We start from the raw sequence: 56,429 nt of genomic DNA on the forward strand, positions 1-56,429 counted from the left end.
CCGTCGAGGCCCGCGGCACCGGCGCCGTGAAACTGGCGCTGCGGCTGAGCCCGCGGGCCGCGGAGGGCGGTGCCACGCTCGCCGTCGACGGCACGGCGACGGCCGACGGCCGGGTGACGGAGCTGCCGCCGGACGCGGTGGCCTCGGCGGTGGCCCGCTTGCTGAACCGCTTCGCGGCGAACCTGGGGACGACCGCGGGTACCACGGCGGGGACAACAGCGGGGGAGGACTCCGGGGAGGAGACGCCCGAGAGGGCGACATCCGACGAGGCGGCACCCGACGACGGGGCCTCGTCCTCGGAGGAGCCCTCCGCCCCGGAGCCGCCCTCGGTCCCCTCGGTTCCCTCCTCCCTCGACGGGGAGATCCCTCTGCCGTCCCTCGAATCCGGGCTTCCGGACGACGTGGACGAGACCGGGCGCGGGCCGGTGGAGGGGGAGGACGGGGAGGACGACGGCGACGAGGGCGCCGTCGCCGAGGCCGCGCACGCGCGCCGCACCATGATCGGCCGCAGCGCCGAAGAGGTGGACCACGCACCGCCCCGGGGCCGCTACGCGCCCGTCCCCGCCCCCCAGACCGTCTCCGCCTCCACCCCGCTGCGCTGGGCCGCCCCGGCGGCCGCCCTGGCGGTGGCCTCGGCGATCGTCGCGGTGCGGGCCCTCCGCAGGCGCGGCTGAAGACAGGCGCGGCTGAAGAGCCGTGTCCGGACGGCGGGGCCGGCCCGACCGGCGGGAGCACCCTTGATCACCCCACAGTAGGGTCGTCCCGTGAGTGACGAAGACATCACGCTGACCGCGGGTGACGCGGAGGTGACCGTACGGCCGGGCAACGGCGGGCGGGTCTCAGGACTGCGGGTCGGGGGAGTGGAACTGCTGCGGCAGGGCGACCGTTTCGGGTGCTTCCCGATGGTCCCCTGGTGCGGGCGGACCAGGGACGGCCGGTTCCGGAACGGGACGACCGTCCACCAGTTGCCGTTGAACGCCCCGCCCCACGCCATCCACGGCACCGCCCGTGACGCCGCCTGGCGCACCGCCCGCAAGAGCGCCGACGAGGCCGTGCTCACGTACGACCTCGTGGAGCCGTGGCCGTACCCGGGGCGGGTGACGCAGCAGTTCACGCTCGGCGAGGACGCGCTGACGCTGGCCATGGCCGTGGAGACGTACGATTCGTCCTTCCCGGCGCAGCTCGGCTGGCATCCCTGGTTCAACCGCAGCCTCGGCGGCGCGGACGCCCAGGACGTACGCCTCGACTTCACCGCCGCCTGGCAGGAGGAGCGCGGTGACGACCACCTGCCCACCGGCCGCCGGGTCGACCCCTGCCCCGGCCCCTGGGACGACTGCTTCGGTATGCCCGACGGGGTCGACGTCACCCTCACCTGGCCGGGGCAGCTGGAGCTGAAGGTGACCAGCCGCGAGGAGTGGGTGGTGGTCTACGACGAGCAGTCCGAGGCCGTCTGCGTGGAGCCGCAGACCGGGCCGCCCAACGGGCTGAACACCCACCCGCGTCTGGTCACCCCGCTGGAGCCGCTGGAGGCCACGACCACCTGGACCTGGCGGCGCCTCTAGACGACCCGGCGGCGCCTCCGGACGGGCAGGCCCGGGGCATGTCCTGCGGGGCATCCCTCGGCGCCGTCTACCCTGGCTGCCATGAGTGACGTACGTGGAGCGCTGCTGCAGCAGATCAAGGACAAGGCCGTGGTGCACGGCAAGGTGACCCTCTCCTCGGGGCTCGAGGCCGACTACTACGTCGATCTGCGCCGTGTCACCCTCGACGGAGAGGCCGCCCCGCTGGTCGGCCAGGTGCTGCTGGACCTCACCGCCGACCTGGACTTCGACGCGGTCGGCGGCCTCACCATGGGCGCGGACCCGGTGGCCGGCGCCATGCTGCACGCCGCCGCGGCGCGCGGGCAGCGGCTGGACGCGTTCGTGGTCCGCAAGGCGGCCAAGGCACACGGCATGCAGCGGCAGGTGGAGGGCCCGGACATCAGAGGCCGCCGGGTCCTGGTCGTCGAGGACACCTCCACCACCGGCAGCTCCCCGCTCACCGCCGTCGAGGCCGTGCGCGAGGCCGGCGGCGAGGTCGTGGCCGTCGTGACCATCGTCGACCGGGCGACCGGCGCCGCCGAGAAGATCCAGGAGGGCGCCGGGGTGCCGTACCTGTTCGCCTTCGGCAAGGACGAGCTCGGCCTGGACTGACCGGCCGGCCCACCGCGCCGGCCGGCCCACCGCACCGGTCGGCCGGCCCCACCGAGCCGACCGGCCGGCACCCTTCCCACCGGCCGGTGTCCCGGCCCCCGGGACACCGTGTTCCGGCCCCCTCGGCCTCCCCCGCATAACGACTCGACCAGCGCCGTCGACGGGCGGGACAAGTCTGGGAGGATGGCACCGACAACGACGTCGCATCCAAGGTTCCAGGTCAGGGCCGACAGTACGCAGTACGCCAACCCGCACGCGCTTGCATAAGGAGCGGACAGATGCCCATCGCAACTCCCGAGGTCTACAACGAGATGCTGGACCGGGCGAAGGCAGGAAAGTTCGCCTACCCGGCCATCAACGTCACCTCGTCCCAGACCCTGCACGCGGCACTGCGCGGCTTCGCCGAGGCGGAGAGCGACGGCATCGTGCAGATCTCCACGGGCGGCGCCGAGTTCCTGGGCGGTCAGCACCAGAAGGAGATGGTGACCGGTTCGGTCGCCCTGGCCGAGTTCGCGCACATCGTCGCCGAGAAGTACGACGTCAACATCGCCCTGCACACGGACCACTGCCCGAAGGACAAGCTCGACGGCTACGTCCGTCCGCTGCTCGCGATCTCGGAGGAGCGCGTCAAGGGCGGTCGCAACCCGCTGTTCCAGTCCCACATGTGGGACGGCTCCGCGGAGACCCTGGCCGACAACCTGAGCATCGCCCAGGAGCTTCTGGAGCGCGCCCGCGCCGCGAAGATCATCCTCGAGGTCGAGATCACCCCGACCGGCGGTGAGGAGGACGGTGTCTCGCACGAGATCAACGACTCCCTCTACACCACGGTCGACGACGCGATCCGCACCGCGGAGGCGCTCGGCCTCGGCGAGAAGGGCCGCTACCTGCTGGCCGCGTCGTTCGGCAACGTGCACGGCGTGTACAAGCCGGGCAACGTCGTCCTGCGCCCGGAGCTGCTCAAGGAGCTGAACGAGGGCACCGCCGCCAAGTACGGCAAGCCGGCCGGCTCGCAGCCGTTCGACTTCGTCTTCCACGGCGGCTCGGGCTCCTCGCCGGAGGAGATCCTCACCGCGCTGGAGAACGGCGTCGTGAAGATGAACATCGACACGGACACGCAGTACGCCTTCACGCGTCCGGTCGTCGACCACATGTTCAAGAACTACGACGGTGTTCTGAAGGTCGACGGCGAGGTCGGCTCCAAGAAGACCTACGACCCGCGCACCTGGGGCAAGCTGGCCGAGGCGTCGATGGCCGCCCGCGTCCTGGAGGCCTGCCAGAACCTGCGTTCCACGGGCACGAGGATCAAGTAATCCCCGCAGGTACGTCGGCAGACATCGGCAGACGTCGGTAGGCGTCGGCAGTAGTCAGTAGCGCGTAGCCGAGCCCGGCACCCCGCCCGTCACGTCCGTCCGCACCCGGTGCGGCGCGTGCGCGGGGGAGTGCCGGGCTCGGCCCGCTTCCGTATGCTCCGAGCATGCCCGATGTCCGGCTGGCCTCACCCCAGGGCAAGTGGATCCTGCTCACCACGGTGCTCGGTTCCAGCATGGCCATGCTGGACTCCACCGTCGTCAACGTCGCCCTGCCGCGCATCGGCCGCGACCTCGACGCGGACCTCGCCGACCTCCAGTGGACGGTCAACGCGTACATGGTCACGCTGGCCGGACTGATCCTGCTGGGCGGGGCGCTGGGCGACCGGTTCGGGCGCCGGAAGGTGTTCGTGGTCGGGGTCCTGTGGTTCGCCACGGCCTCCCTGCTGTGCGGTATCGCGCCGAACGCCGGTGTGCTGATCGCCGCTCGTGCGCTGCAGGGGATCGGCGGCGCGCTGCTCACGCCCGGCTCCCTCGCCCTGATCCAGGCTTCCTTCCACCCCGACGACCGGGGCCGGGCGGTGGGCCTGTGGTCCGGCTTCGGCGGGATCGGCGCGGCGGTCGGCCCGTTCCTGGGCGGCTGGCTGGTGGACGGGCCGGGCTGGCGCTGGGTGTTCCTGATCAACGTGCCGCTGGCCGTGCTGTGCGCCCCGATCGCCGTCCGTCACGTACCGGAGTCGGACAGCGGGGAGCGGGCCCCCGGCCACTTCGACGTGCTCGGCGCGGTGCTCGGCGCGCTCGCCCTCGCCCTGGTGACGTACGCGCTGATCGAGGCCGCCGGTGAGGGGTCCCTCGTGATCGCGATCACCGGGGTCGCCGGACTGGTGGCCGCCGTCGCCTTCGTGCTCGTCGAGAAGCACCGGTCGCACCCGATGATGCCGCTGGACATCTTCGCGTCCCGCCAGTTCACGGTGATCAACGTGGTCACCCTGTGCGTGTACGCGGCGTTCGGCGGCTTCTTCTTCCTCGCCGCGCTCCAGCTCCAGGTCGCCGTCGGCTGGTCCGCGCTCGCCGCCGGTACGGCGCTGCTGCCCACGACCGTGCTGATGCTGCTGCTCTCCGCCCGCTCCGGCGAGCTCGCTGCCCGGATCGGGCCGCGCATCCCGCTCACCGTCGGACCGCTGCTGTGTGCGGCCGGGATGCTGCTGATGACGCGGGTGGGGCCGGGCGCCTCGTACCTCACCGATGTGCTGCCCGCGCTGCTGGTGCTGGGCCTCGGCATGGTCACCCTGGTGGCGCCGCTGACCGCGACCGTCCTGGCGGCCGTGGAGACCGCGCGGGCGGGCCTGGCCAGTGGTGTCAACAACGCGGCGGCCCGCGCGGCCGGCCTGGTGGCGGTGGCCGCGTTGCCTCTGCTCGTCGGGATGGGGCCGGAGGCGTACCGGGAGCCGGACGCCTTCGACGCGGCGTTCGGTCGGGCGATGGTGCTGTGCGCCATCGTCCTGGTGGTCGGCTCGGTCATCGCCTTCGCGACCGTACGGCGTCCCGCACCGGGCTGTCGTCGCCCCGAATGCCATACGCACGGCAGTGTGGCCGTGCCCCCGCTGGAACCCGAGACCGTAGGGGGGCCGGACGGCGGTGTTTCACGTGAAACACGACCGTCCGAGCCCCGGCGACCCGGAACCTGAGCCCTTGAGGGCAGGTCCCGGTACAGGCCCTAGGCCCGCTTCAGCTCCTCGTACGCCTCGGCGCTGCTCTCCTGGAGGAACTGCTTGCAGCGCTCCGCCTCGTCCTTCTCGTCGATCGCCTCGGCGGCGCGGGCGAGGGCGGCGAGGCAGCGGAGGAAGCCGCGGTTGGCGCGGTGGCTCCACGGGATCGGGCCGTGGCCCTTCCAGCCGGACCGGCGCAGCGAGTCGAGCCCTCGGTGGTAGCCCGTCCGGGCGTACGCGTACGACTCGACCACTCGCCCCGCCTCGAAGGCGTCGTCGGCGAGCATGGCCCAGGCCAGCGAGAACGTCGGGAACTTCGCCACCACCTCGGCGGGTGACAGGGATTCCTCGCCGAGCAGGCGATACGCCTCCTCGTTCGCCGGCAGATGTGTCGGGTCCGGGCCGCCGAGCAGGTTCTTCTGAGTGGTCATGACGTCAGTCTGCCATCTGTCGGGGGCCGCGCCGCCGGGCCGTCCTCCCGCACCGTGGTGCCGCACCGTGGGCTATGCGTCGTGCCCGTGCCGGGGGCCCGGGGCGGCGTCCGGAGCCGGCACGGCGGTGTCCGCGTCCAGGGTGACGGCGAAGAGCGCCGCGTCGTCCTGCAGTGTTCCCCCGGTGTGCCGGAGGACGGCGTCGAGCACGGTGTCGAGCACCGCGTCCGGGTCCGGCGGAAAGGGCCGGGACAGCGTCGGGACGAGGTCGAAGAAGGCGCCGTCGGCGTCGCGGGCCTCGTTGATGCCGTCGGTGTAGAGCACCAGGGTGGCCCCGGCCGGCAGCTCGAACCGGTCGACCGGGACCTCGTCGCCGTCGGGAGCGCCGCCGGGGCCGTCGCCGAGAGCGCCCAGGCCCAGGGGCAGCGAGGGTACGGCCGGTTGCAGCGGGAGCGCCGTGCCGTCGCGCACCAGCAGGGGTGCCGCGTGTCCTCGGACGGCGATACGGAGTTCGGAGTAGTCGGGGGCGAGTTCCGCGACGACGGCCGTGGCGAACGACTCGGCCTCCGCACCGCTCGTCCCCTCGGTGCTCGCCTGCATCCGGTCCTCCAGTTGTCGGACCACGTCCTTCAGATCCGGCTGGTGGAGGCAGGCCTCACGGAACGATCCGACCAGGGCGTTGACCGTGCGGACCGCCTCGAGCCCCTTGCCGCGCACATCGGCGATGATCATGCGGATGCCGTGCGGTGTCTCGTGGATCGAGAAGAGGTCACCGCCGATGGCGGCCTCCGCGTGGGCGACCTCGTACCGGGAGGCCACGGTCAGCCGTCCCACCCGGTGCGGCGGGTCCGGCAGGACCGCGCGTTGCACCGCCGCCGCCACCTCGCGGCTCGTCCTCAGCTGCTGCCGGTCGCGTGTCAGCAGCACATTGAGGCCCGCCGCGATGAGGGTGAGCACGACCAGGCTGGTGAACGCGGTGATGTCGGTGCGGGTCGGCTCTCTTTCCAGTTCCACCAGGAGGAGCCCGATGACGTTCGCCGCCACGCCGGTGGCGATCGTCCCGCGCAGGGAGAGGATCGGCGCGGCCAGGACGGGGGCCGACGCGAGCAGGGGGAACGTGCTGACGTTGTTCAGGAGGGCCAGGTCGAGGACGAAGGCGCTCGCGAGCAGCGCGGCGGGCAGCCACCGGAGCCGCCGCTCGCGCTCCCCCACTTCCCTGCGCCCGTTTCGCATGCGATTCCGCGTTCCTGAAATGGTCGTCCCGTCGGTTCCGGTGCGGCTGTGATCCAGTCTCCGACACGCCCCCGGCGGCGGCGACCGGAAGATCTGCGCGGCCGCGGACCGGACCCGGCGGCCGGGGTGTCCCCGTGGCGTGACCCGGGGCGCCTCCCCCTGTGCCTCCCCGGGTGCGCTTCCCCACGTGTGCATCCCCACGGCTCGCCCCGTGGCCCGTCCGTGATCGGGCGGGCCTTGCGGGGCCGGGGGATCATTACGGAGGATGCAGTGCGGGGACCGGGGCCCCCGTGCCGGTAACGGCAGGGGCGGACCGCTACCCGGAGCACAAAAACAGGAGACAGCGATGTCCCACGAGGCTTTTGAGCCGGAGACCCCGCATCTCGACTTCGAGGGCACGACCCCCTACGAGGACTACGTCAGGGCCGACGTCCTCACCCACCTCCAGCACACCCTCTCCGACGATCCCGGAGAGATGGTCTTCCTGGTCACCACCCAGGTGATGGAGCTGTGGTTCACCGTGATCGTGCACGAGTGGGAGACGGCGGCGAACGCGCTGCGGGGCGACGACATCCCCACCGCGATCGACGCGCTGAAGCGGTCCGTGCGGGAACTGGAGGCGCTGAACGCCTCCTGGAAGCCGCTCGGGCAGCTCACCCCGGCGCAGTTCAACGCCTACCGCGGCGCGCTCGGCGAAGGCTCCGGCTTCCAGTCGGCGATGTACCGGCGCATGGAGTTCCTGCTGGGCGACAAGTCCGCGTCCATGCTCGTCCCGCACCGGGGCGCGCCGCGGGTGCACGCCGAGCTGGAGAAGGCGCTGCACGAGCCGAGCCTGTACGACGAGGTGCTGCGCCTCCTCGCGCGCCGCGGGCACGCCGTCCCCGACGAGGTGCTGCGCCGCGACGTGTCCCGGCGGTACGAGCCGTCGCCGCGGGTGGAGGAGGTCTGGACGGCCGTCTACGCGGGTGACGAGCGGGACGAGGTCGCCCGGCTGGGCGAGGCGCTCACCGATGTCGCCGAGCTGGTGTGGCGCTGGCGCAACGACCACCTGGTCGCCACCCGCCGCGCGATGGGCGCCAAGGCCGGTACGGGCGGTTCCGCCGGGGTGGCCTGGCTGGAGAAGCGGGCACGGAACAACGTGTTCCCCGAGCTGTGGACGGCGCGGTCCTATGTCTGAACCGAAGCTCAGGGCGAAGGAACTGGACGCGGCCGACGGGCTGGCCGCCCAGCGGGCCGAGTTCGTGCTGGACGAGGGTGACGGCGGGAGCGGCGGCGAGGCGGTCTACCTCGACGGCAACTCGCTGGGCGCGCTGCCCGTCGCCGTCCCCGGCCGGGTCGAGGACGTGGTCCGCAGGCAGTGGGGCGAACTGCGCATCCGGTCCTGGACGGAGGAGGGCTGGTGGACGGCGCCCGAGCGGATCGGCGACCGGATCGCCCCGCTGGTGGGCGCGGCGGCCGGGCAGATCGTCGTCGGCGACTCCACCAGTGTCAACGTCTTCAAGGCGGTGGTGGGCGCGGTGCGCCTGGCCCGGTCGGCGGACGGCGCCGCCGGACCGGCCCGTGACGAGATCGTGGTCGACGCGACCACGTTCCCCACGGACGGCTACATCGCCGAGTCGGCGGCCCGGATGACCGGCTGCACCCTGCGTCCGGTGCCGCCGTCCGAGATCCCGGACGCGCTCGGGGACCGTACGGCCGCCGTGCTGCTCAACCACGTCGACTACCGCACCGGCCGGCTGCACGACCTGCCCGCGCTCACGGCCGCCGTGCACGCGGCGGGGGCGTACATCGTCTGGGACCTGTGCCACAGCGCGGGCGCGCTGCCGGTCGGGCTGGACGAGCACGGCGTGGACCTGGCGGTCGGCTGCACCTACAAGTACCTGAACGGCGGTCCCGGTGCACCGGCGTACCTCTACGTGCGCGCGGAGCTGCAGGACCGCTTCGACTCCCCGCTGCCCGGCTGGAACTCCCACGCGGAGCCCTTCGGTATGCGCCCGGAGTACGCACCGGCGCCGGGTGCGCTGCGCGGGCGGGTCGGCACCCCGGACATCCTGTCCATGCTCGCCCTGGAGGCGGCGCTGGACGTCTGGGACGGCGTCACGGTCGAGGCGGTGCGGGCCAAGTCCCTCGCACTGACGGACTTCTTCCTGGAGTGCGTCGAGGCGTACGTCCCCGAGGGCCGGGTCGCGTGTCTGACCCCGAGGCCGCACGGGGAACGGGGCAGCCAGATCGCCCTGCGCTGTCCGGATGCGGGTGACGTCATGAAGCGGCTGATCGAACGCGGGGTGGTCGGGGACTTCCGCCACCCGGACGTGCTCCGCTTCGGCTTCACCCCGCTGTACGTCGGCTTCGCGGATACGGAGCGTGCGGCACGGGTGCTGGCGGAGGTGCTGGCGGAGACCGGGGTGTAGGGCGCCACGGCGGCGGTCGGCGGGCCCGTGAAAAGGGCGGGATCCGCCGGCCGCCTCCCTAGGGGTTCACCGAGTGTGATATCCCCATGTCCCCGCACATGATCGTCCTGATACCGTCCCGGCCAATGGCCGAACACTTCTCCGGTCCGCCAAATACGTTTCATCGCTGAGAGGTTGGAGCATGACGGACGACGTCGCAGCCGCCCGGGCCGCCGCCGAGGAGGAGTCGGTCTTCTCCCATCCGCCGGTCGACCCCGACGCGACCGCGGCCTACGGCGACGACCCGGACCAGCTGATCGACTTCTACGTCCCGCGGGCCACGGGCGGCCCCGGCGGCCCCGCGCCCGTGGTCGTCGTCCTGCACGGCGGTGCCTGGCGGGCGCCCTACGACCGGCGGCACATCAGCCCGTTCGCCGGCTTCCTGGCCCGCCGGGGCTTCGCCGTGGCCAGTGTCGAGTACCGGCGCGGGGCGGGCGGGGCGGGCGGTGGGGCCCCGGTCGCGGGACGCTGGCCGGAGACCTTCGACGACGTCGCCGCCGCGCTCGACGCACTGCCCGAGCTGGCCCGCCGGCACCTGCCCGGCGCCGACCCGCGCCGCATGGTGGCCACCGGCCACTCCGCCGGCGGCCACCTGGCGCTGTGGGCCGCCGCCCGCCACCTCCTCCCCGCCGACGCACCCTGGCGCACCGACCGTCCCGCGCCCCTGCGGGGCGTGGTCGCCCTCGCCCCGATCGCCGACTTCGCGGTCGCCGACAAGCTGGACGTCTGCGGCGGCGCGGTACGCCAACTCCTGGGCGGAGACGAGGGTTTCGTCGAGCGGCAGCCGTATGCCGACCCCGCGCTGCTGCTGCCCACCGGCATCGCCACCACCGTCGTCCAGGGCCGTACCGACGCCGATGTCCCGCAGGCGGTCGCCGAGTCGTACGCGGAAGCGGCGGCCAAGGCCGGTGAGGTGGTGGGGCTGACGTTGCTGGAGGACGTCGGTCACTTCCCGCTGATCGACCCGGCGGCGGACGCCTGCGCGGTGGTGGCGGAGGAGATCGCCCAACTCGCCTGGTGAACCCTGCCCGTCGGGATGTGCCCGGCGGGCCCCTCTCCCCGGTGCCGCAGGTCATACCCGTCATACCTGAGAGCCACCCCGGAGGTGAGCTCCCCGGTGGGACGCGGACCACCTGCACCGATCCGTAACTTCCTTCCCTGAACGGCCCGATGAGCGGGCGGACGGACAGGGGGGACCGACCATGGGGCACCGGTGGCGCCGCGCCGCACTCGCCGTGCTGGTCGCATCGGCGGTGACGCTGCCCGTGGTCGGGGCGGCCCGGCCCCGGGTCCCCGCCCCGCCACCGGTCGCGCTCACCCCGCCGACCGCGGCCACCCTCGACGCCACCTACGCCGCCCACCGGGCCAATGCCGGGAAGGCGGCCCGGATGGCCGCGGACCACGGCGACCGACGGCGCGCGGCGGCCGACCACGCCCTGGCCGACCCCGCCCGGCAGTTGCTCTCCTTCGACGGCCGCGGTTCCGGGCTGGTGACCGAGGTCCTGGGCGACCTCGCGCACGCCGACCGGGTCGCCGTCCTGGTACCCGGCTCCGACACCGGTATCGACACCTACGGCCGGTTCCGCGCCGCCGCCCGGGCCCTGCACGCCCGGCTCACCAGGGTGGCCCCGGCGGGCACCCGCACGGCGGTCGTCGCCTGGCTCGGCTACGAGACGCCCCCGACGATCGGCCTCGCCGTCGCCACCACCGACCGCGCGGACCGGGCCGCGCCCGAACTGCGCTCCTTCATAGCGGACTTGCGGGCGATCATCGGTCCGAGCCCGCGCATCTCCCTGCTCTGCCACTCCTACGGCTCGGTCGTCTGCGCCCGCGCCGCCCCCGGTCTGGACGCCGCCGACGTCGACGACATCGCCGTTCTCGGCAGTCCGGGCACCGGCGCCGACACCGCCGCCGCCCTGCGCACCCGTGCCCGGATCTGGGCGGCCCGGGGAGCCGGCGACTGGGTGGAGAACGTCCCGCACCTCGCCGTCGACCTGTTCGGCACCCGCGTCGGCTTCGGCACCGACCCCGTCTCCCCGGCGTTCGGCGCCCGGGTCTTCACGGCCGGCGACGGCGGCCACAGCGACTACTTCGCACCCGGCTCCCCCTCCCTGACCAACCTGACCCGGATCGTCCTGGGCGAGACCGAGGCGGTGACCCGTGACTGACCCGACCCTCCGGAGCCGCCGGCGCGGCATACGGCGCGGCATACGGCACGGCGTACGGCACGGCGTACGGCGCGGTGCCGAGCGCATCGACGCGGCCACCCCCGCCCACCGCGACCGTGCCGTGGACGCCCTGCGCGCCCTCGCCGTCCTCGGGGTCGTCCTCGGCCACTGGCTGGTCACCGCGCTGGTCGCGGACGGCCGCACCCTGCGCACGGCCAGTCCGCTGCAGCACCTGCCCTGGCTGACCCCCGTCTCCTGGCTGTTCCAGACCCTCGCCGTGTTCTTCCTGGTCGGCGGCCACGTGGCGACCCGGAGCCATGCTTCGGCTCGCGCCCGCGGCATCCCGTACCACCGCTGGCTGCGCGGCCGTCTCGCCCGGCTGTTCAAGCCGGTCGCCGCCGTCCTCAGCCTGTGGACGGTCGTCGCGGTCGCGCTCCTGCTCTCCGGAACCGAGTACGCGACCGTCCGCACGCTGGTGAAACTCGCCCTGTCCCCGCTCTGGTTCCTGCTGGTCTTCGCCGCCCTCACCGCCGCGACCCCGCTGCTGGCCCGGCTCCACCCGCTGTGGCCGCTCGCCGTGGTCCTGCACGTGGACCTGCTGCGTTTCGGCTTCGGCGGCCCCGCCTGGCTCGGCTGGATCAACCTCGCGGCAGGCTGGCTGGTCCCCTACACCCTGGGCGCGGCCTGGACCCGGGGAGAGCTGGAGCACCGCCGTGCGGGCCGGTTCCTCCTTGTCTCCGGTACGGCGGCCACGGCCGCGCTCGTCGCCTGGGCCGGCTACCCGGCCTCCATGGTCGGCGTGCCGGGCGCCGCCGTCTCCAACCTCAACCCGCCGACGCTGGCCGCCGTCACCTTCGGCCTGGCCCAGTGCGGGCTGGCGCTGCTGCTGCGCGAACGGCTGCGGGGCGCGATGCGCCGGCCGGTCGCGTGGGCGGCGGTGGCGCTGGTCAACCTCTCCGCGATGACGGTCTTCCTCTGGCACCAGACGGCCCTCATGGCGACCACCGCCACCGCGCTCCTCCTGGGCCGTCTCCCCGGACTGCACACCGTCCCCAACGGCCTCGGCTGGGTCGCCGCCCGGCTGGCCTGGCTGCCGGTGTTCGCCGCCGCCCTCGCGGTCTGCTGGGCGGCGTTCCGGTTCTGGGAGCGGGGCGACGGGCGGAGCGGGCGGACCCGGGTGGTGCGCGCCCACCGGCCGACGGCGGACCAGGACACCCGTCAGGGAGTACGACATGTATAGAACAGAATCTAGGCTGGTGCGGATGGTGGAATCGGGGGTCGTTCGGGTGGTGATCAGCCGGCTGCGGCGCATCTGGGGCGTGCTGCGGGAGGACCTCGGCACCGTCCGCGCCGACCCGCTGCCCCCGTCCGTCCAGCTGCGCTGGCTACCGCACGGAATGCTGTGCCTGGCCGCGTTCGGGACGTTCTTCGGAGGCATGACCCAGCTCCACGATCACGCCTCCGTAGTGGCCGGATACGGCGTCCCGATCGCGCTCGGGCAGAGCGGCGCCGTGCTCGTCGCGATGCGCCGGCCGCTCGCCGCCTGGTGGATCTCACTGGCGGCCACGGTGCTGGGCGCGGTCGTGGTCCACCCCATGTTGTACGGTCCGGCGGCCGGGTTCCAATGGCCCTGGACCGTCTCCGGCATCATCTCCCACCTGCTCGTCCTGCTGCTGGTCGCGCTGCGCGTGCCCACCCGGGTCGCGGTCGAGACGTTGGCCCTGACCGCGCTGGTCACCTACCTTCTCCAGGGCGTGTGGGGAGGGCCGGACTACGATTCCACCGGCATGGTCGCCGTCGTCCTGTTCGCCACCGCAGTCCTCCTCGGCATCGCCCTGCGCGACCGCCGCGAGGCCCGCATGGAACTGCGGCAGCAGACCACGCTCACCGCCGAGGAGCGGGCCCGGCGCACCCTGTTGGAGGAACGCAGCCGCATCGCACGCGAGTTGCACGACGTGGTGGCCCACCACATGTCGGTCATCTCCATCCAGGCCCAGGTCGCCCCGCACCTCGTCGAGAACCCGTCCGACGAACTCAGGGAGAACCTGGCCGGCATCCGGCAGAACGCCCTCGACGCGCTCACCGAACTACGCCGTGTCCTGGGCGTACTGCGCTCCGAGCACCCCGACTCCCCCGTGCACGAGGACGGTTCCGGCACCGCCCCGCACGCCCCGCAGCCCACCCTGGACCGGCTCGAGGCGCTGGTGGAGAACACCAGGGCCGCCGGACTCACCGTGACCACCGAAGTCACCGGTGAGCGGCGGCCGTTGCCGCCCGGCGTCGAGCTGTCGGCGTACCGGATCGTGCAGGAGGCGCTGAGCAACGTGCTGCGCCACGCTCCCGGCGCCACCGCCCATGTCGTCCTCACCCACGAGCCGCACGGGCTGGGGGTGGAGGTGACCAACACCCGGCCCACGGGCGAGGCGTCCCCGTCGGCCGGTGCCGGGCACGGGCTGCTCGGCATGCGGGAGAGGGCCGCGATGCTCGGCGGCAGCCTCACCGCCCGCCCCCGGTCCGACGGCGGCTACCGGGTCACCGCCCGCCTTCCCGCCGACTCCCGTACCGGGACCGCCGCCCCGCCCCCTCAGCGCAAGGACGACACCCCATGATCCGCGTACTCGTCGCCGACGACCAGCAGATGATTCGGCAGGGCTTCACCGTGCTGCTGAACACCTACCCCGACATCGAGGTGGTCGGCCAGGCGGTCGACGGGCTGGACGCGGTCGCGCAGGTCGCCGACCTCGCCCCGGACGTCGTGCTGATGGACATCCGCATGCCCGAACTCGGCGGCATCGAGGCCACCCGCCGCATCACCGCCGCCACCCCGCACATCCGGGTACTGGTGCTGACCACCTTCGACCTCGACGAGTACGTGTACGAGGCGCTGCGGGCCGGTGCCTCCGGCTTCCTGCTGAAGGACGCCTCCAGCGACCAGCTCGCCGAGGCCGTACGGGTGGTGGCGGCCGGCGAGGCGCTGCTCGCGCCCGGCATCACCCGGCGGCTGATCGCCGAGTTCGCCCGCCTGGAGGACAGGCCCCGCCCCCCGCTCAGGGAGCGCGTCGGCGCTCTCACCGAGCGGGAGACGGAGGTGCTCGGGCTGATCGCGCAGGGCCTGTCCAACGCGGAGATCGCGGTGCGGCTGGTGGTCGCCGAACAGACCGTGAAGACCCATGTGGGCCGCATCCTGGTGAAACTGGGCCTGCGGGACCGCACCCAGGCGGCGGTCTTCGCGTACGAGTCGGGGCTGGTCCGGCCGACGGGGTACTGACGCGAGGGGCGGCCCGCCCGGGTGCCGTGTGAGCCGGGGCGCCGGGGGCCGCCGGCCCTCTCCCCGTACGACTTTTCGCCCCCTTGTAGTACCTGAGACGGAGGCCCGGGAACCCCTCTCGGCGGGGACGCCCCCGGTCACCCGACCGGCCTAACGTGTGACCGTGACCGTGACCGAGACGACCCACGCCCACCCCGCGGCCCCGCCGCCCGGGGACGGGACCAAGACCCGCAGCCCGGAGTACCGGCTGGCCTACCGGCTGGCCCGGAATGCCCTGCGCGGGCTGCGCCACGACCTGATCCACAACGCGTTCGACTATCGGCCGCTCCCGCGCCGCGAGACGAACGGCCGCCTGGTGCGGCTGCTGCCCGGCCGCCTGCGGGAGTACGCGGGCTGGGCACCGCACGCCCTGATCGTCGCGATCTCCTTGCTGGCGTTCGGAGTCTCCGACCTGGCGTTCGGAGTCTCCGACAGCTCCTTCGATGTGATCCTCGATCTGCTCGCCGTGATCCCGGTCCTGATGACCCTCGTCCGGCCGGTCGGCGCGTTCTGGATGTCCATGGGGGCGACCGTCGTCTCCACCCTGTTCGGCGACATCGGGGACTACTGGCCGTGGCCGGCCGGCTCCTTCGTCTGCCACCTCGCGGTGCTGACCGTCGTCGCGCTGCGGACCGGGCCCCGTACGGCCGCCTGGATGTGGGTGTTCACGGCGCTGTACGGCATGTCGGCCAAAATCCTGATCGGCCCTGTCGATCCGTATTACCACGGCATCAACACCGGCCCCATGCTGGTCCTCTCGGCGCTGATCCTGCTGTGCGTGGCCGTGTGGCACATCCGGCGTTCGGCCGAGGAGGAGGTGACCGCCCAGCAGACGGTCACCGCGCACGAACGCTCCCGGCGCACGCTCCTCGAGGAGCGCACCACCATCGCCCGCGAGCTGCACGACGTGGTCGCCCACCACATGTCGGTCGTCGCCATCCAGGCCGAGGCCGCGCCCTACCGGGTGGAGAACCCGCCGCCCGAGCTGGAGCGCGCCTTCGCCACCATCCGCGAGAACGCGGTGGCCGCCCTCACCGAGCTGCGCCGGGTCCTCGGCGTGGTCCGCGCCGAGGACTACGAGGCCCCCGACGCCCCGCAGCCCACCCTCGCCGACCTGGACGCCCTGCTCGCCAACGTGCGGGACACCGGTCTGGACGTGGAGAAAGTGGTGACCGGGGCGGTGCGCGAGCTGCCCCAGGGCGTAGAGCTGTCGGCGTACCGGATCGTGCAGGAGGCGCTGAGCAACAGCCTGCGGCACGCGCCGGGCGCGAGCGCCCGGGTCGAGATCGGGTACGTCCTCGGTGGCCTCGGCCTGCGCATAGTCAACGGCCCGGTCCCCGCACCGAACCTGGTGAAGCCCTCGCCCGGCGCCGGGCACGGCGTCACCGGCATGCGCGAGCGGGTCACCATGCTGAACGGCGAGATGACGGCCGGCCCGGCCGACGACGGCGGCTACGAGGTCGCGGTGTTCCTGCCGGTCGCCTCGGTGAACGAAGGTGACGCATGAGCGACGACGACCGCACCATCCGCGTCCTGATCGCGGACGACCAGATGATGGTGCGCGAGGGTTTCTCGGTTCTGCTGAACGCGATGCCGGGCATCGAGGTCGTCGGCGAGGCCGTCAACGGTCGGGAGGCGGTGGACCGGGTCCGCGAACTCGCCCCCGACATCGTCCTGATGGACATCCGCATGCCCGAGCTGAACGGCATCGAGGCGACCCGCGAGATCGTCGCCGCCGACGGCGCCGCGAAGGTGCTGGTGCTGACCACCTTCGACCTCGACGAGTACGTCTACCAGGCGCTGCGCGCGGGCGCCTCCGGTTTCCTCCTCAAGGACGCCTCCGCCCGCCAACTCGCCGACGGGGTACGGATCGTCGCGTCCGGCGAGGCGCTGCTCGCCCCCACGGTGACCAAGCGCCTGATCACCGAGTTCTCCAAACTGTCCGAGGCCCCGCGCCTGATGCCGTCCGCGCACGCGGCCTACGGCGACCTGACCGAGCGCGAGACGGAGGTCCTGGTGCTCATCGCGCAGGGCCTGTCGAACGCGGAGATCGCCGGACGCCTGGTGGTCGCCGAGTCGACGATCAAGACGCATGTGAGCCGCATCCTGGTGAAACTGGGCCTCCGCGACCGCACCCAGGCAGCCGTCTTCGCCTACGAGGCCCGGCTGGTGACACCGGGCTGACGGGGCTGACGGGGCTGACGGGGCTGGCCGGGCTGACCGGCGAGTTCGCACCACACGTACTTGCCCCGGTTGCCGAACCTGGAGAGCGGCTGCCAGCCCCACAGGTCGGAGCAGGCCCTGACCAGGGCAAGCCCCCGGCCGCCCTCATCGATGGCATTGCCGTTCAACTCCGCCGAAGTGTCGGGCGGTTCGGGGTTAGCGTCCCACGCGCCGATCCGCAGCACGCCGGCCGACCAGCGCACCCGCAGCGCGGCGGGCCCCTTGGTGTGCGTCACGGCGTTGGTGATCAGCTCCGCCGCCAGTAGTTCGGCGACGTCGACCAAGCGGATCAGGCCATGCATCGTGAGGATCAGGCGGAGGGTGCGACGACTGATGGTCACGGCGCGCGGATCGTTCGGGATGTACAAGGAGTACTCCCAGGACTCGTTTTCGGACATGCGGCAACTCCGTTCGGTGAGGTGAGGGGCGTCGCAGCCGCCGGGCGGTGTCATTGCCGCAACCGTCATGACAGGACGAAGCGGTGCACTTCCGATACCCCGATGTTCCGTAGCGTGTGCGTCGCGTCACTGACGGTAGAGGAGTAATTTCTCCTCTCGCAAGCTGTTGCCATAATTTGGCACTCGAACGTGGCACGTACGCAGAAGCGTTGGGGAGGGAGAACGTATGGCGCCGAGAAGTAATCCCACCGCTCGGCAGGTGCGGCTGGGGACTGAGTTGCGCAAGCTGCGCGAGGCGACGGGCATGAAGGCGCGCGAGGTGGCGGCGTTCCTGAACTCGACTTCCGCGCAGATGAGTCAGGTGGAGTTGGGCATCTCAGGCGTCAGCGCGGAGCGCGTTCGTCGGCTGGCAGCTCATTACGTCTGCGGGGACGAGGAGTTCATCGACGCTCTGGCGTCCTTGGCCAGTGAGCGGTCACACGGCTGGTGGGACGACTACCGGGGAGTCCTGCCGCAGGTGAACATGGATGTGGCCGAGGCGGAACATCACGCGACCTTTCTGCGGGAGGTCGTGATCACGCACGTTCCCGGGCTCCTCCAGACCCCGGACTACGCTCGGGCGGTCTTCAGGTACATGCGTCCTGATCTGCCCGAGAGTGAACTGGCGCCGCGCGTGGAGCACAGGATGAGACGGCGCAAGGCGATCGAGGGTGACAGGCCGACCCCGTACGAGACGATGATTCACGAGTTCGCCCTGCGTATTCGTGTGGCCGACCGCCGGACGGCCGTGTCTCAGCTTCGGCTCATCCTGGACGAGATCGAGGAGGGTCACGCCACCGTGCGGATCATCCCGGTCGACCGGGACGGCTTCGCTGGTGCTGACGCATCGATGATGTATCTGGGTGGGTCGGTGCCTAAGTTGGACACGGGGCTCCTCGACTCACCCACGGGCACCCTGTTCATCGATGCGGCAGCCCACTTGGATCGGCTCCGAACGCTTTTCTGCACGGTGAAGAAGTCGTCGCTGAACCCCTCGGAGTCACGGGACTTCGTTCACCGCTTGACGAAGGAGCTTTGATGAACTGGCGGAAGTCCACCTACTCCGGCGGCGGCGAAGGCAACACCTGTGTCGAGATCGCTGCCCTCTCCACTCGCATAGCCATCCGCGACTCCAAGGTCCCCGCCCGCGCCGTCCTCTCCGTCCCCGCCCTCTCCTTCGCGGCCTTCGTCGAGCACGTGAAGCGAAACGCTCGACCAGGGGCGTGATTCCGGGCGTTCAGTGGCCTCCCTGGTTCCTGACACAGGGGCCCGTCCCCGGCTGGGGCTCGATGTAGGCGCCGTGCACCTTGCTGGTCAACTCGTCCTCCGTCACGCGACCGGACACGCACGCGGCTCCCGTGTGGACGCTGTAGAACCCGGGCCCGACATACACGCCGTGCTCCTCACCGCAGCCGAGACGGCTCAGCGCCGCCGCGATCCGTTCCTCGCCGAAGGCGCCGTGCTCACCGGGACCGCCTTCCTGCCGGACCTTCTCCAGCTCCTCGCGGATGAGCTTTGCCGACGCCTGCCCCCGGGCGTGTTCGTCCGCCGTCATGGATGCCTGCATGCGGTAGGCGTGGTTCTCGGCGTAGTGGGGAGCCTGGTCCCCGTTCTCCCCGTTCCCCTTCTGGCGTGTGCCGGTCACGCTCGGAACGGGAGGAGACGGCAGATCCGAAGGCACCTCGACGGGCTCCGCGCACGTCGGCCAGGGCGTGAGGGAAGGTGGCGGACTCGCCGACCGCGCCTGCTCGCCCCGCTGGGTTCCACACGCGGCCGCGGTGACCGCGACAAGGGAGACGGCGACTGCCGCGACTGATCGTCTGATGAACATGGCCAGAGTTTCCCGCCTTGTACGGCAGACGCCATGAGCGCGGGTGCGCATCCGGCCAAGGTGCTGTGCGAGGCATTTTCCGGTCTCGCTCCGCAGGTCGCATGGGGCAGCTCCTGCCGGCCCTTCCTGTCCCCGTCGGGAAAACCGCTTTTGATGAGGGCGCTGGGCAGGGGCCCGCTCGGCGGCCTATGGTCCGTCCATGACGGCTGAATCCGACCTTGCGTTCGACCCATGGGACCCGGCGTTCCTCGCCGACCCGTATCCCGCCTACGCCGAGTTGCGGGAACGGGGCCGGGTGCACTGGTTCGAGCCGACGAACCAGTGGCTGGTCCCGCACCACGCGGATGTCTCCGCGCTGCTGCGCGAGAGGCGCCTGGGCCGGACGTACCAGCACCGCTTCACCCACGAGGAGTTCGGCCGGACCGCCCCGCCGCCCGAGCAGGAGCCGTTCCACACCCTCAACGACCACGGCATGCTCGACCTCGAGCCGCCGGACCACACCCGCATCCGGCGCCTGGTGTCGAAGGCGTTCACCCCGCGCACGGTGGAGCGGCTGAAGCCGTACGTCGAAGGGCTCGCGGCGGACCTGGTGTCCGCGCTGGTCGACGCCGGCGGCGGCGACCTGCTGCGGGACGTCGCCGAACCGCTCCCGGTCGCGGTGATCGCCGAGATGCTGGGCATCCCCGAGTCGGACCGGGCCCCGCTGCGCCCCTGGTCGGCGGACATCTGCGGGATGTACGAGCTGAAGCCGTCGGGGGAGTCGGCGACGAAGGCCGTCCGGGCCTCGGTCGAGTTCTCGGAGTATCTCCGGGAGCTGATCGCCGAGCGTCGCGCGAAGCCCGGCGACGACCTGATCTCGGGCTTGATCGCGGCCCACGACGAGGGCGACCGCCTCACCGAGCAGGAGATGATCTCCACCTGCGTGCTCCTGCTGAACGCGGGCCACGAGGCGACGGTGAACTCCACGGTCAACGGCTGGGCGGCGCTGTTCCGGAACCCCGGTCAGCTGGCCGCCCTGCGCGCGGACCACTCCCTGGTCCCCTCCGCCGTGGAGGAGCTGATGCGCTACGACACCCCGCTCCAGCTCTTCGAGCGCTGGGTCCTGGACGACATCGAGATCGACGGCACGGTGATCCCCCGGGGCGCGGAGATCGCCATGCTCTTCGGCTCCGCCAACCACGACCCGGCCGTCTTCACCGACCCCGCCCGCCTGGACCTCACCCGCGCGGACAACCCGCACATCTCCTTCAGCGCCGGCATCCACTACTGCATCGGGGCACCCCTGGCCCGCATCGAACTCGCGGCGTCCATGCGGGCCCTGCTGGAGAAGGCCCCCACGCTGCGCCCGACGGAGGAGCCGAAGCGCAAGCCGAACTTCGTGATCCGAGGACTGGAAGGGCTGGTGGTCGAGGTCTGAGTCCGTCGTCCCGGACTCTGTCACCCCTGGGAAGACGGTGCTCCGGCTCTCTTACGCGTTCACCCCCGAAGGGTTCGCGTTCACGCGGTGGATGGCGCCCCGCTGGGTGGTGTGGGGAGGGGGCCTCCGTGGTCCCGACGTTGCCGGGCCGGAGGCGGATGCCTTGCTGGAAAGCGTGAGCAGTCGGCGGGCATGTGTCACGAGAGCGCTCAAATGGGCGACATCAGGGCAATAGTGGTCGAAGTGCTCACGCCTTTGGGGAGGTGTGTCACCCCCGGGGACCGGCGACATACCCCGGGGAGCCGGCCCTCCACGGTGATGGTCACGCGCTCGCCGGCCTCCTCCACCCGGGCGACCACAGACCCGAAGTCCTCGATCACGCCTGCCATGTCAGTGCCGCTCAGGCGCTTGCACGCTATCGGCCGCACCCTCGCCGACGGAACCGGGGCGGCCCAGCACCACAGAGGGCTGTGCCAGAACCGAGTTTCGACAGCGGACGTACGCGGCTTTGGGCAGCGGGCCGACGTGGCGGTGTTCGATGTTCGTGGGTAACGACAGCACCTGCGCCCGGGGTTGCAGCGGGTAGGTGCGCTGAGGGGCCCCTTTGGCTGATGACGGTGACCGGGCGGCATTCACGAGGAGAATCGCTCCATGCGGATTGTGATCATCACCGCCGGTTCACGGGGAGACGTCGCGCCCTTCACAGGCCTGGGGCGGCGCCTGCTGGAAGCGGGCCATCAGGTCGCCGTGGCCGCTCACCCGTCCTTCGCCGCACTCGTCGGCGGGTGCGGTCTCGACCACCGGCCTGTGCCGGGAGACCCGCAGCGGCTGCTCCGGGACTGGTCCCGGGCAGCGTCGCGGGAGGAGTCCCGGGCACTGACAAGGGCGTACGCGGACGGGCTCGCCGACGGGGTGGCGGAGGCCGTGGCGGGCGGAACCGACCTGGTGCTGACCGCCTTCGGCCCGGCACCGCTCAGCCGGACGGCCGGCGAGGCGTTCGGCGTCCCCGTCATCGGCACCTACCTCGTGCCGGCGTTCGCCACCGGACGTTTCCCGCTACCCGGCGCACGGGACGCCGACGGTACGGGGCCGGAGGGGAACCTCGCCGCGGGCCGGGCAGTGGAGAAGCGGGCGGAAGGGCTCTTCGCGGGCGCCGTGACCCGGCTGCGCGCCCGCCTCGGGCTGCCCGCCGACGCGCCCTCGGCGCCGGTGGACACCGGGCCGGTCTTCCACGGCTTCAGCCCGCTGGTGGTGCCGCGCCCCGAAGACTGGCCGTCCCGGGTCGAAGTGGCGGGCTACTGGTGGCCCGCGCGGCCGTACCGCTGGCAGCCCCCGGCCGAGCTTGTCGACTTCCTCCAGGCCGGCCCGCCCCCGGTGTTCATCGGGTTCGGCAGTATGGCACCGGGGCAGGGGGAACGGCTCAGTGAGCTGGTGGCCGCGGCGGTGGAGCGGGCGGGCGTGCGCGCGGTGGTGCAGGCGGGGTGGGCCGAACTGAGCGGCTGCGGCGCCGATGTCCTGGCCATCGGCGACCTCCCGCACGACTGGCTGTTTCCTCGTACCGCCGCCGTCGTCCACCACGCAGGGGCGGGTACCACCGCGGCCGGACTGCGGGCCGGAGTACCCGCCCTGCCCGTACCCGTCATGGCCGACCAGCCGTTCTGGGCGTCTCGGCTGTACCGGCTGGGGGTCGCCCCCCGGCCTCTGCCGTTCCAGGACCTCACCGCCGAAGCCCTCGGCGCCGGAATCAAGGCCTGCCTGTCCGAGCCGGCCCACCGCCGCCGCGCGGCCGGACTCGCTCACCGCATCGCCGCAGAGGACGGCGCAGCCACGGTGCTCGCCCACATCGGCTCAGGGGGCGCCGGGTGAACCCGAGGGATGGCCCCATCGCCGTGCCGTTGTACCGGCCTGTCCGACACACCGAAGCCGGATCCGGCACGGCAGCCGCTACTTCGTCTCGAGGTCCCGCCGTCGGAAGCCCGCCAGGCCCAGCCACACCAGGCCGGCGGCGACGAGGGACAGCAGGAGCAGCGGAATCCAGTCCATGTCCGCGGCGGGGAGCCGGGGGACATGGCCGAACGGGGAGAGGTTGTTCATCCAGCCCGGGAACCGGAGGATCTGGCCGAGGTAGCCGACCACGAAGGCGTACAGCGGCACGATCCAGGCCGCCTGGCTCGCCCGCGGGAACCAGCCGAAGAGGACCACGGCCACGCCGGCCGTGACCCACAGGGCGGGCGCGTACGCGAGGGCGGCGCCCACCAGGTCCGGCAGCAGCCCGGCGTCGCCGGTCGAGGCCGCGCCCGCGATGCCGAAGCCGAGCCCGGCCAGCAGCAGCACGACCGTACCGCCGCCCATGGCCACGGCCAGGTGGCCGCCGACCCAGCGGGCGCGCGAGAGGCCGGTGGCGAGGAGGGGTTCGGCACGGCCGGCCGTCTCCTCGGAGCGGGGCCGCAGGGACGCCATGACGACGTACACCGCCGCCACGACCGTGAGGACGACCATGACCATGGAGGCGAAGGACTCGGCGACACCGGCACCGCCGGTGCGGTCCAGGGCCTCCTGGATCTGGTCGATGTCCTTCAGCATGTCCTCGGCGTCCCCGAGGATCGACCCGTACATCGCCCCCATCAGGAACAGGCCCGCGCCGAAGCCGGTCAGCATGCCGCGGTGCAGCCGCAGGGCGAAGCCGAGCGGTGTGGTGAGCGCGTCGGAGGCCGTGGGGCGGCCCAGCTTCTCCGGACGCAGGCCGGCGCCCACGTCCCGCCGGGTGGAGAGCACGAAACCCGCCGCCGCGCACGCCACCGCGAGTCCCAGGCAGAGCAGCAGCGGCCACCAGCGGTTGTCGACGTACGGGTAGCTGCGCTGCACCCAGCCGATCGGGGACAGCCAGGACAGGGCGCCGTTCTCGCCGCTGTCGCCGGCGGCACGCAGCACGTAGGCGACGCCGACGACCGCGAGCGCCATGCCGGACGCGCCGCGGGTGTGCGCGGTGAGCTGGACGGTGACCGCGGCGACGGCGGCGAAGACGAGACCGGCGGCGGCGTGGCCGAAGCCGTAGAGCAGCGAGCCCGCCGTGTCGACGCCCTCCATTCCCAGGCCGGCCAGGCCGAAGGCCAGCAGCAGGGCGAGGGCGAGGTTGGCCAGGACGGCGACGGACAGGGCGGCCGCGAGATGGGCGTGGCGGCCCACGACGGTGGAGCGCACCAGCTCGGCGCGGCCGGTCTCCTCCTCGGCGCGGGTGTGCCGGGTGACGATCAGCACGCTCATGAGGCCGACGAGGACGGCCATGAAGCCGAGCATCTGGTGGCTCAGCATGGAGCCGAAGCCGTAGTCGTCGAGGTAGTGGCGGGGGCCGGACAGGGCGAGGCCGGCCGGGCTGTCCATGCTCCTGACGGCGTTCGCCCGGTCCTGCGGGTCGCTGTACAGCGTCGTGAAGCTGTTCGCCGTCATGAGGGTGCCGAGGAGCAGGGCCAGGATCCACACCGGGAGCCGGATCCGGTCCCGGCGCAGGGCGAAGCGGATCAGCGTCCGGGTCCCGGCCAGCGCGTTGCCGCCCGCGACCTGTCCGACGGGTGCCGGCGCCTCGGCGGCGGTGGTCGCGGTGGTCATCGCAGGTCTCCGTCCGTACGCTGCCCGTCCGTACGCTGCCCGTCCGTACGCTGCCCGTCCGTGCCGTGTCCCTTCGCACGGTGCCCGTTGGCGGCGAGCTCGCTGCCGTAGTGGCGGAGCATCAGCTCCTCCAGGGTCGGCGGGTGGCTGATGAGACTGCGGATGCCGAACTCGGTGAGCTTGCGGACCGCTCCGTCGACCCGGCCGCCGTCGACGGCGAAACGGACCCGGCCACCGGCCTCGTCGAGGATCTGGAGGTCGTGGACGCCGGGCAGTTCGCCGAGGCCGGTGGCCGGTCGCCCGGTCTCCGCCTCGATGGTGGTGCGGGTCAGGTGGCGCAGCTCGCCGAGGGTGCCGGACTGGACGGTGCGCCCCAGCCGGATGATGCTCACGCGGTCGGCGAGCTTCTCCACCTGGGCCAGGATGTGGCTGGAGAGCAGGACGGTCCTGCCGGCTTCCTTGGCCTCGCCGATGACGTCCTGGAAGACGACCTCCATGAGCGGGTCCAGTCCCGCGGTCGGCTCGTCGAGCAGCAGCAGCTCGGCGTCGGAGGCGAGCGCGGCGACGATGGCGACCTTCTGCCGGTTGCCCTTGGAGTAGGCGCGGCCCTTCTTGGTCGGGTCCAGGTCGAAGCGCTCGACGAGCTCGGCGCGCCGCTTCCCGTCCAGGCCGCCGCGCAGCCGCGCCAGCAGGTCGATGGCCTCGCCGCCGGTGAGGTTCGGCCACAGTTCGACGTCGCCGGGGACATAGGCGAGGCGGCGGTGGAGTTCCACGGCGTCCGCCCACGGATCACGGCCGAGCACCTGGGTGGCGCCCGCGTCCGCACGCAGCAGACCGAGCAGGACGCGGAGGGTGGTGGACTTGCCGGAGCCGTTCGGGCCCAGGAAGCCGTGGACCTCGCCGGGCTCGACCTCCAGGTCGAGACCGTCGAGCGCGCGCGTGCGACCGAACGACTTGTGGAGTCCGGACACGGTGATGGCCTTCGTCATGCTTCGGAACGTACGCTGGTTTCACAAATTTGTGAAGTTAAAGAAGTGTATAAATGCCGGACTAGACTGACCTGATGTGGCTGAGCTGCGGATACGGGTGCGCAGCGGGCGGACGGGATGCGCAGGGGCCGAGGGCGGAGATGAGTGGATCATGACGGAGGAAGGGGCCGGTCGGCCGGAGCGGGACCCCGAGGCGGTCTCCCGGTTCGTCGAGCACTTCGCGGCGCAGCTGGTGATGGCCGGAATGCCGCGCATGCCGGCCAGGGTCTTCGCGGCCCTGCTGGTGTCGGACACCGGGGCCGGCAGCTCCGCCGAACTGGGGGAGGCGCTGCGGATCTCGCCCGCCGCGGTCTCCGGGGCGGTGCGCTACCTGGACCAGCAGCACCTGGTCTCCCGGGAGCGGGAACCCGGCTCGCGCCGCGAGCGCTACCGGGTGCACGGCGACCAGTGGTACGAGGCCCTCACCAACCGCGAGGCCGTCATCCGGCGCTGGCAGGACGCGCTGCGCGAGGGCGTCGCCAGCGTGGGTCCCGACAGCCCGGCGGGCCGCCGGCTGGGGGAGACGCTGGCCTTCTTCGAGTTCGTGGAGAAGGAGGTCGAGACGCTCATGGAGCGGTGGCGGGCCCACCGGGACGAGACCTTCGGCCGGGGGTGAGGGGGTGACCCCGAAACTGGGCGCGTTTGCGTGAGTGATCGAATACTCTGGGTGACGGATGGTCCGTTTCAAGGGGAGGGCGCATCATGACAGTCATGGCAGAGCGACCGACGGCAAGCGGCACCGAGCTCGGCAACTTCGAGGAACTGCTGGACCTTCTCGACGAGCTGCACCTGCGCGACGGCTTCAAAGCCGAGATCATCAGGGGGAACATCGTTGTGTCGCCGTGGTCGAAGGGCTATTACCACCGTGTGATGCACCTGGTGTGCAAACAGCTCGAGCCGTACCTTCCGGAAGGGCACCTGATCGACCGGGCACCGACGTTGTATGTCTTCCCGGGGGAGGCATGCGCATATGGGCCGGACATTCATGCGGTGCACGAGCAGGCCCTCGAGACGGAGGGCAACCGTCTGGACGGCGAGGCTCTGTCCTTCGTCGCCGAACTGACCTCTCCCTCCACCCGCAACGACGATCTGACCGACAAGGTCGAGGTCTACGGCAGGGCGGGCATCCCCGTGTATCTCATCCTCGACATGCAGGAACAGCAGGCCACCGTCTACGGATCCCCGTCGCCACAGGGCTACCAGATCCGCATCAACAAGCCGTTCGGCGAAAAGCTCTTGATCCCCGATCCCTTCGGTTGCCTCCTCGACACGAGCGGGTTCCACCGGCCCCACGAAGGCACTGAAACCTGACTCACACCGGCAGCGTCAGCCCCCAGGCGTCCTCCCGGGCCACCCACGTCCGGGTGCCTACCGGCCCCGACACCAGTCCGTCCGCCCGGTAGCGGAAGTGCGCTCCCGACACCGTCACCGTGTGTCCCTCGGCCAGCAGCGGCGACGCCTCCGCGCCGACGGACACCGGCCGCACCTCGACCCGGGCGATCCCGCCGGGGCCGGGGACGACGGAGACGGCCTCCACCGGCTGGTGCAGGTCGACGAGCGTCCGCCCGTCGACCTCCACCCGCAGCCGGGCCGGTCCGCTCTCGGGGGCGGAGGCCACCCGGGGCGGCCTGACCGGCACCAGGGTCCGTACCAGGGACTGGCAGGTCCGCAGCCACGGACGCTGCCCCGCCCCGAGGGCCCCGTCGGTGTCCTCGGCCTCTTCGGCGTCCTCCTCCCGCACCCGGGCGGCGCCGACCGGCGGAATCCGTACCGCGCCGAGCACCACGCCGTCGCTGTCGTCCACCAGCAGGTTCATCCGCCGCTCGGCGCCGTCCAGCACGGCGCGCGCCGCGGCCACCGCTCCCGTGGGCACCCCCAGCGACCGGGCGAGCGACAGCGCGCCCCCGACCGGCACCAGGGACAGCGCGCAGCCGGTCAGCTCCCGCTGCCGGTGCAGCAGTCCCACCGCCCGCATCAGGGCCAGGTCGTCGCCGACCAGCACCGGGCGCCTCGAGCCCCGCCGGGCGAGCGCGCGGGCGAATTCCTCCGGCCCGTCCGGTAGGCACACCTTCGTCGTCGCACCCCCGCTGAGCACGTCTTTCGCGATACGTACGGACTCGCCGTCGCTGCGGCGGGCGACCGGATCGATGACCACCAGGAGCTGATCGGACGTCGGGGAAGTCGCCACCTCGGCCATGCCTCGCTTCCTCGGGTAGCATCTTTGTGCAAGAGCCCCTTGCGCTGTTGCGCAGGGGCTTCGTCTATTCCGGGGCATACGGTCCGACGGTTGGCGGCCAACGGTGGTCGCGGTGTGTGCGGCGGAGATCCTCCGCGTACGCCCTTGACCCTGGACATGCCCCGCCCGGAAGGGGTGTACGCGCGTGCCCGCACTTGTGCTGCTCGGTGCTCAGTGGGGTGACGAAGGCAAGGGAAAGGCGACGGACCTGCTCGGCGGATCCGTCGACTACGTGGTGCGTTACCAAGGCGGCAACAACGCCGGCCACACGGTGGTCGTGGGCGACCAGAAATACGCCCTCCACCTGCTCCCTTCCGGAATCCTTTCTCCCGGTTGCACTCCCGTCATCGGCAACGGTGTCGTCGTCGACCCCTCCGTCCTGTTCTCCGAGCTGAGCGGGCTGAACGAGCGCGGCGTCGACACGTCCAAGCTCCTGATCAGCGGCAACGCGCACATCATCACGCCGTACAACGTGACGGTGGACAAGGTGACGGAGCGCTTCCTCGGCAAGCGCAAGATCGGCACCACGGGTCGCGGCATCGGTCCGACCTACGCCGACAAGATCAACCGCGTCGGCATCCGGGTCCAGGACCTGTACGACGAGTCGATCCTCACCCAGAAGGTGGAGGCGGCGCTCGACGTCAAGAACCAGATGCTCACCAAGTTCTACAACCGGCGCGCGATCGCCACGGACCAGGTGGTCGGGGAGCTGCTGGGCTACGCCGACAAGCTGGCGCCGTACGTCACCGACACCGTCCTGGTCCTCAACCAGGCGCTGGAGCAGGACAAGGTGGTCCTCTTCGAGGGCGGCCAGGGCACCCTGCTCGACATCGACCACGGCACGTACCCCTTCGTCACCTCGTCGAACCCGACCGCGGGCGGCGCCTGCACGGGCGCCGGCGTGGGCCCGACGAAGATCACCCGGGTCATCGGCATCCTGAAGGCGTACACGACCCGCGTCGGCGCCGGCCCGTTCCCGACGGAACTCTTCGACGAGGACGGCGAGGCCCTGCGCCGCATCGGCGGCGAGCGCGGTGTCACCACCGGCCGGGACCGCCGCTGCGGCTGGTTCGACGCGGTCATCGCCCGCTACGCGACCCGCGTGAACGGCCTGACCGACTTCTTCCTCACCAAGCTCGACGTCCTCACCGGCTGGGAGCAGATCCCGGTCTGCGTGGCCTACGAGATCGACGGCAAGCGCGTCGAGGAGCTCCCGTACTCCCAGACGGACTTCCACCACGCGAAGCCCGTCTACGAGATGCTCCCCGGCTGGTCCGAGGACATCACCGGCGCGAAGTCCTTCTCCGACCTGCCGAAGAACGCCCAGGCGTACGTCAAGGCCCTGGAGGAGATGTCCGGCGCCCCGATCTCCGCGATCGGCGTGGGACCGGGCCGCGACGAGACGATCCAGATCAACTCGTTCCTGTAGTCCGGCCCTGCCGGACCCCGCCGCACCGTGACGTCCCGGTGGCCCGTCCAGGGTCACCGGGACGTTTTCGCGTCCGGGGCGGCAGGGGAGCCGAGGCGGCCCGGGGTGTCCGGGACGTCCGGGGCGAGCCGGCCCGCGCCCGGGGTTCAGCTGAAGACGATCATCGAGCCCTGGGCCAGGCTGCGCGTGGCCGCCGCGTGCAGGCCGAGCCAGACGTGGCGTTCGCGGGCGAAAGGGCTGGGGTCGTACGGCGCCGGGACGGCGGGCTCCTCCAGCTCGGTCGGTCCCTGCGGGGGCTCCGGCGCGGCCGGCGGGTTCGCGGGATCGATGCCGAGGGCGGGGGCGACGACCTCCAGTTCCCGCAGCAGCGCGTGGGAGGAGCCCAGCGGGCCGCCGCCCGCGAGGAGTTCGTCGCTGGAGAGCGGGTGCGGGAAGTCCACGGGCACGTAGGCCCCGGCGTGGTCGTAGTGCCAGACCAGGTGCGACTGCTGGGCCGTCGACTCGAACATCTCCAGCAACTGCTCGTAGTCGCCGCCCAGCTCGCCCACCGGGGTGACCGGCAGTCCGCACACCTGGAGCAGATACGCGCGCCGCAGGAAGTGCAGCGCGTCGTAGTCGAAGCCCGCGACCGGGGCGACCTCGCCGGACAGCCCCGGCATGTACTGGTACACCGGTACCGGCGGCAGCCCGGCTCCGGCCAGTACCTCGTTGTACTGCGCGATCTCCTCGGCGAACGGATTGTCGGGGGTGTGGCACAACACGTCGACGAGCGGCACCAGCCACAGGTCACAGGCCAAAGAGGGCTCCTCGCATAGCGCGTCCACCACATCCGGTACGTCCGGTACATCCAGTACGGCGGTCAGGGAAGGGTACCGGCGGGGCACGAGGGTGGCTCCCCTCGTGCAGATCCTCTACCCATACGAACACAGACGACGCGGGGCCCGGACCCCGGGCTCCCCCTCGCACCGGCTCCGGGCCGTTCAGTCCGCGGGGAGCCGTTCGACGAGGGCCAGGGAGTGGGCGTTGTACGACGCGACGACCGCGCGGGCGGAATCGGTGTCACGGCGCACCAGCGCGTCGACCAGATCGGTGTGTTCGGACCACAGCTGCCCCCGCAGATCGGGCAGGCGCCGCAGGTGCTGGACCACGCAGACCCAGGTCTGGACGCGGATCCGGTGCAGGAAGGCGGTGAGGTGGGGGTTGCCGAACAGGGCCACGAGCTCGCGCCAGAAGCGCAGGTCGTAGCCGATCAGTACGGTGAGTTCGCCGGCGAGGGCCGAACGCTGGGCCTCCTCCCCGCGCCGCCGCACTCCGGCGAGCGCGGCGGCGACCCGCGGTTCCTCGGGCCGCAGGCGCGCCAGGCGGCCGTGGGCGTCGGTCAGGGCGTGGAACATCCCGTCGATCACCAGCACGCGGGCCTCGATCATGCCGCGGAAGTCGTCGACGGAGTACTCGTGCACCCGGAAGCCCCGGTGCTGGTCGGCGTCGAGCAGCCCCTGCGCCGACAGGTCGACCAGCGCCTCCCGTACGGGGGTCGCGGAGACCCCGTACTGGTCGGCGATCTCCTTGACGGTGAACTCCTGCCCCGGCTCCATCCGCCCGGACAGCACCTCTTCACGGAGGGCGTCGGCGATCTGCTGCCGCAGCGTGCTGCGCGTCACCGCGCCGTTGCCGCTGATGCCGGGCATGCTCGGGCGTCTCCCTGGTCGTGTCCGAGTGGCGTGACCGTGCCACGGGTGGGGCCGGTGCGCGGGCCCCACGCGCCGGCCGCGTGCATCCGGCCCGCGCGGAGGCCGCGTGCATCCGGCGCACGTGTCCGTCCACGGTCACGCCACTTTACGTGTTCGAGTGACCCATGCCTGTTCGAACGGCCGGGTCACCTTCTCACGGTCGGTCCACGAACTCGTCCGCCGCCGACAGCGCCGAGTCCAGCGCGGCCAGGCCCTCCTTCAGCTCGGCCTCGCTCACGTTGCACGGCGGGACGACGTGGGTGCGGTTCATGTTCACGAAGGGCCACAGCCCGTTCGCCTTCGCGGCGGCGGCGAAGGCGGCCATGGGGGCGCCCGCCTCGCCGGTCGCGTTGTAGGGGACCAGCGGCTCCCGGGTCTCCCGGTTCCGCACCAGTTCCAGCGCCCAGAACATGCCGACCCCGCGGACCTCGCCCACGCTGGGGTGCCGCTCCGCCAGCTCGCGCAGCGCCGGCCCGACGACGGACGCGCCCAGCCGGGCCGCGTTCTCGACGATGCCCTCCTCGGCCATGGCGTTGATCGTCGCGACGGCCGCGGCGCAGGCCAGCGGGTGCCCGGAGTAGGTGAGCCCGCCCGGGTACGGCCGCTTCGCGAACGTCTCGGCGATCGCGCCGGAGATCGCGACGCCGCCGAGCGGCACGTAGCCGGAGTTGACGCCCTTCGCGAAGGTCATCAGGTCCGGCACGACGTCGTACAGGTCCGCCGCGAACCAGGTGCCGGTCCGGCCGAACCCGGCCATCACCTCGTCCAGGACGAAGACGATCCCGTACGTGTCGCACAGCTCCCGCACGCCGGCGAGATAACCGGGCGGCGGCGGCATGATGCCCGCCGTCCCCGGGATGGTCTCCAGGACGATCGCCGCGATCGTCGACGGCCCCTCGAAGGCGATCGTCGTCTCCAGGTGTTCCAGCGCCCGCGCGCACTCCTGCTCCTCGGTCTCCGCGTAGAAGCGGGAGCGGTAGAGGAAGGGCGCCCAGAAGTGCACGACCCCGGCCGTGCCGCTGTCGGAGGCCCAGCGGCGCGGGTCGCCGGTGAGGTTCACGGCCTGCTGGGTGCCGCCGTGGTACGAGCGGTACGCGGAGAGCACCTTGGGCCGCCCGGTGTGCAGCCGCGCCATCCGGACGGCGTGCTCGACGGCGTCCGCGCCCCCGTTGGTGAAGAAGACCTTGTCCAGGTCGCCCGGCGTCCGTTCGGCGATCAGCCGGGCCGCCTCCGACCGCGCCTCGACGGCGAACGCGGGCGCGAACGTCGTCATCCGCCCGGCCTGCTCCTGGATCGCAGCGACGACCTTGGGGTGCTGGTAGCCGACGTTGGTGAAGACGAGCCCGCTGGTGAAGTCGAGGTAGCGCCGGCCTTCGTAGTCCCAGAAGTACGACCCCTCGGCTCCGGCGACGGCGAGCGGGTCGATCAGCTCCTGCGCGGACCAGGAGTGGAAGACGTGGGCGCGGTCGGCGGCCTTCACGGCGGCCCCGGCGTCGGGGTTCGGCTGTGCAGTCATACGGGCGAGCGTAAGACGTGACCCTCCATCTTTGACAGTATGCTGCGCATTTGTCAGTATGCTGTCATGAAGGTCGGCCCGGCCGGCCGGCCGTCATCGCGGCAACCCCACCCACCGGCGCACCCAGGGAGCGGTCATGACCCGCAGGCCCGTCCATCTCGCCGTCTACGACACCTACGCCGACTGGGAGACCGGTCACGCCACCGCGCACCTCGCCCTCGCCGGGTACCAGGTCCGTACCGTCGCGCCCACCGAGCTCGAGGAGGTCCTGGGCCGGTGAGCCGGGAACAGCAGGATCTGCTCAGCCGCGGCGCGCTCGGCGCCTTCCGGCTGAACGGCGAGTTCCTCGCGGTCGCCGAGGAACTCGCCCGGCCCGCCGGACTCACCGCCGCCCGGTGGCAGGTGCTCGGCGCGGTCCTCCAACAACCCCTGCCGGTCTCCGGCATCGCCCGCGTCATGGGCATCACCCGGCAGAGCGTGCAGCGCATCGCCGACCTGCTGGTCGAGCGCGGTCTCGCCGAGTACCGGCCCAACCCGGCGCACCGCCGCGCCAAACTCCTCGCCGTCACCGAGCGGGGCCGCGCCGCCGTCGGCGGGATCGGCCCCGGCCACGCGGCCTTCGCGCAACGGCTCGCGGAGGCGTTCGGCGAAACCGAACTCGCACAGGCGGTCCAGACACTGGAACGCCTGTGCGCCGTACTCGACGACCTCGGTCCCCCTGTTACGGAACCGTAGACGACACCCAGCTCACCCCGGACCATGCCCGGTTTATCCTCAGGCTGTTGCTCACGGCGGGGGAAGGCGGCGCAACGATGGAGAAGCACGGACCGGGGGACGCGATGGGGGACCAGGGCGCTCGGCACCCCGGCAGAATCGGCGCCTACCGGTTGCTCGCGCGGCTCGGGGCCGGCGGCATGGGGGAGGTCTACCTCGCCCGCTCCGACCGGGGACGCACCGTCGCCGTCAAGCTGGTGCGCGAGGAACTGGCGCAGCAGGAGGAGTTCCGGGCCCGCTTCCGCCAGGAGGTGCAGAACGCCCGGCAGGTCGGCGGCGACTGGACCGCGCCGGTACTGGACGCGGACACCGAGGCCCCGGTGCCCTGGGTCGCCACCGGATACGTCGCCGGGCCCAGCCTCCAGCAGGTCGTCGGGCACGACCACGGCGCACTGCCCGAGCGGTCGGTCCGCATTCTCGCCGTGGGTCTCGCCCACGCGCTGAAGGACATCCATGCCGCCGGCATCGTGCACCGCGACCTCAAGCCGTCCAACGTGCTCGTCACCATCGACGGGCCGCGCGTCATCGACTTCGGGATCGCGCGGGCCCTGGAGACCGTGACCGACGGCGGCCTCACCCGCACCGGGGCGCTGGTCGGCTCGCCCGGGTTCATGGCGCCGGAGCAGGTGCGCGGCGACCGCATCACCCCCGCCTGCGACGTCTTCTGCCTCGGCTCCGTGCTCGCCTACGCCGCCACCGGCGAGCTTCCCTTCGGCACCGCCAACAGCGGGGTGCACGCCCTGATGTTCCGCATCGCCGAGGAGGAACCCGACCTCGGCCGGGTCCCCGAGGGCCTCGCCGACCTGGTGAAGGACTGCCTCCGGAAGGACCCCGCCCAGCGGCCCACTCTCGACCAGATCCTGCTGCGCACCGGCGCCGGGGAGACCGTCGTCGACGGCCGCTCCCGCGAGCCCTGGCTGCCGGGCGCCCTGGTCGCCCAGCTCGGCCGGCACGCCGTACGGCTCCTGGACGCGGAGGATCCGCAGGCGCCGCCGCCCGCGCCGGCCGGCCCCGCCCCCGCCGCCACCCCCGAGCACGCCCCCGCCGCCGACGGCTCCGCCCCGCCGTCGCCGGGCACGCCCGGCGACGGCGCGCCGGTGAATCACCTGCCCACCCTGGTCGTCGGCCCGAACGGCCCCACCGCGCCCCCGGGTCCGGCCCCGGGCGCCCCGGCGGCCGGGCCGGGTCCCGCCGCGTACGGCCATCCCCAGCCGCACCCCCAGCCGTACCCTCAACAGCAGGCTCAGCCGCACCCCCAGTCCCCCGGCTACGGCTACCCCTACAACGGCTACGGGGCCGCCGGTGCCACCCCTCCCTACGGCCCGCCGCCCTTCGGTGCGCATCAGCCGCCGTACGGCCCGGCGCGGTCCCCGCGCGACAACCGTTCCACCGCGCTGCTCGTCGTGATCGCGCTGGTCGTCGCGCTCGCCGCGGGCGGCACGGTGTACGCGCTGATGAGCGGCGGCGCCGGCGACACCGCCGGCGGCAACCCCTCGGGCACGCCGACCGACGGCACGTCCCAGGGCGCCGACCCCTCGTCCGACGGGAAGTCCTCGACCGGGGCGGACGGAACGGGTGGCGTCGCCGGGACGGACCGACCGCCCGCCGACGGGGCGATCCCGACCGGGTATCTCGGCAGCTGGTCGACGACCATCGACAACGCGAGCGGGCTGCACAGCCGCAGGCTGACCATCCAGCAGGGCGGGGCCGGTGACACGGTCATGTCCCTCGTCGCCGACGGACCCACCGGCAACGGCACCTACCACTGCGTGTTCGAGGGCGACCTCACCAGCGCGGGTTCCGGCGGCAGGCTGGAGATCGGCCCGACCACCGTGACGGTCGGTCAGCCGCGGAGCGCCTGCACCCCGGGAGCCGCCAGCACCGTCACCCTCCTGCCCGACGGCTCCCTGAGGCGCGTGAACACCGGCAGCGGCGAGCAGCTCACCTACCGGCGGACCGACACGGGGCACTGACCCACGGGACCGACGCGCCGGGCCGACGGCCGGCCCGGAGCCCGTTGTTGAACGTTCGGCGAACTTCGCCCCACGACGCTCGCCCGCCTCATCGGTGCGGCCGTACGGTGGCCACCCGATCCAGCGTGCGGCAGCGGGGGCGACGTCGTGGACGAGTGGCTGAGCGCGGAAAACCTGGTGGCGGTGGCGACGGCGATGCTCGGCATCGCCGCCTCGGGCGTCATGGTCTGGTACGAACGCCGGATACCGCGCCGCTGGGGGTACCTCCCACGCCCTTGAGGCAGTGGGGGAGCATTGGGTACCGCGTGCAGTTGGAGAGCCCGATCGGCGACGACGCGCGGTCCGGCCGGATCAATCGCCGGCTCGGCCTGTTCGACGAGGCGCCCGGCATGACCGATGCCACCCTGGTGCTGATCCGCATCGAGAACGACGGCTCGCAGAGCATCGACCGCGACGACTACACGGGACCCGAACTCCACGGCCTGACCGCGCTGTTCGGCAACCGCACGATCCGAGGCGTCTCGGTCACCCAGCCCTCGGACACCGAGCACCTGATGGACCACTTCACCGCGCCCCGGGGCTTCGCCTACGAGGGAAACACCCTGCGCATCCCGCGCGTTCCGCTCAACCACGGCGACCACTTCAAGCTGCTGGTGCTGCTCTCCGGCGGTGACGTCGGCGACGAGATCAGGCTGACCGGCGGGCTGCGCGACGGCGAGGTGCACCCCAACCGCAGCGCCACCCCGGACGACAAGCCGCCGCTGTTCAGCCGCGCCGCCCGCACGATCACCATCATGCTCACGGTGAGCGTGCTGACGCTGGCGACGATCGTGGTCGTCCAGGACGACCGCCGGGGTCCCCTCGGCTGCGAGGGCGGCACCCTGACCGTCACCGGCTCGACGGCCTTCAAGCCCGTACTCCAGGAGGTCGCCCGGAAGTACGAGCGGGACTGCGAGGAAAGCGAACCCGACATCGTCGTGGACCCGCACGGATCGACCTCGGGCATACGGGAGCTGATGGCGGCCGGCCGGGAGACGGAGGAGGGCTCGCCGCCGGTGGTGGCCCTGTCGGACGGACGCAAGCCCGGCGGGCTCCCAGAGCTGCGCGAGAACCGGGTGGCGGTGTCGCTCTTCAGCCTGGTGGTGAACAAGGACGCAGGGGTGAAGGACCTGTCCACGGCGGACGTACGGAGGCTGTACCGGGGCGAGGTCACGAACTGGAGCGAACTCGGCGGAAGGGACGTCGCGGTGCGCCTGGTCAGCCGGGACGCCAACTCGGGCACGCGGCAGGTGTTGCAGCATCGGGTGCTGGGCCGGGGAGAGATCGCCAACTCGTCCCTCGACTGCCGGCACAAGGACGACCCCACGGCACCGGTCCTGCGCTGCGAACTCGACTCGACGGAACTGGTGCTGCGGACCGTCGCCGACCTCCCCGGCTCGATCGGGTACAGCGAGTTCAACCGGGCCGCCGCCGCGCAGGACGTGGACCGGCTGAGCCTGGACGGCAACGCCCCCTCCGTGGACGCCCTGGAACGGGGGGACCACTCCTACCCGTTCCGCGAGATCGAGTACGCCTACACCTACGGGCGGCCGCCGGCGAACTCACTGGCGTCGAGCTTCCTGACGTACCTGACCCGAGGCATCGGCCAGGACGTGATCCACACCCACGGGCACCTCCCGTGCCTGAACCCGGGGATCCAGCGCCTCTGCGCCGACCCCGGGCTCTGAGCCCCGGCACGCCGGGAGCACTCACCTCGGCTCCGGCGGCCGCTGCCGGGGCATGTTCGGGCGGGCGGCCCCGGGCGCGGACGGGAAGCGGCCGTGGGGCTGCCCGGCCGACTCGGGGCGGCCCGTGCCCGCCGGCGCCCCCTGGATGCCCGGCGGCACGCTCGTGGCCGTACGGAATTCCATCATCCAGTCCGTCGTCTCGACCCGCACCAGCTCGCTCACGTCCTCCGAGAACCGCCGCAGCACCGACAGGCACCGCTCGGTCGCCTCGCTCGCGGTGCCCTCGGTCGGTCCCAGCACTTCGCGGACGCACTCCGACGCCCAGTCGAACTGGAATGCCTGGAGCCGCCGCTGCACGGCCTGCGCGGTCGCCACGTCCCGCATCCAGCCGGACGTCACCCCGAAGAACCGGTCCGCGGCCACACAGACGACCGCGAGCAGCAGCGCCATGTACCCCCACGGGGCGACGCCGTCGGTCGCTCCGGTCAGATCCAGCAGCGGCAGCGCCGCCCCGGAGGCCGCCCCCGCCGCGGCCCCCGTACGCAGGACCCGCGCGCACCGCCGCTTCCAGGCCCGGTCCGCGAGATACCAGGCGGCGGTGTCCAGCGCCCCGCGCTCCACCCACCGGTACAGCTCGTCCAGCCGGGGTGCGGGTTCGCCCCAGTCCCCGAGCGGGAACACCCGCCCGGTCAGATCGCCCGGCCGCAGCCCGGCCGCCCCCTCGCCGACCCCGTCCTGCGGACGGCCCTCGGGCTGCATCTCCGGCTGAACCACCCGCTACTCCCTACTGACCCCGGAACCCGGCCCCACCCGAATCCGAACCCGGACCCGACCCTGGCCTGACCCCTACTGGACTCCTGCGAGTCCCTGCTCGGCGCCTGTGCGGCCCCCGCCCGGGCGCCGGACGCGGACGTGCCAAACCCCTTCCTACCGCCCAACGGGTGGCCGGGTCGGGGGTTCGAGCGCCACTTCCACCCGGAAGGAGGCTGTGATCAGGTATAGGGCGCGAGGGTGACTCACTCGAAAGAGTGCTGCGGCGACGGCCGCCCGGACCACGTAGGCTCGTGCCGAACGGAAAAGTCCCGTAAGAGCGGACCGACCAAGGAGCTGAATCGTGATCCCCGGTGGTGGCCAGCCCAACATGCAGCAGCTGCTCCAGCAGGCCCAGAAGATGCAGCAGGACCTGGCCCGGGCGCAGGAGGAACTCGCGCACGTGGAGGTCGACGGCCAGGCGGGCGGCGGTCTGGTGACGGCCACCGTCACCGGCGCCGGCGAGCTCCGCGCCCTGAAGATCGACCCGAAGGCGGTGGACCCGGAGGACACCGAGACCCTCGCGGACCTCGTCGTCGCGGCTGTCCAGGCGGCCAACGAGAACGCGCACAACCTCCAGCAGCAGAAGCTCGGCCCGCTGGCCCAGGGCCTGGGCGGCGGCGGCATCCCCGGTCTGCCCTTCTAAGACGGGCCGCAGGCCTCTACGGTACGTACTGAAGGAACCCAGGAAGGATGGCAGTCCGTTGTACGAAGGCGTGGTACAGGACCTCATCGACGAACTCGGGCGGTTGCCCGGCGTCGGTCCCAAGAGCGCCCAGCGGATCGCCTTCCACATCCTCCAGGCGGAGCCGACGGACGTACGGCGTCTCGCCCACGCCCTCATGGAAGTGAAGGCGAAGGTCCGCTTCTGCGCCACCTGCGGCAATATCGCGCAGGAGGAACTGTGCAACATCTGCCGTGACACCCGCCGCGACAACGCCGTCATCTGTGTCGTGGAGGAGCCCAAGGACGTCGTGGCCATCGAGCGCACACGCGAGTTCCGGGGCCGTTACCACGTCCTGGGCGGCGCGATCAGCCCGATCGACGGGGTGGGCCCGGACGACCTGCGCATCCGGGAACTGCTGGCCCGGCTGGCGGACGGCACGGTCACCGAGCTGATCCTGGCCACGGACCCGAATCTGGAGGGCGAGGCCACGGCCACGTATCTCGCCCGCATGATCAAGCCCATGGGCCTGAAGGTCACCCGCCTGGCCAGTGGCCTTCCGGTGGGCGGAGACCTGGAATACGCGGACGAGGTCACCCTCGGCCGCGCCTTCGAGGGGAGACGACTCCTAGATGTCTGATGCCACGCTGCACATGACCGACCGGGATCCGGACGACTTCTCGGTCCAGATCGCGGATCAGGTCGAGAGCTTCCTGGTCGCCGTCACGGAGGTCGCCAAGGGCGACGAGCCGGACTCGGCGGTCCCCTTCCTCCTGCTCGAGGTCTCCCAGCTCCTGCTGGCCGGCGGCCGGCTGGGCGCGCACGAGGACATCGTCCCCGACGAGCGCTACGAGCCCGATCCGGGCCCCGAGGCCGACGTGGACGAACTCCGCGAGAACCTCGCCCGCCTCCTGGAGCCGGTCGACGTCTACTCCGAGGTCTTCGACCCGTACGAGCCCCGTACGGCGCCGGTCCCGGCCCGGATCTCCGACGACCTCACCGACGTCATCAGTGACCTCCGCCACGGCATGGTCCACTACCGCGCCGGCCGCACCACGGAAGCCCTGTGGTGGTGGCAGTTCTCCTACTTCTCCAACTGGGGCTCCACCGCCTCCGCGGCCCTGCGAGCGCTCCAGTCGGTAGTGGCCCACGTCCGCCTGAACCAGCCCCTCGCCGCCCTGGACGGCCTCGACACCGATCAGGGCATGGGCGACGACACCCTGGAGATCGAGGCGGGCAGGGTGATGGCGGAGGAGATCGGCACCCCGCTGGGCATGCGCGCGGTCACATAAACGCGTGGCGCCTGGTAGTGCCGGACGTGCACGCCGAGAGCGTGTGCCGTGCTGAAAAGCGTGAACACTCAGCAGGCAAGTGTCCCTTAAGCGCTCAAAAGAGCGCCATGTGGACAGTGGTGGCCGAAGTGTTCACGTTCGGGGTGGGTGCGCCGCATGGACGACAGCGTGTACGTCGGCAACGCGGGCAAGGACGCGGTGCTGGACCGGGGCTGGATCCTCGGGCACTTCAAGGACGCGGGGGCCGGAGTTCCACGTCTCCGCCCTCGCCTGGTCGGCGTTCATCGCCGCAGTTCAGCCCGGAGCTTGAGCCCCGGGATTCGAGCTCTTCCCATGGGCTTTCCTGGGTTTTCTGGTGTGGTTGAAATACCCAACCAACCAAGTCTGAAGGTGAATTGAGACGACGCACCTCGAATGGGTGACGTTTCGTGATCGGCTTGCGTCGGAGCGTGAAGCGGCTCTAGGTTCGCGGCGAACGAGCAAACAGATCGGCCCCGGTCGGTGCGCCAACACCGGCTCCGGGGCCTGACCTACGGAACGAATCGAGCTTCGACCGTGGCTTACGCCCACCCTAGTGCCGCCCTGCCGTCCCCGTCCCACCCCATGGCCAAAACGGGGTACGGGAAACGCCTTGCAGGTGACGAAGACCCGCACGCGGACGCCGACTTCGCACATCTGCTCCCGCGCGAGGCTGAGCTCGCCGTCTTCATCGACCACCTCGACACCGGCCACTCGATGGCCCACAAGGTCCTCGCGGCGGAGCACCCGCGCTACGGCCAGCAGGCGACGCGCACGGCGCTGACCCGCATCACCGAGGCCGGCCACCTGCGCTGGATCAAGGAACACATCACCCTCGACGACCACACCATGCGGTGGGTCACGCGTACCTACTGGTCGCGTACCCGCAGGTCACCGGAGTGGTGGGCGCAATTCGCGCGAGAGCGCCACGGCAAGGACGTGACCCGGGACCACCAGCCCGGCCTGGCGCGTATCGAGGACGGGGTGACCATCGACGTACCGGCTGCCGACGAGCCCGGCATCGAGCCCGAACCCGAGATCGGCATCGAGCCCGAGGTCGGCATCGAGCCCGAGGTCGGCATCGAGCCCGAGGTCGAGCCGGAGGCCCAGCCGGACAGCGCCGCGTACCGCGTCCTCGCCGGACTGCGTGCCGCCGACGCCCGTCTGCAGCTCACCGAAGGCGACTGCCGCTCCCTCGAACCTCTCGCCGAGGAGTGGCTGGCCCGAGGCGCGACGCCGCGCGACATCACCCGAGCCCTCACCGGCGGGCTCCCGCCCACTGTCAGCAACCCGGGCGGATTCGCCCGCCGACGACTGGAGTCGAAGATGCCTCCGCAGCAGAGCGAACCGCGCGCCCGCGTGACCCGCGTGATCATGGCCTGCGCCACCTGTGACCAGGACGAACGCACGGTGAAGATCGACCGGGGCGTCTGCGAGAACTGCCGTCAGGAGCTCCCGGACGAACCGGTGACCGACGAGGACATGGTCAAGGAGATCGAGGAGATCGCCCACCTGGGCACCACGTCCGCGTTCTTCCTGAGGAAGAAGCTGGAACGGCGCACGGGCGGGTCCGTGCCCGACACCTTCCGCCCGGTGCCCATCGAGGACCGCGTCTTCTACCACTACCGCGACAACCGCGACCGCATCGCGAACGGCCTCCCGTCCAGGCGCTGGAACCCGTGACCACGACACCTCGCGCGCTCGCCCGTGCCCCTCCGCGCGCCCGTGGCGCCGACGAGGACAAGGGCACTGGCCGCCTGCGCGGGCCGGAAGGGCATGGTCGTCGAGCGGCCGCGAGCCGTGAGGGTGTGACGCAGGTCGCTTTTCCGAGTGGTCGGTCCCGGGCTGGGCATGAGCCCCCTGCGCGGGTGCCCGGAAGTCTCACGATGCGATATCGAGAAGGCGTTTTCCGGGTGCTCGATAGAATGAGCCGACCGGGCTGGGCACACCTGTGCGCACAGCGTGGGACAACGACGGAATGAGCGAGGAGCGCACGTGGGCCTTGTCGTGCAGAAGTACGGAGGCTCCTCCGTAGCCGATGCCGAAGGCATCAAGCGCGTCGCCAAGAGGGTCGTGGAAGCCAAGCAGAACGGCCACCAGGTGGTCGTCGTGGTTTCCGCGATGGGCGACACGACGGACGAGTTGATCGATCTCGCCGAGCAGGTATCCCCGATGCCTGCCGGGCGCGAGCTCGACATGCTGCTGACCGCGGGAGAGCGGATCTCCATGGCCCTGCTGGCCATGGCGATCAAGAACCTGGGCCACAACGCCCAGAGCTTCACCGGCAGCCAGGCGGGTGTCATCACCGACTCGGTCCACAACAAAGCCCGCATCATCGATGTCACGCCCGGCCGGATCCAGGCCTCGGTGGACGACGGCAACATCGCCATCGTCGCCGGTTTCCAGGGCGTCAGCCAGCAGGGCAAGAACATCACCACGCTCGGCCGCGGCGGCTCCGACACCACCGCGGTGGCCCTGGCGGCCGCCCTCGACGCCGAGGTGTGCGAGATCTACACCGACGTCGACGGCGTGTTCACCGCCGACCCGCGGGTGGTGCCGAAGGCCCGGAAGATCGACTGGATCTCCACCGGCGACATGCTCGAACTGGCGGCCTCCGGGTCGAAGGTGCTGCTCCACCGCTGTGTGGAGTACGCCCGCCGGTACAACATCCCGATCCACGTCCGCTCGTCCTTCAGCGGACTGCCGGGCACGTGGGTCAGCAGTGAGCCGATTCAGCGAGGGGACAAGAAGGTGGAGCAGGCGCTCATCTCCGGTGTCGCGCACGACACCTCCGAGGCCAAGGTCACGGTCGTCGGTGTGCCGGACAAGCCGGGCGAGGCGGCCTCGATCTTCCGTACGATCGCCGACGCCGAGATCAACATCGACATGGTCGTGCAGAACGTGTCGGCGGCCTCCACGGGCCTGACGGACATCTCGTTCACGCTGCCGAAGACCGAGGGCCGCAAGGCCATCGACGCCCTGGAGAAGAACAAGGGCGCCATCGGCTTCGAATCCCTGCGCTACGACGACCAGATCGGCAAGATCTCCCTGGTCGGCGCCGGTATGAAGACCAACCCCGGGGTCACGGCCGACTTCTTCACCGCGCTGTCCGACGCGGGCGTGAACATCGAGCTGATCTCGACCTCCGAGATCCGCATCTCGGTCGTCACCCGCAAGGACGACGTGGACGGTGCCGTCCGCGCCGTGCACACCGCCTTCGGGCTGGACTCCGACAGCGACGAAGCCGTCGTCTACGGGGGTACCGGCCGCTGATGACGCGGTCCGGACGACCGGCGCTCGCGGTCGTGGGAGCGACCGGAGCCGTCGGCACGGTCCTGCTCCAGATCCTGTCCCAGCGGGCGGACATCTGGGGCGAGATCCGACTGATCGCCTCCCCGCGCTCGGCCGGCCGCAAGCTGACCGTGCGCGGCGAGGAGACCGAGGTCGTGGCGCTCACCGAGGAGGCCTTCGACGGGATCGACGTCGCGCTGTTCGACGTCCCCGACGAGGTCGCCGCGCGGTGGGCGCCCGTCGCCGTCGCGCGGGGCGCGGTGGTGGTCGACAACTCCGGCGCCTTCCGCATGGACCCGGAGGTGCCCCTCGTCGTCCCCGAGGTCAACCCGCACACCGCGCGGATCCGCCCGCGCGGGATCCTCGCCAACCCGAACTGCACCACCCTGTCGATGATCGTCGCCGTGGGTGCGCTGCACGCCGAGTTCGGGCTGCGCGAGCTGGTCGTCTCCTCGTACCAGGCGGTCAGCGGGGCCGGGCACGCGGGCGTGCGGACCCTGCGGGAGCAGCTCTCCCTGGTCGCGGGCACGGAGCTGGGGACCGGACCCGGTGACGTACGCCGGGCCGTGGGGGACAACACCGGGCCGTTCGCGGAGCCGGTCGCGCTGAACGTCGTGCCATGGGCCGGGTCGCTGCGCGAGGACGGCTGGTCCTCGGAGGAGATGAAGGTCCGCGACGAGTCCCGCAAGATCCTCGGCCTGCCCCGCCTCCCGGTCGCCGTGACCTGCGTACGGGTGCCGGTGATCACCGTGCACTCGCTCACCGTGCACGCCCGCTTCGAGCACGAGGTCACCGTCGACGGGGCCCGCGAGATCCTCGCCACCGCGCCCGGTGTCGTGCTGTACGACAATCCCGCCGCGGGGGAGTTCCCCACGCCCGCCGACGTCGTCGGCACCGACCCGACCTGGGTGGGGCGGGTACGCCGTGCCCTGGACGACCCGACGGCACTCGAGCTCTTCGTCTGCGGCGACAACCTCCGCAAGGGTGCGGCCCTCAACACCGCGCAGATCGCCGAACTGCTGGCGGTGCCGGACCGGTCCTGACCTTCCGGATCGTAAATAATCCTTGGTCACTGCATTTGCTTTGTAAGATCCGTTCAAGTGATGTGAACGGGTCATGTGTCTCGGATCTCTTGATCCTGACCGGCCCGCGGTCGAGGATTTACCTTTCGCCCCGCGCAACCGTGCGCGGGGCGGAAAGCGTCTCTGCGGGCATCCCCTTCGGGGCGCACTCGGGGACGAGGCGGTCTTTTCCGGACGTGGGGACGTCCGGAACCGGACGTGGGGACGTCCGTTCATATGAGGCATAGGGGAAGTGCGGGACGCATGAGGGCATTCGGTGTGCTGTCGGTGGTGCTGCCCGGTGGGAACGGGGCGCAGTCGTCGCGGGACGGCGTACGACCGGCACGGGGCGGTGATCGGCGGGGCCCGGACGATGCCGGCCGGTCTGTACCGGGCGCCGTAAACACGACGCCCGACGCGTACAACCCTCATGGGGGGAAGCGTGTCCAACTGGCGTGGCTGAGGTACTCGACTTCGCAACGCCGCGCGGCCCGGCTCTATGCCCGCCCCGCCAGGCTCTCCGACCCCGCAAGGCCGGTGCGTCCGGTGGCATGCCGGTGATCGCGCCGATGCCCGCAGCGCGGCCTGCCCGCATACCCAGTCAGCGTGACGGCGGTGCCGACGACGTAGTGGCGGCCGGCACGACCGTCGACCACCTCACCGAGACCTACCGCGCGCACTACCGCTCGCTGCTGGGCCTCGCCGCACTCCTCCTCGACGACACCGCCTCCTGCGAGGACGTCGTCCAGGAGGCGTTCATCCGTGTCCATTCCGCCCGCAAACGCGTCCGGGACCCGGAGAAGACCCTGGCGTATCTGCGTCAGACGGTCGTCAACCTCTCCCGTTCCGCGCTGCGCCGCCGCATCCTCGGCCTCAAGCTGCTCTCCAAGCCCATGCCCGACATGGCGAGCGCGGAGGAAGGCGCGTACGACCTGCTGGAACGGGACTCCCTCATCAAGGCGATGAAAGGGCTCCAGCGCCGTCAGCGCGAGGTGCTGGTGCTGCGCTACTTCGCCGACATGACCGAGGCGCAGGTGGCGTCGACGCTCGGCATTTCACTGGGCTCGGTGAAGGCGTACGGCTCGCGCGGGATAGCGGCACTGCGGGTGGCCATGGAGGCGACGGTATGAGCGCCGGGAAGGACGCCCGCGGCGAGGACGTGCGCGGCGAGGAGCGCGAGCAGGAAGGGCGCGGGGCGGAGGAAGGCACGCCCGTGCGCCCCCCCGGGAGCGAACAGCGCGAGCCCGAGGACGACGAGCGGGAACCAGAGGAAAGCGAACCCGAGGAACAGGAGCCCGAAGTGCGTGCGGCCGGGGAGCGCGAACTCGAAGAGGACGCGCCCGAGGAGCGGACGGCCGAGGAGCGGACGGCCGAGGAGCATGCGTCCGAGGGCACGTCCGAAGCCAAGGACACGTCCGAGTCCGATGGCAGGCCCGAGTCCGGTGGCACGTCCGAAGCCGAGGGCGTGACCGAAGCCGAGGGTCCGGCTTCCCCCGGCGGGGACGGCCCGCCCGTGCTGCGGGGGGCGGCGTCGCCGCTCGGACAGCAGACGAAGCAATCGCACGCTGGGAACGGAACTGTGAACGACGGCAGCGACCGCAACGCCGGCCAGGAGACCCAAGAGCCCGGACAGGAAGACGGGCAGGAAGCCGGCTTGGACGAGCTGGAGCTGCGCAGCCTGCTGCACAGCTCGGTGCGCGTGGTGGAGCCGAGCGAGGGCTCGCTGGAGTACCTGCGACGCGCCGTGCCGGCCCGCCGGGCACGCAAGCGGCAGATTTTCGTCGGCGCGGCGGCCACCGTCCTCTTCTTCGGCACGGCCGTACCGGCGCTCGTCCACGTCTCCCGGTCCACCGACCCCGACGCCCGCCCGTCCACCGTGGGCCACGCCTCGCAGGCGCAGGGCGGCACCGGCGAGGGCAAGGGCCCCGGCGGTGGCGAGAGCACGTCGGGCGGCGCCTCGGACCAGGTCGAGAAGGGCCGGAAGGACGGCGGGAAGGGCAAGGAGAAGGAGAAGGGCGCCAAGGCCGGGACGAGCACCGGCGTGACGGAGGGGGCGGGCCCCTCGGCGAGCGCCGCCTCGGGGTCACCCGTCTGCACGGCCGCACAGCTCGGGCAGGCCGTCGCGAGCAGCGGCGCCCCCGACTCCACCGGCGTGGTCTACGGCTCCTTCCGGGTCGCCAACGTGTCCACCACCGGCTGTACGGTCGACGGCCCGGGAAGCCTGGGCGTGACGCCGCTGGGCGCGGCCGACGCCACCAAGGTGGGCCGGGCCCGGCACACGGCCGGGGACGCGGCGGCGGGTCTGCCGGACCCGTCCCTGGAGGCCGGGCAGCTGGTGCTCAAGCCGGGTGAGTCGTACGACGTGAAGTTCGCCTGGGTGCCTTCCGAGCCCTGCCCCGTCAACAACGGCGGGGGCGGCGACAACGGCGACAACGGCGGTACCGGCGAACCCTCGCCCGATCCCAGCCCTTCCGAGGAACCGACGGTCGACGACGGCACGTCCACGGGCGGCGACACGGGTGTCCTGACCCAGCTCCTCAGGACGGACGGCACCGCCGACGGCAGTGTGACGCTGACGTACACCCCGGCGTCGGGAGCGGGCACGGCGACCGCCACGGTGTCCAACGCCTGCGCGGGGACCGTCTACTGGACGGGACTGCTGCCGACCACGGCGGGCTGACCGGACCCGCCCGTCAGACTCCTGACGGGCTCGGCTGGTCCTGCTGGTCCTGCTGCCGGCCCGGCTCGGGCTTCGCTTCCTCGTCCGGGACCAGGCCCAGTTCCGTGTCCCGGACGAGTTCCGCCTCGCGGCGCACCAGCCGGAACCACATGAAGATCACGAAGCCCACGAAGGCGAACCACTCGGCGGTGTAGCCGAGGTTCTGGAAGGCCTTGAGGTCCAGCCCGGTACCGCCGGGCGCGACCGCGGGCACCGCCCGCATCCCCGAGTCGCCCTGGGTGAGGGTGATCCACGCGTCGTACACGTCGTGGGGCACCAGGTTCACCAGGGAGGCCGAGCTGATCGCGCCGGTCTGCCCCTCGGGCAGGCCGCTGAGCGCGGTGACGCCGTTGCTGCCGGGCGTCTCGGACGCCTGGAGCGCCCCGGTGACGGTGACCTCGCCGTCCGGCGGCGCGGGCGTGCCGGCCGGCTTCGGGTCGCCGGGCAGCCAGCCCCGTACGACGGGCAGCACCTTGCCGGTGTCGGTGTGCAGCAGCGTCAGGACGTAGTGGCCGGGTTCGCCGTCGAGGTCGCGGTGGGGCACGAGGAACTGTTCCTCGTAGCGGCCGCTCGCGGTGGCCTGCCGGCCGGAGGTCTCCTTGGTCACCGGCAGCAGCGTGTCCAGCGGCCGGGCTTCCTCCTGCCGGCCGGAGGCGACGTTCTCCTCGGCACTGCGGTGGTTCTCGACGCGGTCCTCGAACCGGCCCAGCTGCCATGAACCCATGAAGATGCAGAAGGGGATGGCGAGCAGCACGAAGACATTGATCCCCCACCATCGGGGCGTCAGCAGAAACCGGTACACCCCCCCACCGTACGGTGCCGCCCCCGGAAACCGGGCCGCGGGGCCGCCCCGGAGACCCGTGATCCCGCCGGTGGTCCACAGGTGATCCCGCCGGCTGTCCACAGGCCGGGGAGCTCGGTTGTCCACAGGCTGGGGGTCTCGGCGGCACGACACCCGCCGGGACGGGCACTATGGGGCCATGACTGAGAGCAACGGGTCCGACGCACCGGCGGGGCGGACCGACCGGACCGAGCGAGTACATCAGGGCGAACAGACGCCCGACTGGGAGAAGCGCTTCCGGGCACCCCGGGTGTCCCTGCCCGACTGGGCGGAGGACGCCCCCGACCGTTCCCTGTTCGTGTCGAACGCGACGGGGACGTACGAGCTGTACGCCTGGGACCGGTCGACCGGTGAGCAGCGCCAGGTGACGGACCGGCCCAACGGCACCACGGACGGCGTGCTCTCACCCGACGGCGAGTGGATCTGGTGGTTCGACGACAAGGACGGCGACGAGTTCGGCGTCTGGCGCCGCCAGCCGTTCGCGGGCGGTCCCGACGAACTCGCCGCTCCGGGGCTGGACGCCTCGTACCCGGCCGGTCTCGCCCTCGGCCGGGACGGGAGGACGGCCGTCGTGGGCCGTTCCACGGACGAGGACGGTACGACGATCCACCTGGTGCGGACCGTCCCACGAGCCGAAGGGGCCGAGGCGCCCGCGGAACCGGTGGCGCCGGTGGAGATCTACCGGCACCGTGAGTCGGCGGGCGTCGGGGACCTCTCGCACGACGGTTCGCTGATCGCCGTCGAACACACCGAGCACGGCGACGCGATGCACTCGGCGCTGCGGGTGCTGCGCCCCGACGGCACCACCGTCGCCGAGCTGGACGACACCAAGGGCGGCACCGAGGAGCTGGGCCTGGAGGTGCTGGGCTTCGCCCCCGTGGACGGTGACACGCGTCTGCTCATCGGTCATCAGCGGCGCGGCCGCTGGGAGCCCATGGTGTGGGACGTGGCGACGGGCGAGGAGACGGACCTCTCCCTGGAGCTGCCGGGCGACGTGAGCGCCGAGTGGTTCCCGGACGGCACGGGCCTGCTCATCGCGCACGGCTTCGAGGCCCGCAGCGAACTGTTCCGCTACGACCTGGCGGGCCCGGAGCTGGTGGAGATCGACACCCCGCCCGGCACCGTCTCGGGCGCGACCGCCCGGCCCGACGGCAGCGTGGAGTACCTGTGGTCGTCGTCGGCCCAGCCGTCGGCGGTCCGCTCCACGACCGGCGAGGTCGTCCTGGACCCGCCGGGGATGCGCTCGCCCGGTTCGGTGCCGGTGGAGGACGTCTGGGTGGAGGGCCCCGGGGGCCGCATCCACGCCCTGGTCCAGAAGCCCGAGGGCGCGACCGGCCCGCTGCCCACCGTCTTCGACATCCACGGCGGCCCCACCTGGCACGACAGCGACTCCTTCGCCGCCGGCCCGGCCGCCTGGGTCGATCACGGGTACGCGGTGGTCCGCGTCAACTACCGGGGTTCCACGGGCTACGGCCGCGCCTGGACCGACGCCCTGAAGCACCGGGTCGGGCTGATCGAGCTGGAGGACATCGCCGCGGTCCGCGCGTGGGCGATCGACTCGGGCCTCGCGGACCCCGACCGCCTGATCCTCACCGGCGGCTCCTGGGGCGGCTACCTCACCCTGCTCGGCCTGGGCGTCCAGCCCGACGCGTGGACACTGGGCATCGCGGTGGTCCCGGTCGCCGACTACGTCACGGCGTACCACGACGAGATGGAAGCGCTGAAGGCGATGGACCGCACGCTGCTCGGCGGCACGCCCGAGGAGGTGCCCGAGCGGTTCGAGGCGTCCTCCCCGATCACCTACGTCGACCGGGTGAAGGCGCCGGTCTACATCTCGGCCGGAGTGAACGATCCCCGCTGCCCGATCCGGCAGATCGAGAACTACGTCCACCGCCTCCAGTCCCGCGAGGCCCCCCACGAGGTCTACCGCTACGACGCGGGGCACGGCTCCCTGGTGGTCGACGAGCGGATCAAGCAGGTCCGCCTGGAACTGGACTTCGCGGAACGGCACTTGGGGACGAAGACGGGGACGGGGGCGGGGGCGGAGGCCGGGAAGCAGGGCTGAGGGAGCGCGACGCGGGGCTTCCCGGGCTCCGGCCCGGGGGGGGCACCGGACGGTCACGTCCCCGGCCGTCCGGGTCGTGCCACCGGCCGTCGCTCCCGGCCGGTCACCTCCCCGGCCGGTCCCTTCCCCTGCGCCCGAGCAGTTCCGCCAGCCCTCGCCGGGTGGCGCCCAGCACCACCCGGTCCTCGTTCCGCAGGACGTACGTGTCGGGCAGGTCCCAGACCAGCCCCGACGGCCCCGGCGGCTCCCCGGCCGCCGTGGCGCCGCCGGTTCCCGTGCCGGCACCGGCCCCGGGACCGGCGGCGTTTCCGGAGCCGTTCCGGATACTGCTCCCGTACGCGCCCGGAGCGGCCGCCCGGGTCGCCGCCGTGTCCAGGGCCAGCACCCGCCACGCCCCGGCCCGGAACGCCTCGCCGACCGTCTTCCCCTCCAGCTGGGGATGCCCGCCCACGGTCAGCGCCGCGAACAGCAGCACCCGTCGCTCGACCGGGATGGCCCCCAGGATCTGCCGGCCCATCATCGCCCCGGCGAAGGCGGGCGCGGCCAGGTGGGAGACGCTGCGGCTGCGGGTCACCGCGTCGGGGTGCGCGGCCCGCAGGGTGCGATACACGGCCGTCGCGAACTCGTCGTCGTACAGCCGCAGGACGACCCGCAGGTCGGCGCGCAGGGCCCGCCCGTACAGCACGGCCTCCAGATTGGTGGTGTCGGCGCTGGTGAGCGCGAGCAGTGCGTCGGCCCGGTGGATCTTCGCGGCCTCCAGCACGCCCTCCTGCGTGACGTCCCCGAGCACCACCGGTACGCCCAGCCGCCGTGCCGTGGCCATGCCCCGCGCCTCCGGGTCGGCCTCGATGCACACCACGGGGATGTGCAGTTCGCGCAGCCGGGTCAGCACCCGCGTACCGATCTTGCCTAGTCCGAGCAGCACCACGTGCCGGCTCAGCCCGCGCGGCGGCTTCCGCAGCGCCGACACGGTGCGGAAGGTGCCCATTGCCTCGAGGACCGCCGCCAGCATCACCGGCAGCAGCAGCAACCCGACCAGTGCGGACAGCAGTTGCAGGATCTGCCGGCCCATGGAGTCGTTGTGCGCGGGTTCGTTGATCGCGAAGAGGTCGAGCAGGGTGACGTAGGTGGCGTGCAGCGGGTGGTCGCCCGTGGCCAGGGCCAGGACGACCGCCAGCGCCACCACCGCCGCCGCGAGACCTGCCAGCGACCACCGCAGCCGCTGTGAGAACAGCGAGGCGAACGGCGGCACTTGGGCCCGGACGGCGGGCAACGGCGTTCCGGAGTACGACACCTGCTCCAGCACCATCGTGCCGCGTCCGGTCGCCGCCGCGACGGCCGCCGCGTCGGGCAGCATCTGTGGCCCCTGGTCGCCGCTGTCCTCCGAACCTTCCGAACCGGCGGGGTCGTTGCTCGTCGCGGACAGCAGCGCCAGTGTGCACAGTCCGGGATCGGCGACCTCGCCGGAGCGCGGGGGCCGCCGTTCCACCGCGCGCAGCAGCAGCCCGTCGGTGTCGACGATCTTGCTGGTGCCGACGAGCGCGGTGGCGACCAGGGCGGGGGCGGCCGTGTCGGCGTCGGACAGCACGGTGGTGGAGATGTCGGTCCTGGGGTACCCCCGCCCCTGCGTGTCACCACCGACGGACAACTCGGCTGCCTGGTCGAGCAGTTCCTCGATGTGCCGGCCCAGGCGCCGGTTGTAGAGACGCAGGACGAGGCGGATTCGGGGGTTGATCCGACGGGCGTTGAGGGCGGCGCGGATGTTGGTCTCGTCGTCGTCGTACACCAGGGCCAGCGCGGCGGCCCGCGCCACACCCACTTCGGCGAGTACGGCGTCGGTGGGCTCGGCGGCCTCCACCAGCCGTTCGTCGGACGGGTCGTCCGAACCGCCGTGGGTGCCCGCGCCGTTGCCGCCACCGCGGTTGACGGTGGCGTTCACGAACCGGTCGAGCAGCGCGGCCGACGCGGCACGGGCCCGCCCCACCACCGGCTCCCGCACCCGGAGCCCGGAGGGCGGGACGACGAGGGTGACCTGTTCGCCGTACACGCCCCGGAGTTCGGCGGCGAGGCGATGCGCGAGTCCGTCGTCACCGCACACCACCATGTGCGCGGGGGGAACGCCCGGCAGGGTCTGATTCGGAAGGCTCACCACGAGAGGAAAGACTGCCGTATACACACAGACGGTTCCAGGCGTACGCGGCGGCCGGTGCCGAATGATGCCCAACGGTGTTGAACACGCCCGCCCTTCGTCCCGTATGCACGGGAACGGGAGGGGAGACGCGCGCCCCGCCCCGCTGACGTCCCCGCTCCCGCGCGCGATGCCAGGAGGTGCCCGGCTCGTGGCCATGACCAAGCCGACTCCGCGGGGAAGCGGGGCGCGGCACGGTCCGACCGGGGCGGGATCAGGGCCGGGGAGCGAGCCGGGGAGCGGGCCGTGGAAGGGGACCGACGGTGGCATGACGCCCGGTGGTGCCGGCGGCGAGGGCGGCGACGGGACGGCCGAGGAGTCCCGGCAGCTCAATCCCCCTCTTCTCCTCGTCCTGTTCCTGCTCTCCGCCGTGATGTTCCAGGACCCGATCCGCCGCGCCCTGGGCGCCCCGGTGATGCAGAGCTGGACGACGGTGTTCGTGGCGGTGATGATCCAGGCGCTGCCCTTCCTGGTGCTCGGCGTCCTGCTGTCCGCGGCGATCGCGGTGTTCGTCCCGCCGTCCTTCTTCGCCCGCGCCCTGCCGAAGCGTCCGTCCCTGGCGGTCCCGGTCGCGGGTGCGGCGGGCGCGGTGCTCCCCGGCTGCGAGTGCGCGTCCGTCCCGGTGGCGGGGGCGCTGGTGCGCAGGGGAGTGGCCCCGGCGGCGGCCCTGGCGTTCCTGCTGTCCGCCCCCGCGATCAACCCGATCGTGCTGACGGCGACGGCGGTCGCCTTCCCGAACGATCCCCTGATGGTCCTCGCCCGGTTCGTGGCGAGCCTGCTGGTGGCCTGCCTGATGGGCTGGCTGTGGCAGCGCCACGGCCGCGCGGACTGGCTGCGCCCGCCGTCCCGTTCGTCCTACGAGGGGCGGAGCCGGGGCGCGGCGTTCTGGGGGTCGGTCCGGCACGACGTGATGCACGCCGGCGGCTTCCTGGTGGTCGGTGCGATGGCCGCGGCGACGCTGAAGGCGGTCGTCCCGGCCCACTGGCTGCAACGGGCGGCCGATCATCCCGTGCTGTCGGTCCTGGTGCTGGCCGCGCTGGCCGTTCTCCTGTCGATCTGCTCGGAGGCGGACGCGTTCGTCGCCGCGTCCCTGACCCAGTTCTCGCTGACGGCCCGGCTCACCTTCCTCGTCGTGGGCCCCATGGTCGACCTCAAGCTCTTCGCCATGCAGGTGGGCACGTTCGGCCGCGGTTTCGCCCTGCGCTTCGCCCCGGCGACCCTCGTCCTGGCGGTGGCGGTCTCGGTCCTGACGGGAGCGGTGCTGCTGTGAACCGGGTGCGTCGAAACCTGAATCCGAACCGGCAGGCGCAGGCGGCCCTGCTGTTCCTCCTGGGCGCGACGGTGCTGCACGCCGGGCTGACCGACCTCCATCTGCGCTACGTCAAGGCCGGCCTGCGCCCGCTGCTCCTGCTGTGCGGAGCCGTACTCGTCGTGACGGCGATGGCGACGGTCTGGTACGAGTGGCGCGAAGCGTCCGGAAAGCGCGACCACGACGAAAGCGGGAACGGGAGCGGGGACGGGAGCGACGGCGGTGGCGAGAGCGGGAGCGACGGCGGTGGTGAGAGCGGGAGCGACGGCGGTGGTGAGAGCGGGAACGGAGGCGGTGGTGACGGTGGCGGTGGCGAGCACGATCACGACCGGGGGCACCACGAGCCCCGTATCTCCTGGCTCCTGGCCCTTCCCGTTCTCGCCCTGATCCTGGTGGCGCCGCCGGCCCTCGGCTCGTACAGCGCCACCCACACGGGTACGGCCCTGCAGAAGCCGTTCGGCTTCCCGGAACTCCCCGCCGGGGGCACGCTGCGTCTCGGGGTGGGGGAGTACGCGGCCCGCGCGGTCTACGACGACGGCCGCGGGCTGGGCGACCGGCCCATCGAGATCACCGGCTTCGTCGCTCTGGACCCGTCCGGCGTCCCCTACCTGGTCCGGATGTCCCTCAACTGCTGTGCCGCGGACGGCCAGCCGGTCAAGATCGCCCTGACCGGCGAGGTCCCCCCGGTGCTGCAACCGGACGCCTGGCTGGAGGTCACCGGCACCTACAGTCCGCGCCGGACGAAGGACCCGGTCAACGACGGACCCGTCCCCTACTTCGAGGTCACGTCGGCGAAGCCGGTCCCCACCCCGAACGACCCGTACGACGAGGTCTGGAACGGCTGAACAGGCGCGCTAGCGCTGCTGCTGGGTGCGGCTGCCGTCGGCGGCCGCGTCCCGGGTGACGGTCTCACCCTTGACGACGGTCTCGCCCCGGATGACACGAGGGGCGCCCGGCTGCTCCCCCTGCGGCTGGTGCGCCTGCCGGGGCTGCTGGGCCTGGGCCCGCCGCTCGTCCTCCTGCGCCTCCGCCTCCGCCTCCGACTCCGCCTTCGCCGCACGGGCCTCGGCCTTGAGGATGCGGGCGGACTTTCCGGCCGAGCGGGCGAGCTCGGGCAGCTTCTTCGCCGCGAGCACGGCTATGAGGACGATGAGGATGATCGCGAGTTCGCTCAGTCCGAACATGGGAGTCCGTCCGTCCTTCTCGTGAGCCGTTGCCGGATGCCGCCCGTAGAATCTACAGCAATGTAGAGAATTTGACGGTGTCCGCTCGTCTATACGATGACCGCCCGGGAACGGGAGGGCGACGGAAGGGAGACAGGCCGTGGTCGAGCACAGCCGGCATCACCGGCGGCGGGGACAGGGCGAACTGGAGTCGCTGGTGCTGTCGGTGCTGCGGGAGGCGGACGGCCCGGCGACGGCCGGCTGGGTGCAGGAGCGGCTGGGCGAGGACCTCGCCTATACGACGGTCATCACGATCCTCACCAGGCTGCTCGCGAAGGGCGCGGTCACCCGTGAACGCGCGGGTCGCTCCTTCGCCTGGACCCCCGCCTCCGACCACGCCGGCCTCGCCGCCCACCGGATGCGCAGGGTGCTGGACGCCGAGAGCGACCGGGAGGCGGTCCTGGCCAGCTTCGTCACCGGTCTCGGCCCGGACGACGAACGGCTGCTGCGGGAACTGCTGGGTCAGCCCCGGAGCGACGGGGAAGACTGAAGCCTCATGGGGGTGTTCGTCTTCCTGCCGCTCGTCCTGCCGTTGACGGCATGGCCGATCGCCCGGCTCGCCGCACAGCATCTCCACCCGCGGACCGCGACGCGGATGCTGACCTGGGTGGCGGCGGTGATGGCGGTGTGCAGCACGGTGTGCCTGTGCCTGGTGATGGTGGTCGGCACCGCCACCCTGCCCGGCAACCCGCTGCCCGACGGCTGGTCGGACCCGGAGGTGCGCGAGGCGGTCCCGTACGACGAGGTCCTGGGGAAGGCCGCCATCCCGGCGCTGTGCGCGGTGCTGCTGGCCTGCGCCCGGACCCTGTGGCGGCACGTCCGCACCCGCCGCCGCGCCCACCGTGCCCTGGACGGTCTGCCGGACACGGAGGTGGCGGTCCTGCCCGACGGCGCCCCGTACGCGTACGCCCTTCCGGGCACCGGACCGCGCCGCGACCGCGTCGTGGTCACCACCGCGCTCCTTGACCACCTCGCCCCCGCCGAGCGCCGCGCGCTGTTCGCCCACGAGCGCGCCCACCTCACCGCGCGCCATCACCGGTTCCTGCTGGCCGTACGGCTGGCCGCGCACGCCAACCCGTTCCTGCGCCCCCTGCACACCGCGGTGTCGTACGCGGCGGAGCGCTGGGCGGACGAGGAGGCGGCGCGTACGGTCGGCGACCGCCGTACCGTCGCCACCGCCATCGGCAAGGCGGCCCTCGCCTCCCGGGCCGGCGGCCCGCCCCTGCCCGCGTTCGCGGCGCCGGGACCGATCCCCCGCCGGGTGGCGGCGCTGCTCGCCCCGGCTCCGGCGACCGGGCCCTGGCCGGAGGTGTTCACCTCGGCGGGCCTGGCGGCCTGGGGAGCGGCCGCAGGTACGGCCGCGTCGGCGATGTCGTCCGCCAACGCGGCGGTGACCCTGTTCTGGATCCTGTGGACGGCGACGCCGCTGTGACGAGGCCGCTGTGACGCGCCGCTATGACGAGGCCGCTGTCATGACGCCGTTGTGATGACGTCGCTGTGATGACGTCGCTGTGAGGCGGTGGCGGGAGCCGGACTCTCAGCCGAGACCCGGCCCGGAGGAGTGCGGTCCGCCGTGCCCGTACGCACTGTCGCTGCCGTACGCCTCCCGGTGCTCGACCAGCTCGCGCACCCAGCCGTCGACCTCGGTGGCCCAGTCGCGGGCGTCGTCGTGGCCCACGGTGAACCGGCTGAGCGCGTCGTGCCCGGTGTCGTCGCCGCCCGCGTTCCCTGCGCCCCGCTTGTCGGCCTCCAGGACGACGTCGATGCCGCCCGGGTGGGTCAGGAAGGTCAGCTCGATCTCCTCCACCCGGTCCGCGTACGAGGGCGCCGGGGTGAGTCCCATCTCCTGGTGGAAGGGCAGTCGCTGCCCGGTGCCGCCGATGCGGCCGTGCTCGAGACCGGCGGACCGCAGCCCGTACCCGAGCTGCCGGAACGCGCCGAGGATCGCCTCCTGGGCGGGCAGCGGGCCGACACCGAGCGGATCGAGGCCGGGGTCGGGGTCGTTGTCGGCCTCCGGGGCCTGCGTCCCGGCGACCGCCAGCTCGGTCCGCACGCCGAGGCGGACGTCCAGTTCCCGGCCGTCCAGTTCGGTGACGGGTGTCTCCCACGGCAGCGTCACCCCGAACGGCACGGTGCGCGCCTCACCCTCGTCCAACCGGAACCCGCCCCCGATGGCGAAGCGCTCGAACGGCACGGCGACCCCCCTCCCGCCGTCCTCCCCGTC

General features: G+C 72.2%; 51 protein-coding genes and 3 pseudogenes (2 of these 54 running past the window's edge). 39 read left to right on the forward strand and 15 right to left on the reverse strand.

Going from position 1 to position 56,429, the window contains the following annotated elements; genetic code table 11:
• The 5 genes from OHB56_RS22605 to OHB56_RS22625 all read left to right on the forward strand — a co-directional run.
• Positions 1-674: the 3' portion of an SRPBCC domain-containing protein gene (locus OHB56_RS22605; RefSeq protein ID WP_406355298.1), read on the forward strand. Its footprint begins 223 nt before the window's first position; 674 of the gene's 897 nt are visible here — the last part of the coding sequence; the start codon falls outside the window, past its left edge; the stop codon is at positions 672-674.
• Positions 675-764: 90 nt separating this feature from the next.
• A complete protein-coding gene (locus tag OHB56_RS22610; RefSeq protein WP_406355300.1) occupies positions 765-1,562 on the forward strand; it encodes an aldose 1-epimerase in 798 nt (265 codons plus the stop codon).
• An 81-nt stretch (positions 1,563-1,643) separates the two neighbouring features.
• Positions 1,644-2,192 carry an orotate phosphoribosyltransferase gene (gene pyrE, locus OHB56_RS22615; RefSeq protein WP_326753871.1) on the forward strand — a complete coding sequence of 183 codons (549 nt, stop codon included), beginning with the start codon at positions 1,644-1,646 and terminating at the stop codon, positions 2,190-2,192.
• A 278-nt stretch (positions 2,193-2,470) separates the two neighbouring features.
• On the forward strand, positions 2,471-3,502 hold the full coding sequence (gene fbaA, locus OHB56_RS22620; RefSeq protein ID WP_326753872.1) for a class II fructose-bisphosphate aldolase: 1,032 nt from the start codon (positions 2,471-2,473) through the stop codon (positions 3,500-3,502).
• Positions 3,503-3,666: 164 nt separating this feature from the next.
• Entirely contained in the window at positions 3,667-5,187 is a 1,521-nt protein-coding gene (locus OHB56_RS22625) for an MFS transporter (protein WP_406355302.1), read from the forward strand.
• A 29-nt stretch (positions 5,188-5,216) separates the two neighbouring features.
• On the opposite strand, the gene OHB56_RS22630 is transcribed toward OHB56_RS22625, so the two are convergent.
• Complete coding sequence (locus OHB56_RS22630; RefSeq protein WP_326753874.1) at positions 5,217-5,639, reverse strand: DUF3151 domain-containing protein; 423 nt, start codon at positions 5,637-5,639, stop codon at positions 5,217-5,219.
• Between the two features lie 72 nt (positions 5,640-5,711).
• Positions 5,712-6,872 (reverse strand): PP2C family protein-serine/threonine phosphatase, encoded by a 1,161-nt coding sequence (locus tag OHB56_RS22635; protein ID WP_406355303.1) that lies wholly within the window; start codon positions 6,870-6,872, stop codon positions 5,712-5,714.
• A gap of 346 nt (positions 6,873-7,218) precedes the next feature.
• Between OHB56_RS22635 and OHB56_RS22640 the strand changes: the two genes are divergently transcribed.
• The 9 genes from OHB56_RS22640 to OHB56_RS22680 all read left to right on the forward strand — a co-directional run bounded on the left by OHB56_RS22640 (position 7,219) and on the right by OHB56_RS22680 (position 16,981).
• Complete coding sequence (locus tag OHB56_RS22640; protein ID WP_055594671.1) at positions 7,219-8,049, forward strand: tryptophan 2,3-dioxygenase family protein; 831 nt, start codon at positions 7,219-7,221, stop codon at positions 8,047-8,049.
• Entirely contained in the window at positions 8,042-9,283 is a 1,242-nt protein-coding gene (gene kynU / locus OHB56_RS22645; RefSeq protein WP_406355305.1) for a kynureninase, read from the forward strand. Before OHB56_RS22640 ends, kynU begins: the two co-directional genes overlap by 8 nt.
• 181 nt (positions 9,284-9,464) lie before the next feature.
• Complete coding sequence (locus OHB56_RS22650) at positions 9,465-10,343, forward strand: alpha/beta hydrolase (protein WP_406355307.1); 879 nt, start codon at positions 9,465-9,467, stop codon at positions 10,341-10,343.
• 181 nt (positions 10,344-10,524) lie between these two features.
• Complete coding sequence (locus tag OHB56_RS22655; RefSeq protein ID WP_406355309.1) at positions 10,525-11,490, forward strand: alpha/beta hydrolase; 966 nt, start codon at positions 10,525-10,527, stop codon at positions 11,488-11,490.
• A gap of 28 nt (positions 11,491-11,518) precedes the next feature.
• Positions 11,519-12,730, forward strand: a complete 1,212-nt coding sequence (locus tag OHB56_RS22660; protein WP_406359195.1) for an acyltransferase — start codon at positions 11,519-11,521, stop codon at positions 12,728-12,730.
• A gap of 22 nt (positions 12,731-12,752) precedes the next feature.
• On the forward strand, positions 12,753-14,099 hold the full coding sequence (locus tag OHB56_RS22665) for a sensor histidine kinase (RefSeq protein ID WP_406355311.1): 1,347 nt from the start codon (positions 12,753-12,755) through the stop codon (positions 14,097-14,099).
• A complete protein-coding gene (locus tag OHB56_RS22670; protein ID WP_406355312.1) occupies positions 14,096-14,758 on the forward strand; it encodes a response regulator in 663 nt (220 codons plus the stop codon). The genes OHB56_RS22665 and OHB56_RS22670 overlap by 4 nt, the downstream gene beginning before the upstream one ends.
• Positions 14,759-14,927: 169 nt before the next feature.
• A complete protein-coding gene (locus OHB56_RS22675) occupies positions 14,928-16,304 on the forward strand; it encodes a sensor histidine kinase (protein ID WP_406359196.1) in 1,377 nt (458 codons plus the stop codon).
• Positions 16,301-16,981 (forward strand): response regulator transcription factor, encoded by a 681-nt coding sequence (locus tag OHB56_RS22680; RefSeq protein ID WP_326753881.1) that lies wholly within the window; start codon positions 16,301-16,303, stop codon positions 16,979-16,981. Before OHB56_RS22675 ends, OHB56_RS22680 begins: the two co-directional genes overlap by 4 nt.
• On the opposite strand, the gene OHB56_RS22685 is transcribed toward OHB56_RS22680, so the two are convergent.
• Positions 16,951-17,418, reverse strand: coding sequence for an ATP-binding protein (locus tag OHB56_RS22685; RefSeq protein WP_406355314.1), 468 nt, complete (start codon positions 17,416-17,418; stop codon positions 16,951-16,953). The two genes, OHB56_RS22680 and OHB56_RS22685, sit on opposite strands and share 31 nt — an antisense overlap.
• 226 nt (positions 17,419-17,644) lie before the next feature.
• Between OHB56_RS22685 and OHB56_RS22690 the strand changes: the two genes are divergently transcribed.
• Positions 17,645-18,496: a helix-turn-helix transcriptional regulator gene (locus tag OHB56_RS22690; protein WP_326753883.1), complete on the forward strand. Its 852-nt coding sequence runs from the start codon at positions 17,645-17,647 to the stop codon at positions 18,494-18,496.
• Positions 18,496-18,684, forward strand: a complete 189-nt coding sequence (locus OHB56_RS22695) for a DUF397 domain-containing protein (RefSeq protein ID WP_406355316.1) — start codon at positions 18,496-18,498, stop codon at positions 18,682-18,684. Before OHB56_RS22690 ends, OHB56_RS22695 begins: the two co-directional genes overlap by 1 nt.
• Positions 18,685-18,694: 10 nt before the next feature.
• Here OHB56_RS22695 and OHB56_RS22700 read toward each other — a convergent pair whose 3' ends face one another.
• On the reverse strand, positions 18,695-19,102 hold the full coding sequence (locus OHB56_RS22700) for a hypothetical protein (protein ID WP_406355318.1): 408 nt from the start codon (positions 19,100-19,102) through the stop codon (positions 18,695-18,697).
• A gap of 385 nt (positions 19,103-19,487) precedes the next feature.
• Here OHB56_RS22700 and OHB56_RS22705 point away from each other — a divergent pair, with 385 nt between their 5' ends.
• Entirely contained in the window at positions 19,488-20,705 is a 1,218-nt protein-coding gene (locus OHB56_RS22705) for a cytochrome P450 (protein ID WP_326753886.1), read from the forward strand.
• A gap of 651 nt (positions 20,706-21,356) precedes the next feature.
• On the forward strand, positions 21,357-22,571 hold the full coding sequence (locus tag OHB56_RS22710; protein WP_326753887.1) for a glycosyltransferase: 1,215 nt from the start codon (positions 21,357-21,359) through the stop codon (positions 22,569-22,571).
• Between the two features lie 78 nt (positions 22,572-22,649).
• Here OHB56_RS22710 and OHB56_RS22715 read toward each other — a convergent pair whose 3' ends face one another.
• Positions 22,650-24,311, reverse strand: a complete 1,662-nt coding sequence (locus tag OHB56_RS22715) for an ABC transporter permease (protein WP_406355321.1) — start codon at positions 24,309-24,311, stop codon at positions 22,650-22,652.
• On the reverse strand, positions 24,308-25,300 hold the full coding sequence (locus tag OHB56_RS22720; RefSeq protein WP_406355323.1) for an ABC transporter ATP-binding protein: 993 nt from the start codon (positions 25,298-25,300) through the stop codon (positions 24,308-24,310). The genes OHB56_RS22715 and OHB56_RS22720 overlap by 4 nt, the downstream gene beginning before the upstream one ends.
• Before the next feature lie 151 nt (positions 25,301-25,451).
• On the opposite strand from OHB56_RS22720, the gene OHB56_RS22725 reads away from it, so the two are divergent.
• Both OHB56_RS22725 and OHB56_RS22730 read left to right on the forward strand, forming a co-directional pair.
• Complete coding sequence (locus OHB56_RS22725) at positions 25,452-25,955, forward strand: GbsR/MarR family transcriptional regulator (protein WP_406355325.1); 504 nt, start codon at positions 25,452-25,454, stop codon at positions 25,953-25,955.
• A gap of 86 nt (positions 25,956-26,041) precedes the next feature.
• Positions 26,042-26,650 (forward strand): Uma2 family endonuclease, encoded by a 609-nt coding sequence (locus OHB56_RS22730; protein WP_406355327.1) that lies wholly within the window; start codon positions 26,042-26,044, stop codon positions 26,648-26,650.
• 1 nt (position 26,651) lies between these two features.
• On the opposite strand, the gene OHB56_RS22735 is transcribed toward OHB56_RS22730, so the two are convergent.
• Positions 26,652-27,536: a diacylglycerol kinase gene (locus OHB56_RS22735; RefSeq protein ID WP_326753892.1), complete on the reverse strand. Its 885-nt coding sequence runs from the start codon at positions 27,534-27,536 to the stop codon at positions 26,652-26,654.
• A 184-nt stretch (positions 27,537-27,720) separates the two neighbouring features.
• On the opposite strand from OHB56_RS22735, the gene OHB56_RS22740 reads away from it, so the two are divergent.
• A complete protein-coding gene (locus OHB56_RS22740; RefSeq protein WP_326753893.1) occupies positions 27,721-29,004 on the forward strand; it encodes an adenylosuccinate synthase in 1,284 nt (427 codons plus the stop codon).
• 146 nt (positions 29,005-29,150) lie between these two features.
• Here the strand turns inward: OHB56_RS22740 and OHB56_RS22745 are convergent, their stop codons facing one another.
• From OHB56_RS22745 to OHB56_RS22755, 3 genes are all read right to left on the reverse strand, one after another.
• Positions 29,151-29,801, reverse strand: a complete 651-nt coding sequence (locus tag OHB56_RS22745; protein ID WP_326753894.1) for a hypothetical protein — start codon at positions 29,799-29,801, stop codon at positions 29,151-29,153.
• 183 nt (positions 29,802-29,984) lie between these two features.
• Positions 29,985-30,692, reverse strand: a complete 708-nt coding sequence (locus OHB56_RS22750) for a GntR family transcriptional regulator (RefSeq protein ID WP_350847180.1) — start codon at positions 30,690-30,692, stop codon at positions 29,985-29,987.
• A gap of 196 nt (positions 30,693-30,888) precedes the next feature.
• Positions 30,889-32,250 carry an aspartate aminotransferase family protein gene (locus OHB56_RS22755; protein ID WP_406355330.1) on the reverse strand — a complete coding sequence of 454 codons (1,362 nt, stop codon included), beginning with the start codon at positions 32,248-32,250 and terminating at the stop codon, positions 30,889-30,891.
• A 136-nt stretch (positions 32,251-32,386) separates the two neighbouring features.
• Between OHB56_RS22755 and OHB56_RS22760 the strand changes: the two are divergent.
• The 4 genes and pseudogenes from OHB56_RS22760 to OHB56_RS22775 all read left to right on the forward strand — a co-directional run.
• Positions 32,387-32,503, forward strand: a pseudogene (locus OHB56_RS22760) (glutamine amidotransferase); the annotation flags it as partial.
• A 23-nt stretch (positions 32,504-32,526) separates the two neighbouring features.
• Positions 32,527-32,985: a MarR family winged helix-turn-helix transcriptional regulator gene (locus OHB56_RS22765; protein ID WP_406355332.1), complete on the forward strand. Its 459-nt coding sequence runs from the start codon at positions 32,527-32,529 to the stop codon at positions 32,983-32,985.
• 77 nt (positions 32,986-33,062) lie between these two features.
• Positions 33,063-34,997 (forward strand): serine/threonine-protein kinase, encoded by a 1,935-nt coding sequence (locus tag OHB56_RS22770; protein WP_406355333.1) that lies wholly within the window; start codon positions 33,063-33,065, stop codon positions 34,995-34,997.
• A 195-nt stretch (positions 34,998-35,192) separates the two neighbouring features.
• Positions 35,193-36,724, forward strand: a pseudogene (locus OHB56_RS22775) (substrate-binding domain-containing protein).
• Between the two features lie 21 nt (positions 36,725-36,745).
• Here the strand turns inward: OHB56_RS22775 and OHB56_RS22780 are convergent.
• Positions 36,746-37,498, reverse strand: coding sequence for an SLATT domain-containing protein (locus tag OHB56_RS22780; RefSeq protein ID WP_326753900.1), 753 nt, complete (start codon positions 37,496-37,498; stop codon positions 36,746-36,748).
• Positions 37,499-37,838: 340 nt separating this feature from the next.
• Here OHB56_RS22780 and OHB56_RS22785 point away from each other — a divergent pair, with 340 nt between their 5' ends.
• From OHB56_RS22785 to OHB56_RS22825, 9 genes and pseudogenes are all read left to right on the forward strand, one after another.
• Entirely contained in the window at positions 37,839-38,180 is a 342-nt protein-coding gene (locus tag OHB56_RS22785; protein WP_326753901.1) for a YbaB/EbfC family nucleoid-associated protein, read from the forward strand.
• Positions 38,181-38,238: 58 nt separating this feature from the next.
• Entirely contained in the window at positions 38,239-38,838 is a 600-nt protein-coding gene (gene recR, locus OHB56_RS22790) for a recombination mediator RecR (protein WP_055596469.1), read from the forward strand.
• Entirely contained in the window at positions 38,831-39,490 is a 660-nt protein-coding gene (locus tag OHB56_RS22795) for a DUF5063 domain-containing protein (protein ID WP_406355336.1), read from the forward strand. The genes recR and OHB56_RS22795 overlap by 8 nt, the downstream gene beginning before the upstream one ends.
• 156 nt (positions 39,491-39,646) lie before the next feature.
• Positions 39,647-39,733 (forward strand): annotated as a pseudogene (locus tag OHB56_RS22800) (signal peptidase I); the annotation flags it as partial.
• 360 nt (positions 39,734-40,093) lie between these two features.
• A complete protein-coding gene (locus OHB56_RS22805; protein ID WP_406355338.1) occupies positions 40,094-41,191 on the forward strand; it encodes a hypothetical protein in 1,098 nt (365 codons plus the stop codon).
• A 312-nt stretch (positions 41,192-41,503) separates the two neighbouring features.
• The gene (locus OHB56_RS22810; protein ID WP_326753904.1) at positions 41,504-42,781 is read left to right on the forward strand and encodes an aspartate kinase; all 1,278 of its coding nucleotides are present in this window, start codon (positions 41,504-41,506) and stop codon (positions 42,779-42,781) included.
• Complete coding sequence (locus OHB56_RS22815; protein ID WP_406355340.1) at positions 42,781-43,842, forward strand: aspartate-semialdehyde dehydrogenase; 1,062 nt, start codon at positions 42,781-42,783, stop codon at positions 43,840-43,842. Before OHB56_RS22810 ends, OHB56_RS22815 begins: the two co-directional genes overlap by 1 nt.
• A gap of 473 nt (positions 43,843-44,315) precedes the next feature.
• On the forward strand, positions 44,316-44,990 hold the full coding sequence (locus OHB56_RS22820; RefSeq protein WP_406355342.1) for a SigE family RNA polymerase sigma factor: 675 nt from the start codon (positions 44,316-44,318) through the stop codon (positions 44,988-44,990).
• Positions 44,987-46,540, forward strand: coding sequence for a hypothetical protein (locus tag OHB56_RS22825; RefSeq protein WP_406355344.1), 1,554 nt, complete (start codon positions 44,987-44,989; stop codon positions 46,538-46,540). Before OHB56_RS22820 ends, OHB56_RS22825 begins: the two co-directional genes overlap by 4 nt.
• Before the next feature lie 13 nt (positions 46,541-46,553).
• Here OHB56_RS22825 and OHB56_RS22830 read toward each other — a convergent pair whose 3' ends face one another.
• Positions 46,554-47,381, reverse strand: coding sequence for an SURF1 family protein (locus tag OHB56_RS22830; protein WP_055596458.1), 828 nt, complete (start codon positions 47,379-47,381; stop codon positions 46,554-46,556).
• Between the two features lie 178 nt (positions 47,382-47,559).
• Here OHB56_RS22830 and OHB56_RS22835 point away from each other — a divergent pair, with 178 nt between their 5' ends.
• Entirely contained in the window at positions 47,560-49,485 is a 1,926-nt protein-coding gene (locus OHB56_RS22835; RefSeq protein WP_406355346.1) for a prolyl oligopeptidase family serine peptidase, read from the forward strand.
• Positions 49,486-49,588: 103 nt separating this feature from the next.
• Here OHB56_RS22835 and OHB56_RS22840 read toward each other — a convergent pair whose 3' ends face one another.
• Positions 49,589-51,589, reverse strand: a complete 2,001-nt coding sequence (locus OHB56_RS22840) for an NAD(P)-binding protein (RefSeq protein WP_326757099.1) — start codon at positions 51,587-51,589, stop codon at positions 49,589-49,591.
• Positions 51,590-51,941: 352 nt separating this feature from the next.
• On the opposite strand from OHB56_RS22840, the gene OHB56_RS22845 reads away from it, so the two are divergent.
• Positions 51,942-52,943: a permease gene (locus OHB56_RS22845; protein ID WP_326753909.1), complete on the forward strand. Its 1,002-nt coding sequence runs from the start codon at positions 51,942-51,944 to the stop codon at positions 52,941-52,943.
• 5 nt (positions 52,944-52,948) lie between these two features.
• Complete coding sequence (locus OHB56_RS22850; protein ID WP_406355348.1) at positions 52,949-53,827, forward strand: TIGR03943 family putative permease subunit; 879 nt, start codon at positions 52,949-52,951, stop codon at positions 53,825-53,827.
• Between the two features lie 9 nt (positions 53,828-53,836).
• On the opposite strand, the gene OHB56_RS22855 is transcribed toward OHB56_RS22850, so the two are convergent.
• Positions 53,837-54,166 carry a twin-arginine translocase TatA/TatE family subunit gene (locus OHB56_RS22855; protein ID WP_406355350.1) on the reverse strand — a complete coding sequence of 110 codons (330 nt, stop codon included), beginning with the start codon at positions 54,164-54,166 and terminating at the stop codon, positions 53,837-53,839.
• Between the two features lie 139 nt (positions 54,167-54,305).
• Here OHB56_RS22855 and OHB56_RS22860 point away from each other — a divergent pair, with 139 nt between their 5' ends.
• Positions 54,306-54,695, forward strand: coding sequence for a BlaI/MecI/CopY family transcriptional regulator (locus OHB56_RS22860; protein WP_055595566.1), 390 nt, complete (start codon positions 54,306-54,308; stop codon positions 54,693-54,695).
• Between the two features lie 6 nt (positions 54,696-54,701).
• Positions 54,702-55,637 carry a M56 family metallopeptidase gene (locus OHB56_RS22865; protein WP_326753912.1) on the forward strand — a complete coding sequence of 312 codons (936 nt, stop codon included), beginning with the start codon at positions 54,702-54,704 and terminating at the stop codon, positions 55,635-55,637.
• Positions 55,638-55,742: 105 nt separating this feature from the next.
• On the opposite strand, the gene OHB56_RS22870 is transcribed toward OHB56_RS22865, so the two are convergent.
• On the reverse strand, positions 55,743-56,429 hold the 3' portion of the coding sequence (locus OHB56_RS22870; protein WP_406355352.1) for a sporulation protein. It continues 177 nt past the right edge of the window; the window shows 687 of its 864 coding nt (coding positions 178-864); its start codon lies off the right edge, out of view; its stop codon occupies positions 55,743-55,745.

Origin of the sequence: Streptomyces sp. NBC_01635 (genome assembly GCF_045209715.1) — a bacterium.
Taxonomy (GTDB): Bacteria; Actinomycetota; Actinomycetes; order Streptomycetales; family Streptomycetaceae; genus Streptomyces; species Streptomyces hirsutus.

What these genes read in the sequence shown, in the direction of transcription:
- pyrE (WP_326753871.1), top strand. Translation starts at nt 1,644, where the DNA reads ATGAGTGACGTACGTGGAGCGCTGCTGCAGCAGATCAAGGACAAGGCC.
- fbaA (WP_326753872.1), top strand. Translation starts at nt 2,471, where the DNA reads ATGCCCATCGCAACTCCCGAGGTCTACAACGAGATGCTGGACCGGGCG.
- OHB56_RS22625 (WP_406355302.1), top strand. Translation starts at nt 3,667, where the DNA reads ATGCCCGATGTCCGGCTGGCCTCACCCCAGGGCAAGTGGATCCTGCTC.
- OHB56_RS22630 (WP_326753874.1), bottom strand. Translation starts at nt 5,639, where the DNA reads ATGACCACTCAGAAGAACCTGCTCGGCGGCCCGGACCCGACACATCTG.
- OHB56_RS22635 (WP_406355303.1), bottom strand. Translation starts at nt 6,872, where the DNA reads ATGCGAAACGGGCGCAGGGAAGTGGGGGAGCGCGAGCGGCGGCTCCGG.
- OHB56_RS22640 (WP_055594671.1), top strand. Translation starts at nt 7,219, where the DNA reads ATGTCCCACGAGGCTTTTGAGCCGGAGACCCCGCATCTCGACTTCGAG.
- kynU (WP_406355305.1), top strand. Translation starts at nt 8,042, where the DNA reads ATGTCTGAACCGAAGCTCAGGGCGAAGGAACTGGACGCGGCCGACGGG.
- OHB56_RS22650 (WP_406355307.1), top strand. Translation starts at nt 9,465, where the DNA reads ATGACGGACGACGTCGCAGCCGCCCGGGCCGCCGCCGAGGAGGAGTCG.
- OHB56_RS22655 (WP_406355309.1), top strand. Translation starts at nt 10,525, where the DNA reads ATGGGGCACCGGTGGCGCCGCGCCGCACTCGCCGTGCTGGTCGCATCG.
- OHB56_RS22665 (WP_406355311.1), top strand. Translation starts at nt 12,753, where the DNA reads ATGGTGGAATCGGGGGTCGTTCGGGTGGTGATCAGCCGGCTGCGGCGC.
- OHB56_RS22670 (WP_406355312.1), top strand. Translation starts at nt 14,096, where the DNA reads ATGATCCGCGTACTCGTCGCCGACGACCAGCAGATGATTCGGCAGGGC.
- OHB56_RS22680 (WP_326753881.1), top strand. Translation starts at nt 16,301, where the DNA reads ATGAGCGACGACGACCGCACCATCCGCGTCCTGATCGCGGACGACCAG.
- OHB56_RS22685 (WP_406355314.1), bottom strand. Translation starts at nt 17,418, where the DNA reads ATGTCCGAAAACGAGTCCTGGGAGTACTCCTTGTACATCCCGAACGAT.
- OHB56_RS22690 (WP_326753883.1), top strand. Translation starts at nt 17,645, where the DNA reads ATGGCGCCGAGAAGTAATCCCACCGCTCGGCAGGTGCGGCTGGGGACT.
- OHB56_RS22695 (WP_406355316.1), top strand. Translation starts at nt 18,496, where the DNA reads ATGAACTGGCGGAAGTCCACCTACTCCGGCGGCGGCGAAGGCAACACC.
- OHB56_RS22705 (WP_326753886.1), top strand. Translation starts at nt 19,488, where the DNA reads ATGACGGCTGAATCCGACCTTGCGTTCGACCCATGGGACCCGGCGTTC.
- OHB56_RS22710 (WP_326753887.1), top strand. Translation starts at nt 21,357, where the DNA reads ATGCGGATTGTGATCATCACCGCCGGTTCACGGGGAGACGTCGCGCCC.
- OHB56_RS22715 (WP_406355321.1), bottom strand. Translation starts at nt 24,311, where the DNA reads ATGACCACCGCGACCACCGCCGCCGAGGCGCCGGCACCCGTCGGACAG.
- OHB56_RS22720 (WP_406355323.1), bottom strand. Translation starts at nt 25,300, where the DNA reads ATGACGAAGGCCATCACCGTGTCCGGACTCCACAAGTCGTTCGGTCGC.
- OHB56_RS22725 (WP_406355325.1), top strand. Translation starts at nt 25,452, where the DNA reads ATGACGGAGGAAGGGGCCGGTCGGCCGGAGCGGGACCCCGAGGCGGTC.
- OHB56_RS22730 (WP_406355327.1), top strand. Translation starts at nt 26,042, where the DNA reads ATGACAGTCATGGCAGAGCGACCGACGGCAAGCGGCACCGAGCTCGGC.
- OHB56_RS22735 (WP_326753892.1), bottom strand. Translation starts at nt 27,536, where the DNA reads ATGGCCGAGGTGGCGACTTCCCCGACGTCCGATCAGCTCCTGGTGGTC.
- OHB56_RS22750 (WP_350847180.1), bottom strand. Translation starts at nt 30,692, where the DNA reads ATGCCCGGCATCAGCGGCAACGGCGCGGTGACGCGCAGCACGCTGCGG.
- OHB56_RS22755 (WP_406355330.1), bottom strand. Translation starts at nt 32,250, where the DNA reads ATGACTGCACAGCCGAACCCCGACGCCGGGGCCGCCGTGAAGGCCGCC.
- OHB56_RS22770 (WP_406355333.1), top strand. Translation starts at nt 33,063, where the DNA reads ATGGAGAAGCACGGACCGGGGGACGCGATGGGGGACCAGGGCGCTCGG.
- OHB56_RS22795 (WP_406355336.1), top strand. Translation starts at nt 38,831, where the DNA reads ATGTCTGATGCCACGCTGCACATGACCGACCGGGATCCGGACGACTTC.
- OHB56_RS22805 (WP_406355338.1), top strand. Translation starts at nt 40,094, where the DNA reads ATGGCCAAAACGGGGTACGGGAAACGCCTTGCAGGTGACGAAGACCCG.
- OHB56_RS22815 (WP_406355340.1), top strand. Translation starts at nt 42,781, where the DNA reads ATGACGCGGTCCGGACGACCGGCGCTCGCGGTCGTGGGAGCGACCGGA.
- OHB56_RS22825 (WP_406355344.1), top strand. Translation starts at nt 44,987, where the DNA reads ATGAGCGCCGGGAAGGACGCCCGCGGCGAGGACGTGCGCGGCGAGGAG.
- OHB56_RS22835 (WP_406355346.1), top strand. Translation starts at nt 47,560, where the DNA reads ATGACTGAGAGCAACGGGTCCGACGCACCGGCGGGGCGGACCGACCGG.
- OHB56_RS22840 (WP_326757099.1), bottom strand. Translation starts at nt 51,589, where the DNA reads ATGGTGGTGTGCGGTGACGACGGACTCGCGCATCGCCTCGCCGCCGAA.
- OHB56_RS22845 (WP_326753909.1), top strand. Translation starts at nt 51,942, where the DNA reads ATGACGCCCGGTGGTGCCGGCGGCGAGGGCGGCGACGGGACGGCCGAG.
- OHB56_RS22855 (WP_406355350.1), bottom strand. Translation starts at nt 54,166, where the DNA reads ATGTTCGGACTGAGCGAACTCGCGATCATCCTCATCGTCCTCATAGCC.
- OHB56_RS22865 (WP_326753912.1), top strand. Translation starts at nt 54,702, where the DNA reads ATGGGGGTGTTCGTCTTCCTGCCGCTCGTCCTGCCGTTGACGGCATGG.